The 57,671-nt window shown below is 73.0% G+C and carries 49 protein-coding genes (2 of these 49 cut by a window edge); 15 read left to right on the plus strand and 34 right to left on the minus strand.

The window, feature by feature from the left end; genetic code table 11:
• Positions 1-847 carry the 5' portion of a glycerophosphodiester phosphodiesterase gene (locus AB0C17_RS18265; protein ID WP_357479510.1) on the minus strand. 290 nt of this gene lie to the left of the window's left edge, so the window shows 847 of its 1,137 coding nt (coding positions 1-847); the start codon lies at positions 845-847; the stop codon falls past the left edge of the window.
• A 106-nt stretch (positions 848-953) separates the two neighbouring features.
• On the opposite strand from AB0C17_RS18265, the gene AB0C17_RS18270 reads away from it, so the two are divergent.
• The gene (locus AB0C17_RS18270) at positions 954-2,288 is read left to right on the plus strand and encodes a potassium transporter TrkG (protein WP_357383416.1); all 1,335 of its coding nucleotides are present in this window, start codon (positions 954-956) and stop codon (positions 2,286-2,288) included.
• Positions 2,278-2,946, plus strand: a complete 669-nt coding sequence (locus AB0C17_RS18275) for a TrkA family potassium uptake protein (RefSeq protein ID WP_357383414.1) — start codon at positions 2,278-2,280, stop codon at positions 2,944-2,946. The genes AB0C17_RS18270 and AB0C17_RS18275 overlap by 11 nt, the downstream gene beginning before the upstream one ends.
• A 108-nt stretch (positions 2,947-3,054) precedes the next feature.
• On the opposite strand, the gene AB0C17_RS18280 is transcribed toward AB0C17_RS18275, so the two are convergent.
• The 7 genes from AB0C17_RS18280 to AB0C17_RS18310 all read right to left on the minus strand — a co-directional run bounded on the left by AB0C17_RS18280 (position 3,055) and on the right by AB0C17_RS18310 (position 11,846).
• Entirely contained in the window at positions 3,055-4,671 is a 1,617-nt protein-coding gene (locus AB0C17_RS18280; RefSeq protein ID WP_357479514.1) for a serine/threonine-protein kinase, read from the minus strand.
• Positions 4,672-4,742: 71 nt separating this feature from the next.
• Positions 4,743-6,275 carry a fused MFS/spermidine synthase gene (locus AB0C17_RS18285; RefSeq protein ID WP_357383577.1) on the minus strand — a complete coding sequence of 511 codons (1,533 nt, stop codon included), beginning with the start codon at positions 6,273-6,275 and terminating at the stop codon, positions 4,743-4,745.
• 60 nt (positions 6,276-6,335) lie between these two features.
• The gene (locus tag AB0C17_RS18290; RefSeq protein WP_357383410.1) at positions 6,336-7,373 is read right to left on the minus strand and encodes a hypothetical protein; all 1,038 of its coding nucleotides are present in this window, start codon (positions 7,371-7,373) and stop codon (positions 6,336-6,338) included.
• 184 nt (positions 7,374-7,557) lie between these two features.
• On the minus strand, positions 7,558-8,367 hold the full coding sequence (locus tag AB0C17_RS18295; RefSeq protein ID WP_357383408.1) for an inositol monophosphatase family protein: 810 nt from the start codon (positions 8,365-8,367) through the stop codon (positions 7,558-7,560).
• Positions 8,360-8,812 carry a response regulator gene (locus tag AB0C17_RS18300; protein ID WP_210896790.1) on the minus strand — a complete coding sequence of 151 codons (453 nt, stop codon included), beginning with the start codon at positions 8,810-8,812 and terminating at the stop codon, positions 8,360-8,362. The genes AB0C17_RS18295 and AB0C17_RS18300 overlap by 8 nt, the downstream gene beginning before the upstream one ends.
• A complete protein-coding gene (locus AB0C17_RS18305; protein ID WP_357383574.1) occupies positions 8,809-10,575 on the minus strand; it encodes an ATP-binding protein in 1,767 nt (588 codons plus the stop codon). The genes AB0C17_RS18300 and AB0C17_RS18305 overlap by 4 nt, the downstream gene beginning before the upstream one ends.
• Before the next feature lie 32 nt (positions 10,576-10,607).
• Positions 10,608-11,846: a fused response regulator/phosphatase gene (locus AB0C17_RS18310; protein WP_357383405.1), complete on the minus strand. Its 1,239-nt coding sequence runs from the start codon at positions 11,844-11,846 to the stop codon at positions 10,608-10,610.
• A 266-nt stretch (positions 11,847-12,112) separates the two neighbouring features.
• Between AB0C17_RS18310 and AB0C17_RS18315 the strand changes: the two genes are divergently transcribed.
• From AB0C17_RS18315 to AB0C17_RS18330, 4 genes are all read left to right on the plus strand, one after another.
• Positions 12,113-14,491 carry a M28 family peptidase gene (locus tag AB0C17_RS18315; protein ID WP_357383403.1) on the plus strand — a complete coding sequence of 793 codons (2,379 nt, stop codon included), beginning with the start codon at positions 12,113-12,115 and terminating at the stop codon, positions 14,489-14,491.
• Between the two features lie 236 nt (positions 14,492-14,727).
• A complete protein-coding gene (locus AB0C17_RS18320; protein WP_357383401.1) occupies positions 14,728-15,306 on the plus strand; it encodes a YciI family protein in 579 nt (192 codons plus the stop codon).
• 23 nt (positions 15,307-15,329) lie between these two features.
• On the plus strand, positions 15,330-16,064 hold the full coding sequence (locus AB0C17_RS18325) for a hypothetical protein (RefSeq protein WP_357383399.1): 735 nt from the start codon (positions 15,330-15,332) through the stop codon (positions 16,062-16,064).
• A 426-nt stretch (positions 16,065-16,490) separates the two neighbouring features.
• On the plus strand, positions 16,491-17,384 hold the full coding sequence (locus AB0C17_RS18330; RefSeq protein ID WP_357469970.1) for a hypothetical protein: 894 nt from the start codon (positions 16,491-16,493) through the stop codon (positions 17,382-17,384).
• A gap of 164 nt (positions 17,385-17,548) precedes the next feature.
• Here the strand turns inward: AB0C17_RS18330 and AB0C17_RS18335 are convergent, their stop codons facing one another.
• From AB0C17_RS18335 to AB0C17_RS18345, 3 genes are all read right to left on the minus strand, one after another.
• Positions 17,549-17,803 (minus strand): Smr/MutS family protein, encoded by a 255-nt coding sequence (locus AB0C17_RS18335; protein WP_013288724.1) that lies wholly within the window; start codon positions 17,801-17,803, stop codon positions 17,549-17,551.
• Between the two features lie 59 nt (positions 17,804-17,862).
• The gene (locus tag AB0C17_RS18340; protein WP_357383397.1) at positions 17,863-18,225 is read right to left on the minus strand and encodes a tetratricopeptide repeat protein; all 363 of its coding nucleotides are present in this window, start codon (positions 18,223-18,225) and stop codon (positions 17,863-17,865) included.
• 91 nt (positions 18,226-18,316) lie between these two features.
• A complete protein-coding gene (locus tag AB0C17_RS18345) occupies positions 18,317-19,087 on the minus strand; it encodes an ROK family protein (RefSeq protein ID WP_357383395.1) in 771 nt (256 codons plus the stop codon).
• A gap of 85 nt (positions 19,088-19,172) precedes the next feature.
• Here AB0C17_RS18345 and AB0C17_RS18350 point away from each other — a divergent pair, with 85 nt between their 5' ends.
• On the plus strand, positions 19,173-20,810 hold the full coding sequence (locus AB0C17_RS18350; protein ID WP_357383393.1) for an ABC-F family ATP-binding cassette domain-containing protein: 1,638 nt from the start codon (positions 19,173-19,175) through the stop codon (positions 20,808-20,810).
• 38 nt (positions 20,811-20,848) lie between these two features.
• Positions 20,849-21,166: a hypothetical protein gene (locus AB0C17_RS18355; RefSeq protein ID WP_357383391.1), complete on the plus strand. Its 318-nt coding sequence runs from the start codon at positions 20,849-20,851 to the stop codon at positions 21,164-21,166.
• A gap of 111 nt (positions 21,167-21,277) precedes the next feature.
• Here the strand turns inward: AB0C17_RS18355 and AB0C17_RS18360 are convergent, their stop codons facing one another.
• The 3 genes from AB0C17_RS18360 to AB0C17_RS18370 all read right to left on the minus strand — a co-directional run bounded on the left by AB0C17_RS18360 (position 21,278) and on the right by AB0C17_RS18370 (position 24,289).
• Positions 21,278-22,219, minus strand: a complete 942-nt coding sequence (locus tag AB0C17_RS18360) for a cation diffusion facilitator family transporter (RefSeq protein WP_357383572.1) — start codon at positions 22,217-22,219, stop codon at positions 21,278-21,280.
• 227 nt (positions 22,220-22,446) lie between these two features.
• A complete protein-coding gene (locus AB0C17_RS18365) occupies positions 22,447-23,517 on the minus strand; it encodes a sporulation protein (RefSeq protein WP_357469963.1) in 1,071 nt (356 codons plus the stop codon).
• Positions 23,518-23,665: 148 nt separating this feature from the next.
• Positions 23,666-24,289 (minus strand): TetR/AcrR family transcriptional regulator, encoded by a 624-nt coding sequence (locus tag AB0C17_RS18370; protein WP_357479517.1) that lies wholly within the window; start codon positions 24,287-24,289, stop codon positions 23,666-23,668.
• A gap of 118 nt (positions 24,290-24,407) precedes the next feature.
• On the opposite strand from AB0C17_RS18370, the gene AB0C17_RS18375 reads away from it, so the two are divergent.
• From AB0C17_RS18375 to AB0C17_RS18385, 3 genes are all read left to right on the plus strand, one after another.
• Positions 24,408-25,094 (plus strand): SDR family NAD(P)-dependent oxidoreductase, encoded by a 687-nt coding sequence (locus AB0C17_RS18375; protein WP_357383385.1) that lies wholly within the window; start codon positions 24,408-24,410, stop codon positions 25,092-25,094.
• Between the two features lie 77 nt (positions 25,095-25,171).
• Positions 25,172-25,369 (plus strand): ester cyclase, encoded by a 198-nt coding sequence (locus AB0C17_RS18380; protein ID WP_357383383.1) that lies wholly within the window; start codon positions 25,172-25,174, stop codon positions 25,367-25,369.
• Between the two features lie 12 nt (positions 25,370-25,381).
• Positions 25,382-26,056 carry an NAD(P)-binding domain-containing protein gene (locus AB0C17_RS18385; protein ID WP_357479519.1) on the plus strand — a complete coding sequence of 225 codons (675 nt, stop codon included), beginning with the start codon at positions 25,382-25,384 and terminating at the stop codon, positions 26,054-26,056.
• 54 nt (positions 26,057-26,110) lie between these two features.
• Here the strand turns inward: AB0C17_RS18385 and AB0C17_RS18390 are convergent, their stop codons facing one another.
• Positions 26,111-27,511: a glycoside hydrolase family 6 protein gene (locus tag AB0C17_RS18390; protein WP_357383379.1), complete on the minus strand. Its 1,401-nt coding sequence runs from the start codon at positions 27,509-27,511 to the stop codon at positions 26,111-26,113.
• Between the two features lie 251 nt (positions 27,512-27,762).
• Between AB0C17_RS18390 and AB0C17_RS18395 the strand changes: the two genes are divergently transcribed.
• Positions 27,763-29,055, plus strand: coding sequence for a GAF domain-containing protein (locus AB0C17_RS18395; protein ID WP_357383377.1), 1,293 nt, complete (start codon positions 27,763-27,765; stop codon positions 29,053-29,055).
• 403 nt (positions 29,056-29,458) lie between these two features.
• Here the strand turns inward: AB0C17_RS18395 and AB0C17_RS18400 are convergent, their stop codons facing one another.
• The 6 genes from AB0C17_RS18400 to AB0C17_RS18425 form a co-directional block, all read right to left on the minus strand.
• Complete coding sequence (locus AB0C17_RS18400) at positions 29,459-30,526, minus strand: DUF2855 family protein (protein WP_357383375.1); 1,068 nt, start codon at positions 30,524-30,526, stop codon at positions 29,459-29,461.
• Positions 30,527-30,597: 71 nt separating this feature from the next.
• Complete coding sequence (locus tag AB0C17_RS18405) at positions 30,598-32,724, minus strand: radical SAM protein (RefSeq protein ID WP_357383373.1); 2,127 nt, start codon at positions 32,722-32,724, stop codon at positions 30,598-30,600.
• A 10-nt stretch (positions 32,725-32,734) separates the two neighbouring features.
• The gene (locus tag AB0C17_RS18410; protein ID WP_357383371.1) at positions 32,735-34,132 is read right to left on the minus strand and encodes a TfuA-like protein; all 1,398 of its coding nucleotides are present in this window, start codon (positions 34,130-34,132) and stop codon (positions 32,735-32,737) included.
• Positions 34,125-35,291: a YcaO-like family protein gene (locus AB0C17_RS18415; protein ID WP_357383369.1), complete on the minus strand. Its 1,167-nt coding sequence runs from the start codon at positions 35,289-35,291 to the stop codon at positions 34,125-34,127. The genes AB0C17_RS18410 and AB0C17_RS18415 overlap by 8 nt, the downstream gene beginning before the upstream one ends.
• A 30-nt stretch (positions 35,292-35,321) precedes the next feature.
• Positions 35,322-35,696 (minus strand): hypothetical protein, encoded by a 375-nt coding sequence (locus tag AB0C17_RS18420; protein ID WP_357383367.1) that lies wholly within the window; start codon positions 35,694-35,696, stop codon positions 35,322-35,324.
• A gap of 144 nt (positions 35,697-35,840) precedes the next feature.
• Positions 35,841-36,203 carry a hypothetical protein gene (locus AB0C17_RS18425; RefSeq protein WP_357383365.1) on the minus strand — a complete coding sequence of 121 codons (363 nt, stop codon included), beginning with the start codon at positions 36,201-36,203 and terminating at the stop codon, positions 35,841-35,843.
• A 335-nt stretch (positions 36,204-36,538) separates the two neighbouring features.
• Here AB0C17_RS18425 and AB0C17_RS18430 point away from each other — a divergent pair, with 335 nt between their 5' ends.
• The gene (locus tag AB0C17_RS18430) at positions 36,539-37,318 is read left to right on the plus strand and encodes a MerR family transcriptional regulator (RefSeq protein ID WP_357383363.1); all 780 of its coding nucleotides are present in this window, start codon (positions 36,539-36,541) and stop codon (positions 37,316-37,318) included.
• Positions 37,319-37,326: 8 nt separating this feature from the next.
• Here AB0C17_RS18430 and AB0C17_RS18435 read toward each other — a convergent pair whose 3' ends face one another.
• From AB0C17_RS18435 to AB0C17_RS18470, 8 genes are all read right to left on the minus strand, one after another.
• A complete protein-coding gene (locus tag AB0C17_RS18435) occupies positions 37,327-40,359 on the minus strand; it encodes an ATP-binding cassette domain-containing protein (protein ID WP_357383361.1) in 3,033 nt (1,010 codons plus the stop codon).
• A gap of 24 nt (positions 40,360-40,383) precedes the next feature.
• A complete protein-coding gene (locus tag AB0C17_RS18440; RefSeq protein ID WP_357383359.1) occupies positions 40,384-42,567 on the minus strand; it encodes an NHLP family bacteriocin export ABC transporter peptidase/permease/ATPase subunit in 2,184 nt (727 codons plus the stop codon).
• The gene (locus AB0C17_RS18445) at positions 42,564-43,373 is read right to left on the minus strand and encodes an HlyD family efflux transporter periplasmic adaptor subunit (protein WP_357383357.1); all 810 of its coding nucleotides are present in this window, start codon (positions 43,371-43,373) and stop codon (positions 42,564-42,566) included. The genes AB0C17_RS18440 and AB0C17_RS18445 overlap by 4 nt, the downstream gene beginning before the upstream one ends.
• Complete coding sequence (locus AB0C17_RS18450) at positions 43,370-44,821, minus strand: SagB family peptide dehydrogenase (RefSeq protein WP_357383355.1); 1,452 nt, start codon at positions 44,819-44,821, stop codon at positions 43,370-43,372. Before AB0C17_RS18450 ends, AB0C17_RS18445 begins: the two co-directional genes overlap by 4 nt.
• Before the next feature lie 80 nt (positions 44,822-44,901).
• Entirely contained in the window at positions 44,902-47,178 is a 2,277-nt protein-coding gene (locus tag AB0C17_RS18455; RefSeq protein ID WP_357383353.1) for a TOMM precursor leader peptide-binding protein, read from the minus strand.
• Positions 47,179-47,315: 137 nt separating this feature from the next.
• Positions 47,316-48,335 (minus strand): hypothetical protein, encoded by a 1,020-nt coding sequence (locus AB0C17_RS18460; RefSeq protein WP_357383351.1) that lies wholly within the window; start codon positions 48,333-48,335, stop codon positions 47,316-47,318.
• Positions 48,336-48,486: 151 nt separating this feature from the next.
• The gene (locus tag AB0C17_RS18465) at positions 48,487-51,393 is read right to left on the minus strand and encodes an AAA family ATPase (RefSeq protein WP_357479522.1); all 2,907 of its coding nucleotides are present in this window, start codon (positions 51,391-51,393) and stop codon (positions 48,487-48,489) included.
• Between the two features lie 371 nt (positions 51,394-51,764).
• On the minus strand, positions 51,765-52,241 hold the full coding sequence (locus tag AB0C17_RS18470) for a TspO/MBR family protein (RefSeq protein ID WP_357383347.1): 477 nt from the start codon (positions 52,239-52,241) through the stop codon (positions 51,765-51,767).
• A 179-nt stretch (positions 52,242-52,420) separates the two neighbouring features.
• Between AB0C17_RS18470 and AB0C17_RS18475 the strand changes: the two genes are divergently transcribed.
• The gene (locus AB0C17_RS18475) at positions 52,421-53,578 is read left to right on the plus strand and encodes a peptidoglycan DD-metalloendopeptidase family protein (protein WP_357479524.1); all 1,158 of its coding nucleotides are present in this window, start codon (positions 52,421-52,423) and stop codon (positions 53,576-53,578) included.
• Positions 53,579-53,662: 84 nt separating this feature from the next.
• Complete coding sequence (locus AB0C17_RS18480) at positions 53,663-54,103, plus strand: hypothetical protein (protein WP_357383343.1); 441 nt, start codon at positions 53,663-53,665, stop codon at positions 54,101-54,103.
• Between the two features lie 7 nt (positions 54,104-54,110).
• On the opposite strand, the gene AB0C17_RS18485 is transcribed toward AB0C17_RS18480, so the two are convergent.
• The 5 genes in view from AB0C17_RS18485 to AB0C17_RS18505 are tightly spaced (each overlapping or abutting the next) and all read right to left on the minus strand, a layout consistent with a single transcriptional unit that may run on beyond the window.
• Positions 54,111-54,821, minus strand: a complete 711-nt coding sequence (locus tag AB0C17_RS18485) for a dipeptide/oligopeptide/nickel ABC transporter ATP-binding protein (RefSeq protein ID WP_357383341.1) — start codon at positions 54,819-54,821, stop codon at positions 54,111-54,113.
• A complete protein-coding gene (locus tag AB0C17_RS18490; RefSeq protein ID WP_357383339.1) occupies positions 54,818-55,786 on the minus strand; it encodes an ABC transporter ATP-binding protein in 969 nt (322 codons plus the stop codon). The genes AB0C17_RS18485 and AB0C17_RS18490 overlap by 4 nt, the downstream gene beginning before the upstream one ends.
• The gene (locus tag AB0C17_RS18495; protein WP_357383337.1) at positions 55,783-56,649 is read right to left on the minus strand and encodes an ABC transporter permease; all 867 of its coding nucleotides are present in this window, start codon (positions 56,647-56,649) and stop codon (positions 55,783-55,785) included. The genes AB0C17_RS18490 and AB0C17_RS18495 overlap by 4 nt, the downstream gene beginning before the upstream one ends.
• Positions 56,642-57,664, minus strand: a complete 1,023-nt coding sequence (locus AB0C17_RS18500; protein WP_357479527.1) for an ABC transporter permease — start codon at positions 57,662-57,664, stop codon at positions 56,642-56,644. The genes AB0C17_RS18495 and AB0C17_RS18500 overlap by 8 nt, the downstream gene beginning before the upstream one ends.
• A protein-coding gene (locus AB0C17_RS18505; RefSeq protein ID WP_357479530.1) for an ABC transporter substrate-binding protein crosses the window boundary here: on the minus strand, positions 57,631-57,671 show its end. 1,552 nt of this gene lie beyond the right edge of the window; only the last 41 of its 1,593 coding nucleotides appear in the window; the start codon falls outside the window, past its right edge; the stop codon is at positions 57,631-57,633. The genes AB0C17_RS18500 and AB0C17_RS18505 overlap by 34 nt, the downstream gene beginning before the upstream one ends.

Raw genomic sequence — 57,671 nt, forward strand, 5'->3', positions numbered from 1 at the left:
ACCGGGAGATCCAGGCCAGTCCGGCGGGCGTGGCCAGGTCGGCGTAGGTCCGCTTGTCGCCGCCCGCGACGAAGTCGTAGGGGGTGCCGCTCGCGTCCATGAGCTGCACCAGCCGTACGTCGATCATCTTGTCGAGCTTGCGCAGGTTGGCGGTCTCGAAGCTCTGCACGAACACCGGGTCGGCGCGGTGGGTGAGCCGGTTGCGGCGCAGCACGGCGACCAGCGGCTCCTCCAGCGGGCGGCCGATCGAGGCGAAGTAGGTGGGGTGCTTGGTCTCCGGGTAGACGCCGATGGTCCGGCCCCGCGCCTTCGACTCGGTTCGCGCCAGGTCGATGACCTCCTGGAACGTCGGGATCTCGAACTTGCCGTCGAACGCGGTGTTGGCGACCCGCACCTGCGGCAGGCGCTCCTTGGCCCGCAGCGTCTTCAGCTCGGCCAGCGTGAAGTCCTCGGTGAACCAGCCGGTGACTGTCACCCCGTCGATGGTCTTCGTCGCCTTGCGGCCGGCGAACTCGGGGCGGGCGGCCACGTCCGTCGTACCGGAGATCTCGTTCTCGTGCCGCGCGACCAGGACGCCGTCCTTCGTCGCGACCAGGTCCGGCTCGATGAAGTCGGCGCCCTGGCGGATGGCGAGCCGGTAGGCCTCGAGGGTGTGCTCCGGGCGGTAGCCGCTCGCGCCGCGGTGGCCGATCACGATCGGCCGCTGGGGCGCGTGGGCGCGCTCGGCGCGGTGGTCCGGGCCGGCGGCGTGGTGGTCCGGGCCGGCCTGGGCGGCCACTGCCGGCACCACCACAGCGGCCGCGAGCAGCGCGCCGGCCATGCCGAGGGCGGAAAGGGTACGTCGCAACGCCGTCTCCTGTCGTTGATGGGTACGCACAGCAGACCGGGTGTGGTTGACCGCCAGTTGGTCGGTTCCTGACCTGCCGGTGAATCTCCGGACGGAAGATGACGGGGTGCGCCGCCTGCTCCGGAAGCCCGTACGGCTGGTGCCGTTGGGATTCCTGGCGGTGATCCTGGCCGGCACCGGCCTGCTCATGCTGCCCTGGGCCACGAGCGAGCAGCGGTACACGCCGTTCGTCACCGCGCTGTTCACGTCCACGTCGGCGGTGTCGGTGACCGGGCTGGCGGTGACCGACACGCCGAACTACTGGACCGGCTTCGGGCTCGTGATGATCACCGTGCTGACGCAGCTCGGCGGTCTGGGCATCCTGACCGGGGCGTCGCTGGTGATCCTCGCGGTGTCCCGCCAGCTCGGCCTGCGTAACCGGCTGCTCGTGCAGGCGGAGACCGCCGAGTTCGGTCTCGGCGACGTACGCCGGCTGCTGGTGCGCATCGCGGCCACCGTCTTCGCCACCGAGGCGGTGATGACGGCGGTGGTCGCCGCGCGCCTGTTCCTGGCGTACGACTACCGGCCGGGCCGGGCGCTCTGGTCGGCGGTGTTCCACTCGGTCCAGGCGTTCAACAACGGCGGGTTCGCGCTCTACTCCGACGGCCTGATCGCGTTCTCCCGCGACGGGTGGGTGGCGCTGCCCCTCAGCCTCGGCGCGATCATCGGCGGGCTCGGCTTCCCGGCGCTGTTCGAGGCGGTACGCGAGTGGCGGCAGCCGGCGCGCTGGGCGGTCGCCACGAAGCTGACCGTCTGGGGCAGCGTGGTGCTGATCGTCTTCGGCGTCGCCTACCTGCTGCTGGCCGAGTGGGCCAACCCGTTCACGATCGGCACCTACGACGTGCCGGGCAAGCTGCTGGCGTCGTTCGCCCAGATCGCGCTGAGCCGTACCGGCGGCTTCGACGTGATCCACGTCGGCCGGCTCACCGACGAGAGCTACCCCATGCTGATCGGACTGATGTTCATCGGCGGCGGCAGCGCCAGCACCGCCGGCGGCATCAAGGTCTCCACGTTCTTCCTGCTCGGCTTCGCCATCTGGGCCGAGCTGCGGGGTGAGCTGGACACCACTGTCGGGCACCGCCGGGTGGCCACGTCCAGCCAGCGGCAGGCGCTGACGGTGGCGCTGCTGAGCGTGGCGCTGGTGGCCGGCGGGACTGTCGGCCTGATCGCGATGACCTCGCAGGTGTCGTTCTCGGCCGCGCTGTTCGAGGTCACCTCCGCGTTCAGCACCACCGGCCTGACAGTCGGGGTGGCCGGGCAGCTCTCCCCGCCGGGCCAGTACGTGCTGACCGCGCTCATGTACGTCGGCCGGGTCGGGCCGCTCACCCTCGGCTCGGCCATCGCGTTGAACACCCGTCGACGGCTGTACCGCTATCCGGAGGAGCAACCCATTGTCGGCTAGGCATCCGGAGGAGACGGGCATCGCGGTGATCGGCCTGGGCCGGTTCGGCTCGCGCCTGGCGGGCTCCCTGTCACGCCTCGGTCACGAGGTGCTGGCGGTCGACCGTGACCCGGCCCGGGTCCAGCACTGGTCGTCCGACCTGGACCGGGTGGTGCAGGCGGACAGCACCGAGGAGGCGGTGCTGCGCCAGCTCGGGATGGCGGACTTCCGCCGGGTGGTGGTCGCGATCGGCGCGTCGCTGGAGGCGAGCGTGCTCACCGTGCTGGCCCTGGCGGAGCTGGGCATCGAGCAGATCTGGGCGCGCGCCGTCTCGGAGAAGCACGCGAAGATCCTGCACTCGGTCGGCGCGCACCATGTGGTCTTCCCCGAGGCGGAGACCGGGGAGCGGGTGGCCCACCTGATCGTCAGCCGGATGCTGGACTTCATCGAGTTCGACGACGACTTCGCCATCGCCAAGATCAAGGTGCCCGCGCCGCTGGTCGGGCGGTCCCTGCGCGACATCGCCCCGCAGGACCGGTACGGCGTGATGGTGGTGGGCGCGAAGCAGGCCGGGGAACCGTTCCGGTACGCCGGGCCGGACACGGTGCTGGCGGCGGACAGCGTCCTCATCGTGGAGGGCGGCATCACCCAGGTGCAGCGCTTCTCCGCGTTGACCTGACGGCCGCGCTGACCTGATGGCCGCGCCGACCTGACCGGAGCCGCCGGCCTGACCGTCAGCCCTTCTTCGGCCCCTTGCCCTTGCCGTTCCCACCCCCCTTCGGCCGGTCTACCTTGCTTTTCCCTTGCCGTTCTCCTTGCCCTTGGCCTTGCCGGGCCCTTCGGCCTTGGGCTTCGGTTTCGGCTTGGCCTTCGCCGGCACGCTCTTGGCGGTGGCCTTGCTGGCCGGCTTGACCGGCGTCCGCACCGGCGGCGCGGTGGTCGGCGCCGAACCGGCGATGCCGGAGACCTGCACCCCGCAGGAGCTGTCCCCGACCCGGAACTCCACGGGCAGCGTGTTGCTCCCGGTGTAGCGGCCGGCCAGCGTCAGCTTCGTCGACGCACCGGGTGCCAGCGCCGGGTCCGCCGCCGGTGCGGCGATCGAGACGGTACGCCCCGCCTGACGTGCCGCGGGCTGGGCCGTGGTGACCGTCTGCTTGCCGGGGAACGTGAAGTCCATGGTCCAGTCGCGCAGTTCCCGGTCGCTGGTGTTTGTGAGCGTCAGCTCGGCGGCGAAGTCCTTGCCGGTGTCGCGGCGCAGCGAGTAGTCGACTGCGCAGGGGATCGGCTCGGGCATGCTCATCCGCGCCTCGGTCGGCTCCACCCCGCCGCTGGCCGGGCTGCGGGACGTCAGCCCCCACAGGGTGGCGGTCACCGCGATCAGGCCGACGGCGGCCACGCCCGCCTCCACCTTGCGCCGCCGTGCCACCGCCCGCCGCGTGCGGGTACGCACCACCGAGAACGGCAGCGCGTCGGTCTCCGCCGACCACGGCAGGATGGTGGTGCCGGCGTTCTCGGCGAGCGCCGGGTCCATCCGGCCGAACGCCGGTGACACCGGCACGATCGCCGCGATGCCGGCCGCCTCGGCGAGCGTACGGGCCACCTCGGCGGTGGCCGGGCGGTCCTCGGGGCGCTTGGCCAGGCACCGCTGCACCAGCGCGGCGACCGGCTCGGGCAGCCCCGGCACGGCGGGCATCGGGTCCGGGTCGCGGTACATGTGCGCGCGCAGCATCTCGGTGGTGGTGCTGGCCTGCCACGGCAGGCGGCCGGTCAGCATGCGGTACAGCAGCAGCCCGACCGCGTACACGTCGGTGGCCGGGGAGACGTGGCCGTTGTCCAGCCGCTCCGGAGCGAGGTAGGCGGGCGTGCCGAGCAGCGCGCCGTCCGGCCCCTTGTCGCTCTCCCCCACCAGCGCCGAGATGCCGAAGTCGACGACCTTCACCCCGGTCGGGGTCAGCATGACGTTGCCCGGGGTCACGTCCCGGTGCACCACGCCACGTGCGTGCGCGGCGGCGAGCGCCGAGGCGACCTCCGCGCCGATGGTCATGGCCTCCCGCCAGGGAAGCTGCCCGTCGCGACCGAGCCGGCCGCTGAGCGGACCGCCGTCGACAAGCTCCATGACCACGTACGGGACGGTCAGGCCGACCTGCACGGACTCGCCGTAGTCGTACACGTTGGTGATGTTGGGGTGGCACAGCCGCGCCGCGGCCTGCGCCTCCACCCGGATCCGGTGCCGGAACGCCTTGTCGCTGGCCAGCCGCGAGGCCAGCACCTTGACTGCTACCTGCCGGCCCAGCACCTCGTCGTAGCCGCGCCAGACGACCGACATGCCGCCCGCACCCAACTGCTCGACGAGCCGATATCGCTCGCCGAGCAGTTGCACGCCGTTCCTGACCGGTCCACCCATGGTCGGTCCTGTTGCCCGAAGTGGGCCCCGGTACACCTCAGCGGTCGGAATCGGTCAGGAAAGTCACCCGTTCAGGCGGTCGCGAGGAGCTGGTCCACCGGCGCGTAGTCGTCGGTGAGCACCATCGCGTCGCCCACCCACTCGGTCACCTGCGCCTCGTTCATCAGCTCGGCCCGCTCCGGCAGCAGCTTCAGCCCGGGCGGGATCGCGTCCAGCGGCAGCGGCGCGTCCGAGGCGACGATCACGAAGTTGGCGCCCTGCTCCCCGTCGATCGCGCCCGGTGGCGCGATCAGCGCGACGTGCGCGAACTCGGCCTTCACGGTGGCCAGCTCGGCCCGGATGAACCGGCCCGGCGGGTAGTCGATGACGTTCTGCACGTAGATCCCGTCCGGGCGCAGCACCCGCCGGATGTCGGCGGCCATCTCCCGGGTGGCCAGGTGCCACGGCACCACCAGGTGCCCGAACGCGTCGCCGACGATGAAGTCGCGGCTGTCGGTCGGCTCGCCGCGCAGCAGCACCCGCGCGTCACCCACCTCGGCGCGCATCAGCGGGCCGGTGCGCAGCCCCAGCTCCCGCCGGTCCAGCTCGACCAGCCCGCCGTCCAGCTCGAACACCAGGTTGTCGGTGCCGGGCCGGGTCGCGGCCAGGTAGTTCGGCACGGTGAAGCCGCCGCCGCCGAGGTGCAGCGCGTCCACCGGCTGCCTCGCCGGCCGCGCCACGTCCGCGACCAGGCCGATCCACTGCGTGTACGCGTACTTCAGGTGGGTGGGTTCACCCAGGTCGACGTACGAGTGCTCGGCCGAGTTGAGGTAGAGCGTGCGCCCCTGCGGCCACGACGGGTCCACCTCGACCCGGGCGCAGTGGTACGCGGTCTCCACGTCACACGGGTTCGGTGCCGCGGCGGTCAGCCCGGCTGCGGCGAGGCCGAGCAACGCCAGCGCGGCCTTGACCCGGCTCGGTGTGGACGGCCCGCCTGCGCCCGCCTGCCGTCGCAGCCAGACGCCGAGCGCCAGCCCGGTCACCCCGAGCGCGGCAGCGAGCCCGAGCACGATGACGGAGCTGGACAGCGCGGCCACCAGCACGAAGCCGGTGCCGAGCGTGGCGGTGATGCCGCCGAGCGTGCCGATGCTGGACAGCTTGCCCACCACCTGGCCGGTGCGGCGCAGGTCGGCGAGCTGAAGCTTCACCACGAGCGGGGTGATACCGGCCAGCAGCGCCGCCGGCAGCACCACCGTCAGCGCGGTCAGCAGGAGCACCGCGCTCGCCGCGCCGCCGCGCAACACCTCACCGGCGTACCTGACGATCGGCAGCGTGACAGCGGTGGCGATGCCGGCGAGCACCAGCGCCGGGGCGAGCAGCGTGCGCGGGTCACGCCGGTCGGCGAGCCATCCGCCGAACCACGCTCCGTACGCGATCGCGGCGAGCGCCATGCCGATCACCGAGCTGGTCACCTGGAGGGTCACCCCGACGTACGGGCCGACCAGGCGCAACGAGACGGTCTCCAGCACCAGCACCGCACCGCTGGAGAAGAAGACGAGGAACGCGGCGAGCCCGTTGGGCAGGGCCCGGGGCGGAACCGGGGCGTCGGCCGCCGGTTCCGCCATGACGTCGGACGATGTGCTGCTCACCGTGGCGATGGTACGCAGCGGTCCTGGCGGGCCGGGTCAGTACATCGAGATGTGAACATGGTTTGTGTGGTCCGCGGCCGGGCTGCCGCCGCCGCTGTACGCCCGCCAGCCGGTGTTCGGCATCCAGATCTGCCGGTACCAGATGACGTACATGATGCCGAGCCGGTTGGCGTTGTTCTTCGCCCAGGCGGCGAGGCTGTCGCCGTACGCCTTGTCGCCGCCGGTGGCGGTCTTGTCCTCGAACCCGCCGCTGGCGGCGGAGAAGTCGCAGGCCCGGCCCTTGGGGTGCTCGCCGCCGCCGCCGCTGCGGTGGCAGGAGGCGTAGCGCTTGTAACCGGCGGCCTTGGCCTGCTGGAGCATGTGCAGCGTGCGCGGGGTGATGCAGCCGGACGCGGGCGTCGGGTCGTCCACCGAGCAGGACTCCGACGGCCACGAGCCGTCCGAGCTGCGCGGCGCGGGCTTCGCCGAGGAGGAGGTGCCGTTGAACCCGGACCCGCTGCCGGAGCTGACCTTCGCCAGCGCCACCTCGGCGTCCTTCTTCTTGCGGGCCTGCACCGCGACCTGCTTGGCCTGCTCCCGCACCTCGGCGTCGATGGCGAGCTTCGCCTCGGCCGCCTGCGCCTTCGCGTCGGCCAGCTCCCGCAGCCGCTTGCTGTCCCGCTGGGCCATCACGTCCAGCTCGGCCGCGCGCTTGAGGAAGTCGTTCGGGTCGGCGCTGGCGAGCAGCATCGACGTCGCGGTCAGCCGGCCCATCCGGTACGACTGCGCGGCCACCTCACCGGCCTGCTCGCTGAGCCCGACGAGACGCGTCTCGACGTCGGCGAGCTGGGCGGCGAGCGCCTTCTGCCGGCGCTTGGAGTTCTCCAGCTTGTTCTGGGCCTCGATGTGACCCTTCGCCGCCGCCTCCAGCGCCGCCCGCAGCTGCTTGCTGCCGCCCTCGTTCGGGGCGTTCGGGCTGGGTACGGCGGCGGCCGGTCCGGCGGCCACGCCGGAGCCGAGAAGCACGGCCACCGCGGCGAACACGGCGAGCAGCGACCGCCGGACGCGCCGGCCGGTAGGGCTGGTCCTGGGCACGTGATGGTCCTTCCGTCGACCGCCGGCCCCCGCACACCGAGCGGCGTCTCCGCCGGCGCCGGATGGCGGCCTGCTGGCGGAGACCGCCGGTCACGATACCGGACCACGCGCGAGACGCCAGGCCGGCGACGGCGTACGGCGCCAGACGTCGACGCAGCGTGCCGGGCTCGTCGCGCAGCGCCGCTCAACCGCCCAGCAGGGCGGTGCTCACCTCGTCCCAGATCTCCGGGCTGGCCGCGACCAGCAGTCCCCGGCCCTCGTCGGCCGGGTGGTAGTCGGTGCCGTCGAACCGGCGGGCCACCCCACCGGCCTCGCGCACCAGCAGGGCACCGGGCGTGTGGTCCCACGGCAGGGTGCGCCAGAACAGCACGAACTGCTGCGCGCCGGTGAGGATGTCCAGGTATTCGCGGCCGGCGCAGTGCTGGCCGGGCAGCAGCTCGCCGATGCGGCGCCCGCCCTCCTCCACCCGGCGGCGGAAGTCCGCCGGCAGGAACCTCGTCGTCGCGGTGCCGCGCAGCGCGCCCACCTGCGGCTCGGTCTCCGGCGACCGCAGCGCCGCGCCGTCCAGCTCGGTGCCGGCACCGAGCCGGGCCGCCGCCATCGTGCCGTCGAGCGGGTCGTACACCCAGGAGGCCACCGGTGCGCCGTCGGTGAGCAGCGCCGCCATCAACGCGAACGGGCGGCGGCCGGCGGCGAAGTTGGAGGTGCCGTCGACCGGGTCGACGAGCCACACGTCGCCGCTGCCGCGCACGTGCCGCAGCAGATCCGGGTCCTCGGCGACGGCCTCCTCGCCGACCACCACCGACCCGGGACGCAGCCGCCGCAGGCCCTCCGAGATCAGCACCTCGGCCTCGCGGTCGGCGACGGTGACCACCTCGCCGGGCGCCTTCTCGGAGATGTCTGACGCGTCGAGCCGGCGGAACAGGGGCACGACGACCTTGGCCGCCGCCTCCTTGAGCAGCGCGCCGACGTCGTCCAGCAGCGGGTCAGCCACGCGGCGGCAGCTTGACCACGCTGACGAAGAACTCGTCGATCTGGCGGACCACCGAGATGAAGCGCTCGAAGTCCACCGGCTTGGTCACGTAGGCGTTGGCGTGCAGCTGGTAGCTGCGCAGGATGTCCTCGTCGGCCTGCGAGGTGGTGAGCACCACCACCGGGATGCGGCAGAGCTGCGCGTCCTTCTTGATCTCCTTGAGCACCTCCCGGCCGTCGCGCCGGGGCAGGTTAAGGTCGAGCAGGATCAGGTCGGGCGTCACCGCGTCCGCGTACTGACCCTCGCGGCGCAGGTAGGCAAGCGCCTCCGCGCCGTCGGAGACGACGGTGAGGCGGTTGCGGAGCTTGTGCTCCTCGAACGCCTCCTGGGTCATCAGCACGTCACCGGGGTCGTCCTCGACGAGCAGGACCTCGATCGGGCTCTTGCCGTCCGCGGGCGCGGTCATCCCACCGTCTCCTTCATGCCACCGTTTGTACCGTGTCGGTCCGCCTCCGCGGGCGACTCTTCGCGTGCCTCGCCGTCCGGCTGCCGCCCGGCGCCCGCCGGGTCGGTCTCGGTGCCCTCGGCGGCCGGCGCCTCGGCCGGCTCCGCACCGTCCGCCGCGTCCCCGTCCGCGGCGTCCCCGTCCGCTGCCGCCTCCGCCGCCTTGGCGGCCTCGATGTCGGCCTCCAGCGCGGGCAGCGTGAACCGGATGGTCGTGCCCTCCCCGGCGTCGGTGTCCACCCAGACCCGGCCGCCGTGATACTCCACGATCTTCTTCACGATGGCCAACCCGATGCCGGTGCCCGGGTACGCGTCCTTCGAGTGCAGCCGCTGGAAGATCACGAAGATCTTGTCGGCGAACTCCGGCTCGATCCCGATGCCGTTGTCCCGGCAGCTGATCTCCCACTCGTCGTCCACCAGCCGCGCCGACACGTGCACCTTCGGCGGCACGTCGGGCCGGCGGAACTTCACCGAGTTGCTGACCAGGTTGACCAGCAGGTTGGTCAGCAGCGGCTCCTCGCCGCGAATGGTCGGCATCTCGCCCCAGGTCAGATCCGCGTCGGCGTACTGCAACGCCGCCTCGGTCTGCCCCGCCACGTCGCCCATCACCTTGTTCAGGTCGACCTCGGTGAAACCGGTGGTCAACCGGCCGATCCGGGAGAACGCCAGCAGGTCGTTGATCAGCCGCTGCATCCGCTGCGCGCCGTCCACCGCGAACGCGATGTACTGGTCGGCCCGCTCGTCGAGCTGCCCCGCGTAGCGCCGCTGGAGAAGCTGGCAGAAGCTCGCCACCTTGCGCAGCGGCTCCTGGAGGTCGTGCGAGGCGACGTACGCGAACTGCTCCAGGTCACGGTTGGAGCGGGTCAGCTCCTCGGCCTGCTTCTGCAACTGGCTGTTGACCCACTCGATGCGCTCCCGCGCCTCGCGTACCTCGTCCAGCTCGCGGGCGATCTTCATGCGCATCTGGTCGATGTCCTCGGCCAGCCGGCGGAACTCCGGCGGGCCGGAGCCCTCGATGTGGTGCCGGTAGTCGCCGTCGGCCACCTCGCGTACCTGGCTGACCAGGGCGGCCAGGGGGCGGATCAGGATCCGGTCCAGCGAGAGCAGCATGACCACGCCGGCCGTGGTCACCACCAGCGCGGCGACGATCAGCAGCACGACCAGCGCGTTGCTCGTCGAGTTGACGCGGTCGGCGGTCTCCTCCCGGACGGTGAGGATCTCGTCCTGGAGCGTGTTCACCGCCGACCGGATGCCGTCGAACTGCTGACGGGTCTCGTCGGTGATCAGCGCCTGGCCGGCCTCCGGGCCGTCCCGCTCGACAGTGGTGATCACCGGCTCGGCCACCTGGGCCCGCCACTGCGCGGTCTCCCGCTCCACCACGTCCAGCGACCGGCGCACGTCCGGATAGTCGGCGGAGAGGTCGCGGATCGACGCGGCCAGGCTCTGCTCCCGCTGCACGCCCTGCTGGTAGGGCTCCAGATCGGTGCGGTCACCGTTCACCGCGTACCCGCGCACCGAGGTCTCCTGGTCGAGCAGCACGCTCATCAGCTCCTGCGCCTGGACGCGCAGCGGGCCGGTCTTGAGCAGCACCGCGTCGATGTTCTCGCGGTTCTTCGCGGCGACCGCCGCCTCGGCGGCGGCCAGCCCGAGCAGCAGCACCACCACCACGCCGAGGAGCGCGACCACCCGCCGCCGCAGGGTCCACCCCTGCTGGTACGCCTTCACAGGTTCCTCCCCGTTGCCCTTCGCGCTCGCGCTCACCGTCCGCTGCCCCGCGTGACCAGCAGCATCGCCACGTCGTCGGCGAGCGGGCCGCCGTTTATCTGCTCGGCCCGCCCGACCAGCCAGGCGGGCAGCTCGGCCAGCGGCACCGCCCGGTTCGCCGGGTCGGCGAGCAGCCCGGTCAGGCCCGGCACGTCGAGGCGTTCGTCCCCGCCGTCCACCCGGCCCTCGATCAGGCCGTCCGTGTACATCAGCAGGGACCAGTCGTCGGTGTCGAACTCCAGGTCGAAGGCGATCGGGCGGCGTGGGCGTACGCCCAGCAGCAGCCCGCCCTTGGCCGGCACCGGCGCGACCTTACCGCCGCTGAGCAGCAGCGGCGGCGGGTGACCGGCGAGGCGTACGGTGGCCCGCGCCGACGCCAGGTCGAGCCGGGTGGTGGCCACCGTCGCGAAGATCTCCTGGAGTCGGCGCTCACTCATCAGCACCTGCTCCAGCGCGGGCAGCACCTCGTCGTCCGGCACCCCGGCCAGCACCAGCGCCCGCCAGGCCACGCGCAGTTCGACGCCGAGCGCGGCCTCGTCCACGCCGTGCCCGCACACGTCGCCGACGATGAGGTCGATGCGGTCCGGCTGGGTCTGCACCACGTCGTAGAAGTCGCCGCCGATCAGCGCGGCGTGCCGGCCGGGCCGGTAGAACGTGTGCACCGACACCTCGTCGGTGGTCATCAGCGGCTGTGGCAGCAGGCCGCGCTCCAGGCGGGCGGACTCGGCCTGGCGCAGCTCCACCTCGCGCAGCCGGCGGGCGTTCTCGTCGGCCCGCTTGCGCTCCACCGCGTACCGCAGGGCCCGGGTCAGCAGGACACCGTCGACCTGGCCCTTGACCAGGTAGTCCTGCGCCCCCTCGGCGACCGCGACGATGCCCAGGTGCTCGTCGGACCGACCGGTCAGCACGCAGACCGCGGCGCCGCTCGCCATCTCCAGCACCCGGCGCAGCCCGTCCAGGCCCTGCGCGTCCGGCAGACCCAGGTCGAGCAGGACGCAGTCCACGCCCATCACCCGTTGCCGGGCCTCGCTGAGACTCGTGGCGACCAGCAGGTCGATCATCGAGTTGGTCTCGGCGAGCAGCTCGCCGACCAGGAAGGCGTCGCCCTCGTCGTCCTCGACCAGCAGCACCCGCAGCCGCTCGCCCGGCGGTACGCCGCCGTGCAGCCCCGCCCCGGCCGACGGCACGTAGGCGGCACCCGACGCACCGGCCCCCCGGACCGGTCGGGTCACCGCCGCGAGTCGCGGGAGTTCGCTGGTGATGTCGGGCTCCTTCCGAATGCCCTGCTGATCCTGACTCAGACAACAGTCGCACACAACGCGACCGGCACCGGCGCGGCGGAGCGTGTGACCGGTCCACCTCCACAGCGGCACGGTCGACCCACGATGTTACGCGGCAACAGTTGTCGCACCGGCAGCGCACCGACCGAGGACTGCCGCCGCAGCCCTCGGGGGTGCAGGATGATCCCCACCCCGTAGATCCACCCCGAGGAGTCCCCGTGGGCGCACCCCCCACCCGCCCCGCCGACCGCGCGTTCACCAGGCCCCGCCGCCGGCCGATCGCCGCCGTGGCCGCCCTTGCCGCGCTGCTCGCCGTCGGGGCGGGCGTCCTGGTCGGTCTCGCCACCCCGGCGCCGCGTCCGGCGGACGCGCCCGCGGGCGAGTTCAGCGCCGCCCGGGCGTACCGGAACGTCCAGGTGATCGCGGCCGAGCCGCACGTGGCGGGCAGCGCCGCCAACGACCGGGTACGCGAACACCTGGTGGCGACGCTGCGCGGGCTGGGTCTGGAGACCGAGGTACAGGACGCGGTCGCGCCCGAGGCCGGGCAGTTGTCCGGCGCGGCGGGCGGGGCGACGCTGGCCCGGGTCCGCAACGTGGTGGCCCGGCTGCCCGGCACCGACCCGACCGGGAAGGTCTTCCTGGTCTCGCACTACGACTCGGTGCAGACCGGGCCGGGCGGCAACGACGACGCGGCCGGCACCGCAGCGATCCTGGAGGTGGCACGGGCGCTGACCACCGGGCCGCGACCCCGCAACGACATCGTCTTCGTGCTCACCGACGCGGAGGAGGCGTGCCTGTGTGGGGCCGCCGGGTTCGCCGGCGACCACCCGCTCGCCCGCGACGGCGGGGTGGTGCTCAACCTGGAGGCGCGCGGCTCCACCGGCCCGGTGATCATGTTCGAGACGTCCCGGGACAACGCGAAACTGGTCGAGATCTTCGGCAAGGCCGCGCCGCACCCGGTGGGCACCTCGTTCGCGGTGGAGATCTACCGGGCGCTGCCGAACGACACCGACTTCACCGCGTTCCTGGACCGGAAGTTCGTCGGGCTCAACTCCGCCTACATCGACGGCGGGGCGATCTACCACACCCCGCTCGACGTGCCGACCCGGGTGGACCGGGGCAGCCTCCAGATGCACGGCGACAACGCGCTCGGCCTGGCCCGCGAGTTCGGCCGTACCGACCTGGGCGACCTGCGCGCCGGGCACGACGCCACCTACTTCCCGGTGTTCGGCGCGCTGGTCCGCTACCCCGGCTGGCTGACCCTTCCGCTCGCGGTGGTCGCGCTGCTCGCGGTCGGCGCGCTCGGCTGGCTGCTGCGCCGCCGGGGCCGGGCCACCGCCGGCACGCTCGCCGCCGGCTTCGGCCTGGCCCTGGTGCCGGTCGTCGTGGCGCCGCTCGGCGCGTGGCTGCTCTGGGCCGCGATCACCACGATCCGGCCCGGGTACGCCGAGCTGCTCGACCCGTACCGCCCGGTCTGGTACCGGCTCGCGGTCGTGGCGCTCGCCGCCGCTGTGCTGTTCTGCTGGTACGCGCTGCTGCGCCGCCGCGTCGGCCCGGCCGCGCTGGCGTTCGGCGGGCTGGCGTGGCTCGGTGTGTTCGGGGTACTGCTCGCCGTGGCGGTGCCCGGTGGGGCGTACCTGACGACAGTGCCGGCGCTGGCCGGCGCGCTCGCCGGTCTCGTGGCGCTCGTCACCCGGCGTGACGGTCCGTGGCCGGTGGTGGCGGTGACGCTCGCCGCCTCGGTGGCGGTGGTGGTCCTGCTGCCGCCGGTGGTGCTGCTGTTCCCGGCGCTCGGCATGGGCATGGGCGCGGTAGCCGCGCTCGTCGCGGTGCTGCTCGGCCTCGCCGTACTCCCGGTGGTGGACCTGCTGCACCCCCGGGCCGGCGGCCAGCGCGGCCTGCTCGCGCTGCGCGCGCGCCGGCTCGGCGCGCTGCCCGCCGCGGCCGCCGCGCTGGCGGCGGTGGTGCTCGCCGGGGTCGGCCTGGCGGTGGACCGCTTCGACGCCGCGCATCCCGTGCCGACCCACCTGATGTACGCGCTGGACGCGGGCACCGGGAAGGCGGCGTGGCTCAGCCGGGAGGAGAAGCCACAGCCCTGGACCGACGGCTACGTCGACCGGAGCATCTCGGTCGCCGACGACTTCCCCGGGCTGGGCAACGGCGAGATGCGCGCCGGACCGGCCGACGCCGCGCCCCTGCCCGCACCGAAGCTCGAACTGCTCTCCGACAGCGGCTCGGGCGACCAGCGGGTGCTGCGCGTGCGGGTGACGCCGCAACGGCAGGTACGCCTGCTCACGCTGCACGTCGACACCACCACCGCCACCGTGCGGTCCGCCTCGGTGGCCGGGCGGGACGCGCCGGTCGAGCCGGGCGGCGGGAAGTGGGGCTTCGGAATCGTGTTCCACGCCCCGCCGCCGGAGGGTGTCGAGGTGACGCTGACGTTGACCCCGGCGGCCGGGCCGGTGAACGTGCGGGCCATGGACGCCAGTGACGGGCTGTCCGGGGTGCCCGGCTTCCGGCCTCGGCCGGAGGGTGTGGGCGTGGTCGGCTCGCACAGTTCGGAGATGCTGGCGGTGGCGCGCACGTACCCGCTCTGACCGCCGATTGATCGACTCCACCTCGCCGGAGTGGCGGTATCCCGCGTGCGGATACCGCCACTCGCGATCCCTGCCGGGCGTGCGGTTCCAGACCGTGGTGGCGATTCCGGCGTCCAGGAAGGCGCCGGCAAGCGCGCGACCCATCGGGCCCAGGCCGAGCACCGTGACAGACGCGCAGTCGAGCCCGTGGCTACGTTCGTTGATCGACGGCGGGCCACGTCCGCGAGACTCGGGGCATGGAGTTCTTCTGCTACCACCGCGATCGGCTCGGCTCGGCAGCTCTGCGTCAGGAACTGGTCGAGGAACACTGGTCCTACATGGACCGGTACGCGGGGCAGATGATCGCGCGCGGACCGACCCTCGCCGATGACGGCTCGCCCACCGGCAGCGTGCACATCGTGAGCCTGCCCGACCCCGCCGCCGCCCGGGCGTTCGCCTTCGACGAGCCCAACTACCAGGCCGGCGCGTACCGGGACGTGATGCTGCGTCGGTGGCGCAACATGCTGGGCCGCAGCATGTGGGACTTCCCCGGCGGCCGGACCGGTGGGAACCGCTACCTGGTGCTCGGCCTCGGCCCGGAGCAGAGCGGCGGCCCGGTGCTTCCGCAGCAACAGGACGAGCTGATCGCGTACGGGCCGCTGCTGTCCGACGACGGCGTGACATGGCTCGGTACGGCGGTGCTGGTGCGGGCGGCCGGGCCGGACGAGGCGCGCGCCGTGCTGGCCGACCGGTACGCCCAGGTGGAGTCGCACAACTGGATGTTCGGCGGACGCCCGGACCAGGGCGTCGCATCTCGGCGCAGCGAACGGGGGTGAACCCCGGTTGTAGGGTCGCGGAAGTGATCGACGCGATCTCGGCCGCCGTGGTGCGGCACCGACGTCCCCTCCTACTCGCGGGCCTGCTGGTGGCGGCCGGGAACGCCGCCGCCATGGGCTACGCCCCGGACGTGGCGCGGGCGTCGACCCTCCCGCTTCTCCTCCTCGCGCTGACCCTCCTGATCCTGGCAGTCATCCGCATGGGGACACGGCCCGCCGCTCTGGTGGTGTTGCCGCGAAACGCGGCCTTCGCCTCACCGGTCCCGGCGTGGCGGGTCCTCCTCGCCCTGGGGCTCCTCGGTCAGTCCTCCGCAACCGCCGGCTCATACCTGCGTTCCGTGGACGCGGGCACCGCGACCACGTCCGAGGTCGTCATCGGCCTGCTCTGGCTCGCGCTGATCGCGCTGCTGGTAGCCACGGCGTGGCGCGGGCACAGCGTGCGGCTCAGCCCGGACGGCGTACGCACGATGGGACTCCTCGGGTCGAGGATGATCCCGTGGGAGGCAGGGCCGCGCGTCGAGGGTCCGAGCAACGACACGCAATCCACCCTGCGGCTGCCGTTGACGATCGCGAACCCGGCGCTGGTACGGCGTCGTGGCCTGGTGGGCCGCCCCGCGATACCCGTCGACGGCGTCCAGCCCGGCTTCCTCGCATCCGTGATCGACCACTACGTCGCCCACCCGGACCATCGGGCCACCATCGGCACGCCTGACGAATACCGTCGGCTGGTCACCGACCTGCGGGGTACGGCCGGCTGAGCCGGCTGCCGGCATCACTCCGTCACCGCCACGCCGACCGCCGAACCAGTGCCAGGCCTCGGTGATCGCCACGAGATCGCGGCCGACGACCGGCCACAGCAGCTCGACTGCTTCGACGAGTTCGCCCACGTCACGGCACGCTACTGGCGTGCCCCACTACTTCCAGCGGCATTAATCTCGGCTATCGGCAAGGACGACCAAAGCGGGCTTCCCGCCTCCCGACCTGGTACGCAGACTGTCGACAGATCTTGGTGTCATAGTCCGCGCAGCCCGACGCGCGGAGGCGAATCGGTGCACGTTGCCGCCCGCCACCCGAACCGTTTACTGATCGACGGCGCTGCATGCGGGCCAGCGATACGACCGGGGCATCGGAGATGGGGCGACTCGGCTAGGATTCGGTCTCCTCCTAGCGGAATTGGAGTTCGAGTGCGTCCAAACAAGGTCTTGGCTCTCCTTGCCGTCACAATTCTGGGAGTCGGCCCCGGCTTCGCCACCCCCTCCACAGCATCTGCCTATTCGGCCAGCGATGGCAATGCTCAGGCCCTAGAAGCGGGACCTGCCCCGAGCCACCCCCTGCCCGAGGATGCAAGTGCCGCCAGCGTGTGCGACGGGCCCTACCATCATGCAGAACTCCTCACGGCTTTATCTACCGAAGAGGATCATGGCTGCTATGCATTCGCCACGCCCTACAACGGGTGGATTGGGGTAAATGGCCAGATAACCACGCCGACTGAAGATCCACAGCTCTACTCGACCTACACTGATCACGTTAACGGGTTCGTGCAGATGGTGTCCACCGGGTCGAATTGGTCCGTCTGGAACGCGTGGCTGCAGATCGGTTGGTACAGCGGCACAATTCTTGGCTGCCCGACCACGCCGACCAACGAGTACCGCCTCTATGTCGAGTGGAAACTCCCAGGCCAAAGCACAAGCTGCAGGCAGGTGAGCCCGCTATCCAAGGGCGGATCAGTGATCTATCGGGTTGAGTTTGAAGGTAGCGGGTGCTGGCGGGCCTACTACAACTACAACTCGCTTGCAGAGCGGGTCTGCGGCCTGCCGAACTCGATGGCCGCGTCGACTTCAAACGAGCTGTACAACGGCACTGGCCGCAGCACCAAAATGCCCCGCTCCACGTTTGGGGCAAGCGATCCGAACACGAATGCAGCTCTGCGAATCAAGGGTGCTTCCGGCTATCAGCCCTGGGACAGCTCACTGACCAAAGGCGGCACGATCCTGAAGGACGAGAGGGGATCGTTTTGCCCTTGCTATGTGAACTCACCCTATGCCGCCTACTACCACACGGTGAGATACGGGGGATGATCCCTTAACGTGAAGCCCCGGAACGGCCATCGATCATGGCGGCCGAGAAGCGAGGACCAGGAGGAGGACGACCGTCCGGAGCCCGACGACGGCCGGGAACGGCATGATCCTGCTCCTGGCCCATCTGAACGGCCCACGGTGCGGGTCAGGGGGGTATGCGGCCGCTACTTCCAGCGGAAGTGCACGAACAGCCGGCCGAAGTTCTTCGAGTCCTTCTCGACCCGGTGGTAGAGCTGCTTCACGTCCTTCTGGTCGAGGAAGCGCAGCACCTTCTTCTTGAGCGCGCCCGACCCCTTGCCCGGGATGATCTCCACGAGCGTGGCCTTCTTCGCGACCGCCTCGTCCATGATCCCGCGCAGCGCGCGGTCGATGTCGTGGCCCTTGTTGTAGATGTCGTGGAGGTCGAGCTTGAGCTTCACGGTCCCATCCTAGGTACGCGGAAGGGCAGCCCGGGCGGGCTGCCCTTCCGCGTCATCGGTCAACGACCGACCTTGCCCTCCACCCGCCGCAGCGCGGTGGCGTAGTCGGTGTTCGTCGAGTACATCGCGGCCGCGATGCGCAGGTGCCGCAGCGCGTCCGCTGGCCGGTTCATCCGCTCCAGCGTGCGGCCGAGCACGTGGTGCGCGTAGTGGTCGCTCGGGTCCCGGTCGACCAGCTCGCGCAGCTGCTCCTCGGCCCGGTTGAGCTGGGCCGACTGGAAGTACGCGCGGGCCAGCAGCTGCCGGACCGAGGAGTTGTCCGGCTCGGCCTCGATGATCGGTTCGAGCAGCCGGGCCGCTCCGGTCGGGTCACCCGCTTCGAAGAACATGGTCGCCCGCCGGTACTCCGCCAGAAGATCCACTCGACCCACCTCCCCCTCGTGTCGCGCCAGGCCCTAAGGTCCGACGCTGGCACAACACCGGCGCGAGCGCGAGTGTTCCTGCCGGCGAAGATCAGCCGGTCGGGTCGTACCGGCCGCCGATCAGCTCCCAGGCTCGGACACCACCGACGATTCCGGCAGTGTTCGGGACGATCACCACGTCGTCGCCCATCCGGGCCACCTGCTCGGGCCGGATCAGCCGGGAGTTGCCGCCGCCGAGATACAGCCGGTCCCAGCGGAACACCGGCCGCAGGCCGTCCACCACCTGCCGGATCCGCCGCGACCAGAACGCGTCGCCCAGGCGCCGCCGTTCCGGCTCCCCCACGTACGTGTCGTAGGTGGTGTTCCACCGCACCGGCGCGTGCGACAGCTCCAGGTGCGGCGCCAGCACCCCGCCGTCGAACAACGCGCTGCCAAGCCCGGTGCCGAGCGTCAGCACCAGCTCGCAGCCGGTCCCGGCGACCACGCCCGCGCCGTGCACCTCGGCGTCGTTCAGCACCAGCGCGGGCACGCCGAACGCCTCGGCCAGCGCGGTGCGCGCGTCGTACCCGGACCACTCGGCCACCAGGTCCGGGTCGACGCGGCTGCGCGGCCCGGAGCGGGTCACGTAGTGGGGCGTGGCCACCACGACGCCGTGCCGGATCATGCCGGGCATGCCGACTGTGAGCCGGTCCGCCGTGGGCAGGCGGGCGCCGAGATCCAGCAGCGTCTTGACGAACAGGCCGGGCGGCAAGGGGTACGGCGTGGGCACGCGAAGCGGCCGGGCGCGCATGGTCCCGGCGGCATCCAGCACGGAGGCCTTGATCCCGCCGCCACCACAGTCGATCGCCAGTGTGGTCACCACGGCTGTGAGTCTCCCTCAGATCGGCGCCGGCGCGGGCGCGGGTCACGGTAATCCGGATGCGCCCGCCGGTAGGCTCGGTCACCTGATGAGCGCCACGTTGATCGCCAAGGACCTCACCGCCGGCCACGGTGACCGCATCCTCTTCGAAGACCTCGACCTGGTCGTCGCACCCGGCGACGTGGTCGGCCTGGTCGGGGTGAACGGCGCCGGCAAGTCCACGCTGCTGCGTACCCTCGCCGGTCTTACCCCCCGCGAGCAGGGCTCGGTCGCGCTGAGCCCGCCCACTGCGACTGTCGGCTACCTGCCGCAGGAGCCGGAGCGCCGCCCCGGCGAGACGGTCCGCGACTTCCTGGCCCGGCGGACCGGGGTGAGCGCCGCGCAGGCCGCGCTGGACGCCGCCACCGAGGCGCTCACCGCCGGGGCGGCGGGCGCCGACGACGCGTACGCGAACGCCTTGGAACGCTGGCTCGACCTCGGCGGCGCGGATCTTGACGAGCGGGCCGAACAGGTCGCCGCCGAGCTGGGTCTCGACGTCGGCCTGGACCACCCGATGACCGGCCTGTCCGGCGGGCAGGCGGCCCGCGCCGGGCTCGCGTCGCTGCTGCTCAGCCGGTACGACATCTTCCTGCTCGACGAGCCCACGAACGACCTCGACCTGGCCGGGCTGGACCGGCTGGAACGTTTCGTCACCGGCCTGCGCGCCGGGACCGTGCTGGTCAGCCACGACCGGGAGTTCCTCACCCGCACCGTCAACCGGATCGTCGAGCTTGACCTGCACCAGCGGCAGGTCAAGCACTACGGCGGCGGCTACGCGGCCTACCTGGAGGAGCGGGAGGTGGCGCGCCGGCACGCCCGCGAGGAGTACGAGGAGTACGCCGACACGAAGGCCGGCCTGGAGGCGCGTGCCCGCACCCAACGGGCGTGGATGGAGAAGGGCGTCAAGAACGCCCGCCGCAAGGCCACCGACAACGACAAGATCGGCCGCAAGTTCCGCACCGAGTCGACCGAGAAGCAGGCCGCGAAGGCCAAGCAGACCGCCCGGCTGATCGAGCGGCTGGAGGTGGTCGAGGAGCCGCGCAAGGAGTGGGAGCTGCGGATGGAGATCGCCGCCGCGCCCCGCGCCGGCGCCGTCGTGGCCTCGCTCCGGCAAGCTGTGGTACGCCGTGGCGGGTTCACGCTCGGGCCGGTGGACCTCCAGATCGACTGGGCCGACCGGGTGGCGATCACCGGGGCGAACGGCTCCGGCAAGAGCACCCTGCTCGCCGCGCTGCTGGGGCGGCTGCCGCTGGACGAGGGGCACGCCGCGCTCGGGCCGGGGGTGGTGGTCGGCGAGGTCGACCAGGCCCGGGGACTGTTCCTCGGCGACCAGCCGCTGCTCGACGCGTTCGGCGCCGCCGTACCCGATCTGGCACCGGCGGACGTGCGGACGCTGCTGGCGAAGTTCGGGCTGCGCGCCGACCACGTCCTGCGGCCGGCCGCGACGCTGTCCCCCGGCGAGCGGACCCGGGCCGCGCTGGCCCTGCTCCAGGGCCGGGGCGTCAACCTGCTGGTGCTCGACGAGCCGACGAACCACCTCGACCTGACCGCGATCGAGCAGTTGGAGTCGGCGCTGGCGAGCTACCCGGGCACGCTGCTGCTGGTGACCCACGACCGGCGGATGCTCGACGCGGTGAGCGTGAACCGGCGGCTGCGCGTGGCGGACGGACGGATCGCCGAACACTGATCCGTGCCGACCGGCGCGCGGGGGTCCACAATGAGCGCATGCTCAAGTGGGAGTACGCGCTGCTGGTCCGCCGCCGCCAGGCCGCCGCCACCGACGCCGGGTGGGAGGTCGTCTTCATCTGGTACGGCCCGGACGGCTCCATGATCGACGTGACGCCGTACGGCGACACCGCGCTGACCCACCTCAACCGGGCCGGTGACCAGGGCTGGGAGCTGGTCGCGATGAGCGAGGACCCGTCGCTGCCGGGCAACAACGAGCTGCACCGCTACCACCTCAAGCGGCCGAAGACCGCACCCGCCCAGCCCCGCCAGCGCATGCGAGGCTCCCGCACGGTCCGCCGAACCCTCTCCCCCTAACCCCCACCCACGCGATCTTGCGGTTTCGGCCCCTCGCTTGCCCCTTTTGCGAGCTTGGTCCGGGCCGAAAGTCCATGATCGAGCGGGCGGAGTCGCGAGTGCCGGGTGGGGTCAGGTGCCGGGGGCGGCGGCTGCCGGTGCGGGCTGCCGGTCGATGTCGGGTTCGAGGTAGATCGCCGTGGCGATGGGCAGCGCCCGGCGGATCCGCGCCTCGGCGTCGTCGATGGTGGCGGCGACGTCGGATCCCCGGTCTGAGGTGCTGATCGCGATCTTCGCCGCGACCAGGAGTTCCTCCGGCCCCAGGTGCAGGGTGCGCAGGTGGATGACCCGGTCGACGCCCGGGGTGGAGACCAGCTCGGTGTTGATCGTGCTCACCTCCTCGGGCAGGGCGGCCTCGCCGATGAGCAGGCTCTTCGTCTCGACGGCGAGGACGACGGCGATGACGACCAGCAGGACGCCGATGCAGAGGGTGGCGATGCCGTCGAAGAGGGCGTTGCCGGTGAGCACGCTCAAGCCCACACCGGAGAGGGCGAACAGCAGGCCGAGCAGGGCTCCGGCGTCCTCCAGCAGGATCACCGGCAACTCCGGGGCGCGGGCGTGGCGGACGAAGGAGACCCAGCTCCGCTTGCCGCGTACCTTGTTCGCCTCCTTCACCGCGGTCCGCAGGGCGAAGCCCTCCAGAGCGATGGCGATCAGCAGGACGGCGACGGCGATCAGCGGTGAGGACAGCTCGTGCGGGTCGCTGATCTTGTGGTAACCCTCGTAGACGGCGTAGAGACCGCCGAGGGTGAACAGGATGATCGCGACGATGAACGAGTAGACGTAGCGCTCACGGGCGTAGCCGAACGGGTGCAGCGCGGTCGGGGCACGGCGGGCCCGCTTGCCGCCCACCAGCAGAAGGGCCTGGTTCGTGGAGTCCGCGACCGAGTGCACGCCCTCGGCGAGCATGGACGCGGACCCGGTGATGCCGGCGGCGACGAACTTGCTCACCGCGATGCCCAGGTTCGCGGCCAGCGCCGTCACCACGGCCCTGGTGCTGCCCTCCGCAGCCATCGGCTGTTCCCCCTCGTCGTACGTCACGGTTTTGGGGGGTCAGTGTGCCAGCGGCCCGGCCGACCCGCCGACCGGGGTGCCGGTCGGGATTTCGGCCCGGCGGGCGGGGCGGAGCAGCCGACGGCCGGCGGCCCGGAAAGGTCTCCCGGGCCGCCGGAGACGGTGCTACCTCGTGCCGGTCAGGTCGCCGGCAGGTCGCCGCCGGTCCACTGCGGATGGCACATGAGTCACTCCTCTTCGCCGCCGCTCTCGTCGTCGCCGAAGGAGTCGAAGACCTCGTCGGCGACCATGCCGCCGGCGAAGCCGAGGGCGGCGCCACCGACCACGCCCGCGGCGACGGCACCCATGCCGGGGCCGCCGTGCCGCTCGTGGTGGTGCTCGTCCTTGTGGTGGCCGTACGCGGCGTGCCCGTATCCGGGAGCGCCGTACGCGGGCTGCCCGTAGCCGGGCGGCGGGGGCGGGTAGCCGGGCGTGCCGTATCCCTGGGCGGGCGGGGCGTAGCCGTGGCCGGCGTGCCGGCTCTGGTAGCCGTCGAGTGCCTGGCGGACCCAGGCGTCGACCTGCGCCGCCCAGTCGACGCGGTCGGCGTCGGCGTGTGCGACGTGGTAGCGGCCGTAGGAGTCATGGCCGCCGGTGAACAGGCCACCGCGCTTGTCGAACTCCAGCACCACGTCGATTCCGTGCTCGTTCGCGACGAAGGTCAGCTCGACCTCGTTCACGCCGTGGGCGTACTGCGGGGCGGCGTAGTACTCGATCTCCTGGTAGAACGGCAGGCTCTGGTGCAGGCCGGAGATGTGCCCGCGTTCCAGGTCGGCGCCCTTGAACCCGAAGCCGAGCCGGCCGAACGCCTCGAGGACGCGCTCCTGCGCCGGCAGCGGGTGCACGTACACCGGGTCGAGGTCGCCCTTGTCGATCGCACCGCGGATCGCGACCTCGGTACGCAGGCCCATGGTCATGCCGTGCAGACGCTGCCCGTACAGGTCGGTCACCGGGGTCTCCCATGGCATCGCCACCTGGAACGGCAGCGACAACCGCTGGCCCTCGCGCAGGTGCAGAGCACCCGCCACCTGTACGCGGTGGAACTCGACGAGGGCGTCGTACTCCTCCTCCGCGCCGTCGATCTCCACCCGGGTGACCAGCCCGACGGTGATGTGGTCGATCTCCACGTCGTGGCTGCCACCGGTCAGGTTCACCTGCCCGCCCAGCATCAGCCCCGGGCGGGTACTCGGATTGGACAGGACCGTATCGACGCTCGGGCCGCCCACCCCGAACGCACCAAGCATCTTCTTGAACACCACGAACCTCTCCCTCGACGACCGCCGTACGCGCGACACGCGGACCGTGAAACCCTTGTGTCACAACGACATCAACGGCGTCCATGATGGAGGCCGCCGAGCGGGGAAGCCAGAAACGCCACCTGAGAAGTAGCTGGGTGAATCCAGGTGGCTACCCTCCGGCGCCGGGGCGGAGCGCCGCGACGGCGCGCATGGCGACGTCGACGGAGGCCTGCAGGTCCTCGCGGCTCGCGCCGGCCGCGGCGTGGACGGCATGCCCCTCGCTGAGCGCCATCACGAAACGGGCGAGCGCCCGGCTGTCCATGCCGTCCGGGAGATCGCCCTCCTTCGCCGCGCGGGACAGCCGCTCCTCGAGCGCGGCCTCGGTGGCCGCCCGGCCGGCGGCGAGGATCTCGGAGATACGGGCATTCTCCGGGGAGCAGGCGAGGCCACCCTGGATGGAGAGGCAGCCGGCGGGGTGGCCCCCGGCGGTCAGGTTGTCGGCGCTGGCGCGCAGGAAGACTTCGATCGCGGCGTACGCGGTCGGTTGTTCGAGGGCGGCGCGCGCGTTCGCGAGGTTGGTCTCGTGGTAGCGGTCGAAGGCCCGCTTGAACAGCTCCTCCTTGCTGCCGAACGCGGCGTAGAGGCTGGGCCGGTTGATGCCCATCGCCTTGGTGAGTGAGCTGAGCGACGCGCCCTCGTAGCCCTGCCGCCAGAAGACCTCGGCGGCCCGGTCGAGGACCGTCTGCTCGTCGAATGCCCGCGGCCGCCCGGGGGTCGGCGTCTCAGTACTCATGCCTCGACTATACCGCTCGGTACAGAACGTGACCCAGCCCACGAACCGGTCGGTACAGAATGCTGCTACGGTGAGCCGTGAACCGATCAGTACAAAACTGGGAAGGCGAGGGAAGATCATGACCGTCACCCTGATCACCGGCGCGAACAAGGGCATCGGCTTCGCGACCGCCAGACAGCTCCTCGACCTGGGGCACGTCGTCTACGTCGGAGCGCGCGACACCGGGCGGGGCGAGGAGGCAGCCTCGGCTCTGGGGGCGCGATTCGTGCCGCTCGACGTCACCGACGACGACTCGGTGGCCAAGGCGCTGGCGACCGTCGACGCCGACGAGGGACGGCTGGACGTCCTCGTCAACAACGCCGGCATCGCCGAGAACGGTGTCGTCGACGGCCCCACCGCCCTCCGCGTCTTCGACACCAACGCGGTCGGGATCGTCCGTGTCACGGAGGCGGCGCTGCCGTTGCTGCGCCGGTCGTCCAACCCCGTCGTGGTCACGGTGTCGAGCAGCGCCGGCTCCTTCTGGGCGGTCACCGACCCCGAGCGGCCGGAGTACAACCTGACCTCACCGCTCTACTCGGCGTCGAAGTCCGCCGCCACGATGATCACCCTCCAGTACGCCAAGTCCCAGCCGGGGATCAGGTTCAACGCGGTCGAGCCGGGCTACACCGCCACCGACCTGACCGCCTCGATCGGCGGCGGCAGGACCCCGGCGGAGAGCGCCAGGACCGTCGTACGCCTGGCGACGCTTCCCCCCGACGGCCCGACCGGAACCCTCCAGGACGACCTCGGGCCCTTGCGCTGGTAGCCACCCGCTCCGAGAAAGCAACTCCGACCAAGCAGACCGAGACCCCGGCCGGGGTCCGCACATCAGAGGACAGTGACATGACCCAGCACGATCTCCGCGACTGGTACCTGCGCTACGGCACACCGGTGAAGGAGTGGCTGGGCGTACCGCCCTCCGGCGCCTCGTTCGAGATCGTCGAGTACGCCATCTACAAGGTCAGCGACGGGCGGTTCGCGCAGATGACCGCCCCGCACGACTCGGCCGAGATGCTGCGGCAGCTCACCGCCGCCCGCTGACGGGCACCGACGATGACAACCATCGGCATCATCGGCGCGGGCGAGGTCGGCAGCCAGCTCGCCCGCGCGGCGGTGGCGGCCGGGTACCGGGTCGTGATCGCCAACTCGCGGGGACCGTGGACGCTGACGGACCTGGTGGCCGAACTCGGGCCGTCGGCGCGGGCGGCGTACGCGCCGGAGGCGGCGGCAGCGGGCGACTTCGCGATCGTCGCCGTACCGCTGAAGGTCGTGAACGACATGCCGGTCGAGGAACTGGCCGGCAAGGTCGTGCTGGACACGAACAACTACATGGTCTGGCGGGACGGGAACATCCCGGTCCTCGACTCGGGCGAGAAGACGGTCCACGAGCTGCGCCAGGAACAACTCCCCACGTCGAAGCTCGCCAAGGCGTTCACCCACATCCAGGCGCCACGGCTGCTGACCTCGGCCCGGCCCGCCGGCGCGCCGGACCGGCTGGCGCTGTCCGTCTCAAGCGATCACCCGGAGGCGGTCGAGCTGGTGACGCGACTGTACGACCGGTTCGGCTTCGACACCGTGGACAACAGCCCGCTGAGCGAGTCCTGGCGTACCGGCCCGGGCCAGCCGGCGTGGATCCGCCACGCGCACCAGGACCGGGAGGAGCTGGCGCGCAATCTGAGGCGGGCACGGCGGCTCGTGACTCCGGTGCGGACGGCAGCGGAGAGGTGAGAGGCCCGGCGCGGAGAGCGATCCTCCGCGCCGGGCCCCGGGTGCCGGTTCCGGTCAGGCGGCGCAGGTGGCGGTGGCGCCCTGGCCGGTGCCGGTGCCCTGGAAGCCGAAGTTGGTGGTCTGGCCGGCTCCGACCTGCCCGTTGTAGCCCACGTTCGTGAACCGGACGGTGCCGCTGGTGCCGCTGGCCTGGGCGTTCCACGTGCCGGTGATCGAGGCGCCGCCGGGCAGCGCGACGGTCACGGTCCAGCCGTTGATGCCGGTGGAGCCGGCGGTGACGTTCACGCTCGCGGTGAAGCCGCCGTTCCACTGGTTGATCGCGACCGACGCGGAGCAGCCGTTACCGGCCGGCGGCGGGGTGGTCGGCGGCGCCGTGGTGGGCGGCGCGGTCGTCGGCGGCGCCGTGGTGGGCGGCGCGGTCGTCGGCGGCGCCGTGGTCGGCGGGTTGGTCGTCGGCGGCGCGGTGGTGGGCGGGTTCGGCGCGCCGTTCGCGAGACTGAAGGCCAGGTCCGGCTGGAACGAACCGGCCGTGTAGCGGCAGCCGTCCGCCTCACCCGGCGGCTTCACCCAGAGGTACGCGTCGATGTTGGCGTCGCCGGTGTTCGTGGTCGGGTACTGCCCGATCCGCCGGTCGGTGTTGTCGTCGGCGCACCAGTCACCGGCGGCTCCCCCGTTGCGGCTGGTGTCGATGACCTGCCGCTTGCCGGAGATGCCCATGCCGTTGAGCGCGGAGATGACCGCCCGGCCGAAGTTGGCCTCGCTGGAGGTGGGGTTGAAGTTCGACACGTTCGTGAAGAAGCCGTCGGCGTACTGCACGCCGGCCGCCCGCAGCCGGTTGGCCGTGTCGTTCGCGCTGTTCCAGGTCGAGTGGCCGCCGTCGAGGTAGACCTTGGCGTTGGGGTTCCCCGACTTGATGGTCTGGGTCGCCGTGGTGAGCGCCTGGTTGCGGGCGTTCAGCTCGCTGGGGCTCAGGCAGGTCTGGAGCGCGAGCGAGTCGGTCTCCAGGATGATCAGGACGGTCTGGTTGCCGAGTCCCCTGGCGAAGTTGGACACCCAGGTCTGGTACTGGTTGAGGTCCGGCGCCCCGCCCGCGCTGGCCCCGCCGCAGTCCCGGTTGGGGATCTCGTACACCGACAGCACCGGAATCTGCTGGGCCGCGTTGGCGGCGCCGACGAAGCCGGAGACCTCGGACTGGATGGTCGACGGGTTGAAGTTGGCGTACCAGCGGGCCTGCGGCTGGCTTGCGATCTTGTCGCGGATGACGGCTGCCCGCGAGTCACCGGGGTTGGCGGCGACCCAGCGGACGACCGCCGAACTCGGGTCGCGGTAGAGCGTTCCGGACACGGTGCCGGCGGACGCGCCGCCGACGGCGAGGCAGACACCAGCCGCGGCGGTGCCCGCGACGGCCGCCACGCTGATGGCCGCTGACCTGCGGCGGGACGAGAGGATAGCCACGACGTGTTTCCTCCTGATCACATAGATGTATCTAAGTTCATGGGAGCGTTCCCACGACGGTAACGGAGGCGGGCGTCGATGCCAAGATGTGAACGGCAGCCACTCTCGGAGGAAGTGCCCGGAGTCGGCCGGTCGGCACGTTCCACCGGTATGCCGGACGGCGGCCGCGCGGCCCTACCCGTAATCTGACCATGGTCACCGGCGCGGGCCCGCCGGCCGACCGACGACGCCGGTGCGGAGGGAGACCAGGGATGACGGCGCTACCAGGCCAGCGTCCGACCACCGTGGGTTCACCGGTCGCCGCGCGAGCCGCGGACGAGGACCTGCGGACGCTGTTCGGGCAGTCCATCGCCGTCTTCGCGGCCCTCGCGGGGCCGACGCACGTGGTCGAGGCGGCGAACCCGGCGTTCTTCGCGGCCATCGGCGAGGAGCGCGCGCGCACCGGGGTCACGCTCGCCGAGTTGATGCCCGAACTGGACGGTCAGGGCTTCATCGCCCTGCTGGACGAGGTCTACCGCACCGGCGAGTCCTACACCGGCCACGACGCCCGGATCATGCTGGGCACCGGGTCACAGGCCCGGGAGACGTTCTTCGACTTCACCTACGAGGCACGCCGCGACGCCGCCGGCACGGTGACCGGGATCCGGGTCATCGGGGTGGAGACCACACAGGTCAAGCAGGCGCAACGGCTGATGGCCGAGCACCGCGCCATGCTGGAGCAGATCGCCCGTCAGGCCCCCCTGGCCGAGGTGCTCGACGGGATGGCCCGCCGCATCGAGAACCTCGCGCCGCAGGAGGTGCTCGTCTCCGTCCTGCTCGCCGACACCGACGGCCGGCACCTGCGCCACGGCGCCGCGCCCAGCCTGCCCGACTTCTACAACGAGGCCATCGACGGCATCGCCACCGGTGAGGGCGTCGGCTCGTGCGGCACCGCGGCGCACCGGCGGGAACCGGTCATCGTCACCGACATCGCCACCGACCCGTTCTGGGTCGACTTCCGCGATCTGGCCGGGCGGGCGGGGCTCGCCGCCTGCTGGTCCACCCCGATCCTGGCCCGTGACGGCAGCCTGCTCGGCACGTTCGCCATGTACCACCGCACCCCGCGCGTCCCGCAGGACGCCGACCTGGCCCTCGCCCGGGTCTTCGCCGGCACCGCGGCCCTGGCCATCGAACGCCACCACATCGAGGAGGCGAAGGCCGCCGCGGACGCCCGCGCGCGGGCCGCCCACGACGAACTGGCCCGGGTGGTCCGGGCGGAACGGGAACTGCGGGCCGAGGCGGAGCAGCGCGCCGCAGCCGCCGCGGAACTCACCGCCCGGCTGCGCGCCGCCGCCGCCGCGCAGGCCGCCTCCCCTCGCCCCGAGCGGTGTCAGCTCGGCGGCAGCGACGGCTGCGCGGCACCCGCCGAGATCAAGGTCGCCGACTCGTGGGGCGACTCGGCGTGGGGCTGCCCGGTCCACGTCGAGGAGGCCATCATCAACGTCCGCTCGGTCTTCATCGCCAACGAGGAGCTCGGCGGCCTGGCCGCCTACGTCAACCGCTGACCACTGACAGTGCCCGGCGGCAACGTCCGGAACCTGTGCGTGCGGCTGGCCGTCACGCCCGGGTGCGGGCCTAGCGTCGGGCGGGCGCGGCCGGCTCGTGAGCGGGACGCGCCGCGGTGAACGGGCTCCGCAGGCGCGTCATGGATTCGGCGCTGACGTCCGCGGTCGGGCTGCGCTCGTCGTCGGTGGCCCCGAGCCCGTCTACACGGAAGGGGTTCAGGGCGAACGTGTTGTCGGGCACAAGGTGCTCCAAGGGAATCTGCACGGCAGCGCTCGACTCAGTCATCGCGGCTGGGAAACCGTGGGAGAAGCAAGGGGTGGCGATCAGTCTTCGGTACCCCGCGTCGTCAGCCTAGCGCGCATCGGCCGGGCGGGCGCGCCGCGGTCGAAATCGGCGATGTTCTTACAGCTGGACGACGTGCCCCACCCGTGGTGGCGTACGGCCCGCGAGGACGTCGAGCCACGCCTCCCGCAGCGCCTCCGGGCCGGTGCCGACCCGCACGTCGAGCCATCCGCTCACCACCTGGGAGAACCGCTGCCAGGCATCGGCGAACCGGTCGTCGAGGCCGGCGCGACCCCAGTCCCGACTGCGCTTGCGGATGCGTACCGGCGCGAAGAAGACCTCCCCGGCGGCGTCGGCGTTCGGCGTCTGCTGGGTGAGCCCGACGGCGATGTCCCGGACGAGGAGATCGCCGAGGTGCGTGCGCAGGGCGGCGCGGGTCGCGGGTGAGCCGGACAGGTCGAGGTAGACGGTCGGTGCGGCGTCGAGCGTGCCGATGTCGTCGTACGAGACGACCTCGTCGTAGCAGCCCAGCGCACTGGTGAAGGCGACATTGCCGGGCGAGGTGAGCCCGATCAGGCGTGGGCCGCGCCCGTGCAGTTCGAACGCGGCGGCGTACGCCGTCTTGCTCGACGCCGACGACAGCACCAGTGACCGCGCTCCGTAGGCGCCCTCGTCGAGGATCTGGTCGGCGAGCATGAACGAGGTGAAGAACAGCGGCCGGAACAGGATCAACAGGTCCTCCTGATCCGCCCGGTACGCCGGATCGCCGCCGGTCGACCGGTAGGCGTTGTACGGCGAGGGCAGGCCGGCCCGGTGTGTGCTCGCGTCGCGGAAACCGGACGCGTCCACCCGGTCCGGGCGCACCACGAGGTGACGGGCGGGCGGAAGATAGCCGTACACCCGCTGGCCCGGTTCGACCCCGGCCACCGCGGACGCCTCGACCTCGGCGAAGCCCCACAGTGGTGGGAGGCCCCACCGCTCGTCGAGCGCGCGGGGAGCGGGCGGGAAGAACTCCCAGTAGCGCATCGCCTCGCCGAGCACCGCGTACGTCACGTTGTTCGCGGTCAGGCCGACGCGCTCGACGCGCAGCAGCGCCTCCCCGTCGGAGAGGCCGGGCGCCGGGCCGCCGACGAGCGTGGTGTCGGCGAGGTCGTCCCGGGCCACAGCGAACGTCCACGAGTCAGGCATGGTCTGACGCTAGGCAGGCGCGGCCCCGGAGACAAGATGCACTGCGAGTGCAAAATCCCACTCCGCGCGGGTCACCGCACCGGCTCGGCCGGAAGCTGGTGCCGGCGGATCAGCCGCTGCCCGATGAAGGTGCGCCAGACCCGGTCGGCGACAGCCGGTTCGACGATCCAGAGGCGGCGCTGCGCGTCGGCGAGGGTGAGCGGCGCGCTGAACAGATCCAGGAACAGCCGGCTGCTGCGGTTGAGGGCGAACACCTGGCCGTCGGTGCGACGGAACAGGTGCCGGTTCGCCGGCAGCTCGCCGGGTGCGCCCTCCTGCTCGTCGGAGCGGATCCGCCGGTACGCGTCCCACACCTGCTCGTCGTCGCGATCCACGAAGACGCCGTTGGCGAGGAACTCGGTCTCGTCGTCGGTGTCGTGCCGGACCCGGTCGTGGGCGAGCACGCCGCGCACCGCCGTGCCGTACCGGTCGTGGTAGAAGAACGTGTGCGGGGTGTCGGTGCTGCCCAGCCAGGGCCGGTGGAAGTGGCCCGGGTTCAGGTCGGCCTTGGCCCTGGCCACCTCGGCCTGCGCCGCCTCGGTCACCGGCTCGTCGTACCGGAGCATCCGGACGATGTCCGAGCCCTCCACCGGCCGCACGTTGGTGATGCCGAACCGCTCCGGCTCCTTGGCGACGATGGCGCCCGGGGTCAGCATGAAGTCGCCGAGCCCGCCGAGGGTCCACAGGTCGGGGTTGTCGCGCAGGAACGTGATGCTGTCCAGCGCCTCCTCCCGGGTCTCGGTGGGGAAGCCGGTGAAGCCCATCATCTGCACGCCGATGTTGGCCTTCGTCATCGCGGTCATGGTGCGCCGCACCTGCTCCGGCTTGGTGCCCTTGTCGATCAGGTCGAGGATGCGCTGGTTGCCGGACTCGAAGCCGACCGACACGGCCACGCAGCCGCTGCGCCGCAGCAGCTCGCAGCGCTCGTCCGACCAGTACTTCTCCAGCCGGATCTCGGCGCCCCAGCGGAAGTCGAGCCCACGCTCGACGACCTGCTCGGCGAAACGCAGGATGGTAGCGGGCGCGAGCACGTCCACCGAGAAGTAGATGAACTTGGCGAACTTCGACAGTTCGGTGACGTCCGCGACCATCTTGGTCACCGTGTCCTGCCGCCACGGGCTGGTGGGGCCGTCGGTGTTCAGGCCGTAGTCGCAGAACGTGCACTTGTTCCAGTAGCAGCCGCGCGTCGGCGAGTAGTAGACGAACCGCTCCGGGCTGAGATAGAGGTCCCACGGCAGGCCGGAGAAGTCCGGCACCGGCACCTGGGCCAGGCGCTCGTAGCGCAACGGCAGTTGACGCTGGCGGCCGTACCTGGGGTGCAGGCGGACGTTCGGGTGCCCGGCCGGCAGCGTGCCGGTGGCGACCGCGTCCAGGATCTCGGTGTACGCGCTCTCCCCCTCCCCGACCACTATCGCGTCGAAGTCGGCGAGCACCTGGAAGACGTACTCGGGCCGGCCGGCGCACTTCCAGAGGTCGGAGATCTCCGTACCGCCGGCGACGAGGAAGGCGTCCGGGCAGGCCCGGCGCACGAGCCGGGCGATCCAGAGCGCGAACGGTAGCTGCCACTGGTAGGTGACGCTGATCCCGATCACCTGATGGTCGCCGGCGGCCAGCCGCGGGATGAGCACGTCCTCGTAGTACGGCTGGAAGGGCCGGTTGAGCCGGCCGAGCAGCGCCTCGTCGGTCAGCGCGGCCACCGAGCCGATCGAGACCATCGGTGGTGGCTGGAGCCGGAAACCGGCCCGGAACTGCCCGGGGAAACCGACCGCGCCGAGCGCGTCCATCCAGGAGATCACGCCCTCGACCGCGTCCTGGTAGTGCCGGTAGTCGTAGAACAGGTTCGGGTCCTGCAACACGCCGATCGACCGGCGCAGCCGCTCCGGGTCCGGGTCGGGCAGGCCGAGGTGGTTCGCCCGGGCCATCAACGCGTCCGGGCCGCTGAGGTCGTCGGTCGAGCGCCGGGACAGTTCCCGTCGCAGCCACTCGTACGCCCCCGGGGTGTACGAGTGGTGGAACGCCTCGATGTTGGCGTCGATGATCTCCGCCGGCCGGTGCCCCTGCGCCCGCGCGTACGAGTCGAGGTAGTTCAGCGAGTGGTATCCCGACGTGGGGTCGGTCAGCGGGGGGTAGACAAGTGCCGCCTTCACCGTTGCGGTCATCGACGCCTCCTCAGCCGATCCGGGCCGCTGAACCGGCCGGGCTGTCCTCCTGCGCGCGCTGCGCCACCGCCGGCAGTCGCGGTGCGCCGAACGCCTTGACGTACGCCACGAGCGGTTCGGCGGCGTACCGGAACGCCGCCAGGCTGTCGAAGCCCCGGTCCCACGCCGCCGCTTCCAGGCCACCGTCGTCGCAGCCCCACAACCGCGCGAAGCACCCGTCGACCACCTCGGTGCGGAAGTGGAGCCGGCCGCCCGGGCGGCGGTGTCCCGTCGTACGCGGGACGAGCGTCTCGTTCAGCGACGCCGCGGTCGCCGCGACCTGCCGCGCCGCGGCGAGCATCGCGCGGGTACGCAGCGGCGCCGCGACCATCCAGAGCGCCAGGCTGCGGTACGGCGTGGTGCCGAACGCCCGCACCAGCACCCGCAGCACCGCCTCGCGGTCGTCGATGCCCCGGTCCCGGTCGGTGAGCCATTCCCAGCCGCCCGGTGGCACGCCGGTGAGGCCACGGTCGCGGGCCGCCCGGTGGGCGCGCTCCTCGACCGCCGGGTGGGTGATGTCGAGTTCGGCCAGCCCGGCCAGCACCCCGCGCCGGTGCCAGGCCGGCGCCTCGGGATGCATCAGCATCAGCACCGCCGCGGCCTCCCGGTCGCTGACCCAGTGGCCGCCGACCGACGCCCCGGCGAACCGTGACCGCCAGCTGTCGAGGAAACGGGTGTGCAGGTTGTCGATCGGCTGGTCCCCGGCGTGCGCCGGGCACAACTCCGGCGCGTTCTCCGCCGCCATCGACAGCAGCAGCCGCGCGTCGGCGCCCTTGGCGTCCCCGGGATCGCGCCGTCGCCAGGTGAGGAACCGGTCCACCGCGCCCGCGGCCCCGGGCGGCGCGGTGCGCTCCAGCGCGCGGTACGACCGCCGCCGGAACGGCAGTTCCCGGGCGATGTCCAGCAGCAGCTCGGCCTCGGCCGGGCTGAGCACTCCGGCGGTGACCGCGCGGCGCAGCTCGACCCGGATGTTCACCAGCGGCTCGCTCAACGTGCGGTGACCCTCCTCGGCGGGCCCGTGCACCACCGCCACCTCGTCGTCGCCGGTGACCACACCGTCGCGGTAGAGCCGGAACACCTCGCCCACGCCACGCATGCCGAACGGCCACAGCTCGGCGGCGCGCAGCGCGCCCATGCTTGCCGCGCCGGCCACCGTCACCCCACGGTCGAGCAGGTCGAGGATCTCCCGGTGACGGACCGGCGGGTGTTGCAGGAAGAACCCGTCGATCACGAGGACCCGGTCGCCGGGGCCGACGTCCAGGCGGAGCAGGTCGCCGTGCGCGACAGGTGGCAGCACCACCGCCTCGGGCATCAGCCGGCCCACCTCGTCGGCCGGCAGGCTCGGTCCGATGAAGACGACATCAGTCACGCGGTGCTCCCGGTCGGGTGCTGAGGGCCCGCTCGTCGAACATGCGCAGGCCGGGGGCGAACACCTTGCTCACCGGGATGCCGATGTCGTCGTGCGTCAGGTCGACGCGGAACGGCTCGACTCCGGTGATCCGCTGCACCCGCGCCGCCAGCTCACGCAGCACCTGGGTCACGTCCCCGGCGGGCGGGGGGTCTCGGCGGACCGGCCCGGCGGGCCGGTCGACAGTGGGCGGCGGCACCGGCGGCGCGCCGACGTCGTGGTACGCCGTGGCGTCGATGTCGTCGCGGGCACCGGAGACCATGACCAGCCGGGACTGCGCCGCCTCCGCCATGGCCCGGCCGACAGCGATCTCGGGGTCGACGTGGCAGCCGAAGCCGCCGAAGGTGACCGGCAGGTCCGGGGACCAGATCGAGGCGGCGTAGCAGGGCACGCCGACCTCGTTCGTGATGTCGCAGACCTCCACCCAGCAGCCGGCCCGGAGCAGCGCCTCGTGCACGGTGCGGGTCATGGCGTTGGTGGCGGTGCCCGGGTCGGTGTAGGTGCGCTCGGTCAGCGGCGAGGTGCAGTACGGGGCGATGCAGTCGCGCTCGACGACCTCCAGCAGGGCGTGCAGGCTGGCCTCGGCGAGCGTGTTGCCGGTGGCCAGCCCGTTGCTGCTGGCGGTGAACAGGGCGCGGTCCCAGCCACGCCGGACGGTGAAGTCGAGTTCGATGGTGGCGCGGGGCACCAGGCAGGGCGTACCGGTAACCAGTCCACGGCCTTCGACCCAGTCGAGTTCGACGGCGGGGGTCAGCGGTGACCGCTCCGCCAGGTGCAGCCACCGCACGTCGTACGGCAGGTCCAGCGCCTCGGCCGGGGACCGGACGGCGGTCCCCGGCCGGAGGTTCTCGGCGTGCCAGGACTCGATGCTCTCCATCACCGCGCTGACCCGGGACTGCATCGCCGTGGCGCCGGTGCCGACGCTCACCGCCATGGTGGCGCCGACCGGCCGGTAGGCGACGTGCACCGGCAGGCCGATCTCGTCGAGCCGGGTGATGTCGGCGACCCGGGTGAGCCGGAACCGGTCGAGCATGCCGCCGACCCGTGCCCAGGTCTGCTCCACTGTGGCCGTCCGGTAGGTGCCGGATCGGAAGGCGATGGTCTCGGTCGTGTCAGTCATCGAGGCTCCCGGCGGGGGGGGGGGAGGAACTCAGACGATGAGGACGGCGATGATGTTGACGTTGTTGTCGGCCGCCGCGGCCACGCCGCCGGCCACCGTCTCCAGTTCGGCCTCGGTCAGCTCGTTGAGGTCGACCAGCGGCACCTCGGGCACGTGCAGCACGTGCCGGCCGGGCGTGCCGGACCAGTCGGCGACGATCTGCTCCTTGGTGTAGAGCGTGGCGGGCTGGGCGCGGTCGACCTCGACAGTGGCGCCGGGGGCGACCGGCAGGCCGGCCGCGGTCGCGTAGCCGGTCGGGTCGGCGAGGAGGCGCTGGAGTTCCTCGTCGCTGCGCCACACGGCGGTGACCAGTTCCGAGTACTTGGTCACGAACCTGGCACCGTATTCCTGGTCGTCGTTGCTCATCTTTCGGTCCTTTCGTGGGGCTGCGGGCCGGGCGGTTAATTGCTGTGGCGAGAACGCTAGGAAGATCGAGGTGAGGCAATCAAGCATTTCCGCTGACTGCCATCAGAATCTGCCGTGCCGCCCGGCGGGCGGCAGACATCGGTGTCAGGTGCAGCAGCACGGACAGCAGCAGGCACAACTGGAGTCCAGCCCGGCGACGACACTGTCCAGTTCGTCCTCGGCCAGCTCCGCCTCGGCCACCGGCAGCAGCGACGGCACGAACAGCACGAAGGCGCCGGTGACCTCCGCCAGCTCCCACGACTCGACCTGCACCTCAAGGTCCGGATCGGCGTCGGCGACGTCGCGAACCACCCGGACCTGCACATCCTCCGGCAGATGAAGGCCGTAGCCGGCGAGGAACGCCCGCGGGTCGGAGTCCAGCGCCCGCTCCCTGGCCGGGTCGGCCCAGACGTCGGCGACCAGCCGGCTGTACGCGGCCACGAAGACCGCCCGATCGACGTTTGTCACACCCCTGCTCCCTTCGACGGTCGGCCGCCCCGCGGTGACACCGGGACGGCGAAGGCAGCGCGGGAGGCCCGGGCCACCGGTTTCCGATTCATCGTGGGCCCGTGGACCGTGCCGCCCCGCCGGGCGAGTGGGAATTTCATCGAATGTGGCCGCGACGGGGCCGCAGCGCGGCGAAAGCCGGGTAATTGGGAATCAACGGCGTGCCACGGATTGGCGATTCTAATGATTGTCATCAGTGTGAACAAGTAGTGATTCCTCGCCTGTCACCCGCGCGTCGCCCGCACCTAGGCTGCGATCGCCGGCTCGCCCCCGTGACAGCGGTCCGGCGGGGTGCCGTGTTCCGTCACCGAGCGCTGCCGGAGGCCACCGTGACCATCGACGAGGTGACGACGACGCCCGGCGGCCCGGCCGGGTACAGCGTGGAGGAACTCGCCCGCAAGGTCGGGATGTCGCCGCGCAACATCCGCGCCCACCAGGCCCGGCGGCTGCTGCCCCCGCCGGTGCGGCACGGCCGGGCCGCGCTCTACGACGACTCCCACGTCCGCCGGCTGGACGCGATCCTCGCCCTGCAACGACAGGGCTTCAACCTGGTCTCCATCGAGGCCATGCTCGGGGTCCGGGCCGGCGACGAGGCGCCCGACGGGCTGACCGCGATGCTGCAACGACTGGCCGCCGAGCGTCCCGCGCTGGCCCACTCGCTCACCCGGCACGGCGTGATCGGACGGGCCGCCGACGGCACCGTCCGGACCACCCGGCCGCGCCCGCTACGCGCCGCCCTGGACCTGCATCGGGTACGGGTCGGCACGGTGCCGGCGTTGCAGACCCTGAGCGAGGTGCTGGACAGCCTCCGGCCGGTCGCCGGCGACCTGGTCGCCGCCGTGACCGCGAGACTGCTGGCCCTCGCGCCGGAGCTGGCCCGCAACGGCAACCGGTCGTCCTGGGCCGACCTCGACCGGGAGACCCTGCTGCTGACCCAGGGGGTGGTCGGCGTGCTCACCGAGGCGTTCCGGCTCGCCGTGGAGAACCAGGCCGAGGCGCACATCGCGGAGCTGCTGGAGAACCACCTCGACACCGACGTGTGCCTGGAGGACGGCGCGGTCATCGACAACGGCTGACCGGGCGGTCAGCCCGCCGCGGGCTGGCCGTCGGGCTGCCGGCTCTCCGCCACGGCGTCGACGCGTCCCGGCTGGTCCACCAGCTGCCGCCGCGCCAGCCGGTGGAACAGCCCGTTCGGCTGGTCCATCAACTCGTCGTAGGTGCCCCGCTGGACGATCCGCCCCGCTTCGAGCACCACGATGGTGTCCGCCGCACGGACCGTGGACAGCCGGTGTGCGATGACCACCCGGGTCGCGGCCATGGTCGCGGTGCTCCTGGTGACCATCTCCTGGGTCCGGTTGTCCAGCGCGCTCGTCGCCTCGTCGAAGAAGAGGATCCGGGGCCGGGGCGCCAGCGCGCGGGCGATCAGCACCCGCTGGCGCTGCCCGACGGAGAGCGTCCCGCCGCCGAACGGCACCATCGTGCTCATCCCCATCGGCAACGCCTCCAGGTCGTCGGCGAGCCCGGCCAGCCGCGCCGCCTCCCAGACCTGGTCCAGCGGGAAGCTGCCGGCGCCGCAGATGTTGTCACGTACCGAGCCGGCGAAGAGCTGGCCGTCCTGCAGGACCACCCCGCACTGCCGGCGTACCGCGTGCACGTCGAGTTCGGAGAGGTCCTGGCCGTCGTAGAGCACCGCGCCCTGCTGCTGGCGCTCGAAGCCGAGCAGCAGCCGCAGCAGCGTCGACTTCCCGCAGCCGCTCGGCCCCACGACCGCGACGAACTCGCCCGGGCGGACGTGCAGGTCTATGTCGACGAGCACCGGCGGCTCGTCCGGCTGGTACGCGAAGGTGACCCGGTGCAGTGCGACCTCGCCGCGCAACTCGCCCGGGTCCACCCGGTCGGGCCGGGCCTCGGGCTCGGCGCGCAGGATGTCCCGCAGGCCGCCCAGCCGGGGCACCGCCGCGATCACCTCGACCCCGGCGGACACCAGCACGAGCAGCGAGCCGAGCAGCATCGCGAAGCCGACGTTGAGGACGAAGAAGTCGGTCGGCGAGACCCGGCCGGAGAGCGGGCCCATCAGCACGGCGAACAGGACGAGCTGACCGGCGACCGGCAGCGCGGTGGCGAAGGCGACGAGGCCCGCCTGGCTCTGCCGGACCCGTTGCAGCGCCGCCCGGGCAGTCGCGGCCGCCTCCGACCAGCGGGCGTGGGCGCGGGACTCGGCGGCGGCAATCTTGATCTTGACGATGCCCCCGAGTAACTGGTTCGTCATCGCCGCCGCCCGGTGCTCGGCCGGCAGCGCGGCGTGCTGCCGGCGGGCGATCAGGACGGCGAAGGCGCCGAACGTCAGCATCGTGACGACGACGATCCCCACCCCCCACAACCCGAGCACGGGCTCCACCACCAGGAGCATGCCGAGGGTCACCGCGACGGTCGCGGACGCGGACGCGAGCTGCGGCAGCAGCGCGCTCAGCGCCTCGCCGACGAACGAGATCCCCAGCATCGAGTTGGCGATCTCACCGCTGCTGCGACCGGTGAAGAACCGGGCCGGCAGTCGCATGAGCCGGTCCCAGATCGCCATGTGCGTGCCGGACTGCAACCGGCCGTCCAGCCGCAGCAACCGCAGGTTCTGCATCACACCGACCAGTCCCGCGACCACCGCGGCGCTGAGCATCAGCGCGAGGAAGCCGAACAGCCCGTCCACCTCGCCCTGCCGGGCCAGCTGGCCGAGCACCTCGCCGGTGGCCAGCGGCACGCCCAGGCCCAGCACCGCCACGCAGGCGGCGGCGACCAGCAGCCCCCGCACGTCGCGGGCCGCGCCCACGAGCCCGGCCCGCAGCAGGTGACGCATCCGGGCGACCGGCGGCAGCGGCGCCTGCACCTGGGTCGCCTCGGCGGCCAGCGCCGCTGCCCCCGCCGCGTCGATCGGCCCGTACGCGCGGGTCTCCGGGTCGACGTGGTGGTAGCGGCCGCGACGGAACAGCAACGGCACCGCGACGGCGGCCGACGGATCGTCGCCGGTCCGCCACCCCACCAGCGGCCCCAGGTCCCGCCGCCACCACCGGTCCGGAAGCCGCACCTCGCGCAAGAAGAGGCTGGACGCCCGGGACACCGCACGCACCGCCGCCCGGTCGTCCAGCGGCGCGCGGCCGCGGTCCGCCGGCTCGTTGACCGGGCTGCCCATCCCCTCGGTCACCACCCGGAGCACCGAGGCCGCCCGCCCGTACCTGTCGAAGCCGGCCTCCGGGTCCGGGACCGCAAGCGCAGCGCCCGCGCCGATCACCCCGAGTGACCGGCGGGCCGCCGCGGCGAGGATCTCGGCGTCGATCTGCCGACGCCGTTCCACGCCGTTCAGCAGTGCCGCGTCGGCCTCCTCGATCCGGCTCTCCACCAGCCGCAGCAGCCGCACCACGTGCTGGTCGACAGCCGACCGGAGCTGGCCGGTGACCAGCAGGTCCCAGCTGCCGTGGCTCTCCACCGCGCACGGCGACTCGGCCACCACCCAGTCCCGCTCGGCGATCAGCAACAGCTCGCGCTCCCCCGACACCTCCGCCGGGCCCCCGTCGTTGCGGCGCAACTGCCCGCCGGCACTACGCAGCCACCAGGCGCCGCCGGTGGAGACGAGGGTGCTCCCCTGCGCCAGCGACACGATCTCGTGCCCGCTCAGGGTGGACGCCTCCCGGGGCGCCTGCCCCCGCCGCAGCGCGTCGGCGACGGCGACGAGCACAAGGTCCACCGCCGCGACCAACTCCGTGGCGGCGCCGCGCGCCCGCGGCGAGACCTCCTCGTCCGCCGGAAGGCCGGGCCGGACCTGCCGCTCCAGGAGGGACAGGTGTGGCCGGGGCAGCGCGCGCAGTTCCGTGCCGGGCAGCGGCACCAGGATCAGCTGCCACACGCCGATCGCCGTGGACGTCGGCACCAGGCCGCCCGCGGGCAGCCGGGCGACGTGGTGCCGACGGGACGGGTTCAACCCGGTCCGGCGCACCGCGAACAGGTCGGCCTCGCCGCCGGTCACCAGCCAGCCCGCCACCGGGTCGTCCAGGCGGCAGACCTCGCGTACGCCCTCGGCGCAGAAGCCGATCAGGCTACCCGCCGCGGGACCCTCCACCGCGCCGCTCATCAGCGTCTCCTCGTGTCGTGGCGGTCAGTGGTCCCGGACCAGGCGCGCGTACGCGCCGTCGCGGGCGACCAGTTGCTCGTGGGTGCCGCGCTCCACCTCCCGGCCGCCGTCCAGCACGACGATCAGGTCGCAGTCGCGGACCGTGGACAGTCGGTGCGCCACGATCAGGCAGGTCGCCCCCCGGCGGCGCAGGTGCAGATCGATCCGGCGTTCGGTCTCGGCGTCCAGCGCGCTGGTGGCCTCGTCGAGCACGAGGACCCGGGGATTGCGGACGAGCGCGCGGGCGATCTCCAGCCGCTGCCGCTGCCCGCCGGAGAAGTTGCGGGCGTTCTCCCGTACCGGACCGGCCAGGCCGCCCGGGCGGGCCGCCACCTCGTCGTATAGGCAGGCGTCGGTCAACGCGGCGACGACGTCCTCGTCGGCGACGGTGAGGTCCCACATGGTGACGTTGTCGCGGATCGTCCCCTCGAACAGCCGCTGGTCCTGGTCCACCATGGCCACCGTGGCCGCCCACAGGCCGTCGTCGGTGGCCGTCCGTTCCAGGCCGTCCACAGTGACCCGCCCGGTCCACGGGCGGTAGAGCCCGGCGACCAGCCGGCCCACAGTCGACTTGCCGCTGCCGGACCGCCCGACGAGCGCCACCCGGGCGCCCGGCGGCAGGTCCAGACTGAAGTTCTCCAGCAGCGGGCGACCCAGCGGGTTGTAGCCGAAGGTGACCTCCTCGATGCGCAGGTGCCCCTCCATCGGGGTCAACCGCCGCGCGGGCCGGTCCTCGGCCGGCGGCAGCGGGTACCGCTCCACGTCGCGCAGCCGGTTGAGGTCGGCGCTCATGTCCTGAAGCCGCGAGCCCAGCGCGGTCAGGTTGCCCAACGGCCGGTTCATCGCGGCGGCCAGGCTCTGCATGCCGACCAGGACGCCGACGCTCATCGCCTCCGCCACCACCTGCCGGCTGCCCAGCCCCAGCAGCACCGCCGTGGTCCCCGAGGCGAGGAACGCGGGCAGGACGGAGAGCACCGCCGTCGGCACCCCCAGCCGCTGCTGGCGGGAGGCGACTGTGGCGTGCCGCGCCGCGAACCGGGCCACGGCGCGTTCCTCCTCGCCGCCGGCCTTCACCGTCTCGATCATCTGAAGCGTGGTGTAGACGGTGGTCACCATCTTGCTGCGGTCCGCCTGGAGGCCCGCGACGGCAGTCGACCGGGTCGAGGCGACGTAACGCAGCACGCTGACGTTCAGCCCGGCGAGGACCGCCGCGCACAGACCGAGCAGCAGGTCGTACTGGCAGAGCAGCGCCCCGTACGCCAGCACCAGTCCGGTGTCCACGACTGTGGTGGCCGCCCGGCGGGTGAGCACCTCGGCGACCACCTCGTTGCCCCGGACCCGTTGGCCGAGGTCGGCGGCCTGCCGCTGGTCGAAGAAGGCCGGCGGCAGCCGCAGCAGATGCCGGAAGAACCGGGCGGCGCTGCTCAGGGCGAGCGCCGTCTCGGCGCGTACGGTCAGGCGCTGCTGGAGCAGGCTGGCCAGGAAGGTCAGCACCGTCGCCACCGCCACCGCCGCCACCAGCCCGGCGAACGCGGCCCGGTCCTCCTGCAACAGCACCCGGTCGACGAAGACCTTCGCCATCACCGGGATGGTCAAGCCGACCACGGCGATCAGCAGGCCGAGCAGCAGCATCTGCGCGATCGCCGAACCCGGGCCGCGCCACCGCTGCGCCAGCGCCCGCAGCAGCCGGTATCGGGTGCCGCCCGGCCGGAACTCCGGGCCGGGCTCCATGGTGAGCGCGACGCCGGTGAAGGCGCCGTCGAACTCCTCCCAGCTCACCGCGCGCGGCCCGGTGGCCGGGTCGTTTATGTAGACCTTGCGGCCGAGCCCCTCCAGCACCACGAAGTGCTCGAACCGCCAGAACAGCACCGCCGGCAGCGCGACGGTGGCCAGGCCGGCCAGGTCCATCTGGAAACCCTTGGCCACCATGCCGTACTTGCGGGCGCCCCGGAGCACGGTGGCCGCCGTGGAGCCGTCCCGGCTCACCCCGCACACCCGGCGCAGCTCCTCCAGGGGTACGTGCCGGCCGTGGTGGGCGAGCAGGATCCCCAGCGCGGCGGCGCCGCACTCCACCGCCTCCATCTGGATCAGGGTGGGCGTACGCACCCGTCGGCGGCGGATCCGGGGAATCTCCGGCGTCGCGGTGGCGGCTGTCGTCGGCGCGGTCATCGGCCCAGCAACCAGTCGATCGGGTGCTCCCGGTCCACTGTGAACCAGGCGGTGACCTCGCTGGCCGAGTTGAGCTGGAACGGTGGCGGGGACTTGGTCCAGCGCAGGCCACCCGGCGCGGCCGGGTCGGGTTCCAGGGTGACGGTCACCCGCACCACGCTGCCCCGGGCGAGCAGCCGCCGGACGTCCGGCCCGGTGCCCAGGAAGGCGCGCAGCGAGGCCTCCGTCTCCGGGAAGGCGCCGATGGTGGTCACCCGCCCGGCCAGGGTGCCGAACACGTTGCGCGGCGCCGCCGCGGCGGCCACCTCGACCGGTACGCCCGGTTGCAGCAGCGGCGCGGCGACGGCCGGGGCGTAGACGACCGCCTGCAACGCGTCCCCGGCGGTGTCCAGCCGCTCCAGGTCGGCCAGGTGCGTGCCGGGGGTGACGATCTCGCCCTCGGACACCAGCCAGGCCACCACGTACGCGTCACCCGGCGCGTTCTCCACCCGCACCTTGCCGTCCATCGACCGCAGGCTGTAGAGGGGCGTGCCCTTCGTCACCCGCTGGTGCGGTGACGCCCACACCTTGGTGACCTGACCGCTGTCCAGCGCGTCGAGTGCGGAGATGCCGTTGGAGTGGATCAGCACGCCGGCCGCCTCGACGGTCCGGGGCACCACCGTACGCACCGACCAGACCCCGGCGGCGACCACGACGATGAGCAGAGCGGCGGTGGCCAGCCAGTTCGGCACGGTGGTCAGCCGGACCGCCCGGTCGAGCTGCTCGGGCGCCTCCAACTGGCGCAGCGCCTGCCGCCGGAACTTCACCGCCGGCCTCCCGCGCCGGCGGGGTGGCGGGAGCCGAGCAGGAAGTCCGCCACGCTCGGTTCGACGAGCGGGTCGAGCCCGGACAACTCGGCGAAGGCCTGGGAGTCCCCGGCGCCGAGAGCACACGGCGCCAGTCCCATCGCGGTGGCGACGAGATACATCTGCTGGGTCAGCACACCAGCGTCCTTGAGAATCATGGCGTAGCTCATCCCTTCGTACTTCCACATCAGCCGCTGCACGCGCGCGGTGACCACCAGGACCGTCTGCGGCGGCCGGGGCATGGCGCCGGCCGCCCGGGCGTACGCCAGCAGCCGGTCGGCGGCCACGCCCCACCCGGCGACCGGTTCCAGCCGGTGCCCGACGGCGTCGTAGTGGTAGAGCCCGGGGTCGAGCCCCGCGCAGCGCGCGACCAGCGGATAGATCTCCAGCTCGTAGACCCCGCCGCCGCCGGGGTAGGGCCGGTGGCCCACCTCCTGCCCGCCGGCCTCACCGGCGACAGTGGTGTGCTGCGTCCGGTACAGGAACTCCGCCAGCCGGTCCAGCGGCAGCGGCGCGGTGTCGTCGTGCTCGCGTACGGTGCGCCGCTCCGCGACGACCTGGCTGAACGCGGGTTCCGCCTTGGCGATCGTCGCCAGGTCGGGCAGCGGCAGCTCGATCGCCCGGTCCCCGTCGTACGGGCGGCGCAACGGCTGCGGCGCGAAGCGCTCCCGCATCCGGTAGGTGCCGCCCACCGGCAGCGCGTGCCGGCCGGCCCGGGAGCGGTGGTGCAGCCGCAGCTCCTCCGGTGACCAGTACGCCAGCGGCGCGTCGTCGTGCTCCGCCTCGTACTCGGCGTCGGTGACCAGGATCCGGGCGGTGGCCAGCTCGTCGAGCACCCGGCCGGCGGCCTCCGGCGACACGCCGAGCGTGCGGGCCACCGTGTCGGGTCCGAGGCCCGGCACCGCGGCGGCCAGGACCGCACCGAGGGCGGCGTCGGCGCAGCCGACGGTGAGGGTGCTCAGCGACGACGCGGCCACCAGCGTTCCCCGTTCGTGCTGGAGGGTGGCGAAGCGGGAGAGCCGGTAGCGGACCCCGGGGGTGTGCGGACGGCTCTCCGGCAGGCTGCCCCGGCCCAGGCCGGTGGGTACGAGGTCGAGCAGCGGCCGGTCGTCGACCTGGACGCGGCGTTCCAGCCAGCAGTGGGCGAGCAGCCGGCGCAGCAGCAACTGGGCCGGCAACACCCGGCTCTCCCCCTCCAGGCCGCTGATCAGCCGTCCCACCTCGACGTCGCCGACCCAGTCGGCGGCGAGCCGCAGCAGCAGCGCCCGCCGGCCCATGCCCGGTCGCTCCAGGGTGAGCCGGAAGCGGGTCTGCCGCAGCACCAGCGAGCCGTCCTCACCGAGCCGCAGCTCGGCGTCCCGGCGCAGCCGGTACGACTCCTGCACCGGCGGGCCGGCGGCGCCGGTCACGACGGCCACCGGCCGGTCGGGTCCGCCACGGTGCTCATCCCCACATCCCTTCCACGTTCCCGGCGGGCCGGGAGCGCCGGTCAGAAGAACACGTTCAGCGGATTGGCCGACGTCTCGTCGGCGGCCAGCGGGGTCCGGCCCAGTCGGCCCGGCACGTCCCACAGCCGTCCCGGGCCGAGCCGGCGCCAGAAGTGCCGCATGCCGGGCACCACGACCTTCACCACCGCCAGCTCCACGTCCGGACGGGACTGGTCGACGACGATCACCTCCAGGCCGGCCCGCTCCGCCCGGCGTACGCACCGGCGCACGTCGTCGCCCACGTCGCCGGTGGTCAGCGCCGGATGGTCGGCGAGGGTGCGCGACGGTCTGGCCGGATCCGGGGACAGCCAGGGCTGGTCGGCGACCCGTACGGTGCCGAACCAGCGCGTGGTGTCCGGGTCGCCGACGCCGTACCGGTTGGGGCCGGAGCCGGGCCCGCCGACGGCGGGCAGGAACTGGTTCACCTCGGTGAGCGCGCGGGTCAGCGCGACCCGCGCGTCCAGGTGCGCGCCGAAGCCCACCAGGACGTCCTCCGGCCCGCCGTCGACCCGCCGGGACACCGCGGCGAACACCGGTATGCCGAGGTCGGCGGTCAGGTCGAGGGCCCACAGCTCCCGGTTGAGGACTCGGGCGTGGTGGTCGGCGCAGGCCACCGCCCACGGGTCGGCGAACGAGGCGAGGTCCACCCCGGGCATCCGGGACCTGTGGTACCACCACAGGGCCACGCTGTCCCGCTCCACGAGTTCGCAGAAGCCCTGCACGATCGCCTCGGACAGGTTGCCGCCGGCCGCGCAGCCGTTCGAGTCGGCCGAGCACACGCCCAGCCCGGTCAGCTCCGGATGGCCGTACCAGCAGTACGCGGCGGGCAGCTCGCGCGGCTGCCGCCGGGTCAGCGACCAGCCGGTGGTCCAGTCCAGCTCCACGTCGTCGGGCAACGGGCGGGGAACCCGGTGCAGGTGGCCGAGGTCGCGGTTGAGCCGGTTCCGGTCGGCGTACTGCCGCTGCGAGAACAGCAGCAGCTCCCGCAGGTGCACCGCGCGGTCCGGACCGAGCTGCCGGTAGGCCGCCCGGTGCACCGGACGGTCGCCGCGCCACACCCCGCAGTAGCGCTCGACCGCCTCCCCGATCGCGCTCATCCGGGCCTGGAGGTCGGTCCGGCCCTTGCCACCGCTCTGCCCACGCAGGTTGCGGCGCAGGCCGTCGAGCCGGCTGGGCTGGGCGAAGTTGTGCCCGGCGGAGTAGGTGTGGGTGACGCCGTTGTCGGTGGCCTCCAGCGGGGTCAGCCGGCTCACCACGCCCAGGTACCTGCTGACGTGGTGCACGAGTGCCGCGTACGTCTCGGCGGCGTCCCGGGTGCGGGACTCCCCGGACCGGCTGGGCTGGGCGCCGCTCGGCGGCAGGTCGATGCGCGGTTCGGCCTTGCGGACGAGGTCCGGGTCGCCGCACGCGGGGCACTGTGGTTGGCGCACCAGCCGGTGGCTCTCCGTGCTGAGGTCCCGGGTGTCCAGGGCGACCATCCGGCCGGTGAGGCGGGGCGACGTGCCGAGCACGGCGAGCACGGCGAGTTCGGCGGCGAGCAGGCCGGCGGCCGTGGTGGCGAGTCCGGGCAGGACCGCCCGTCCGGGCTGCGGCAGCGGGCCGGCCGGGTCCTGGGCGCCGAGGAAGGCGTTCACCTGCTCGTTCTCCTGCCAGCGTTGCCTCAGGCAGGCCCAGCAGCCGGTACGGCCCGGCACCAGGTGCGGGCCGAGGAAGATCACGTTTCCGTGCGGCCGGGCCAGTGTCCACGCGCGGCCGGCGGCCAGGTGACGGTCGTTCATCGGCGCGAGCCGGGGGTCGAGCATCGACGACGGCAGCACCAGCACCTGGGCGTCGTCATCGCCGAGGTCGGCCGATTCGGGCCCGGCCACCGTCACGGCGAGCCCGAGGGCACGCAGCGCGTCGGCCGTCTCGGCCACCCGCGGCGCCCCGAGGTCCACGACGGTGACCTGGCCGCCGGCCATCCACCGCCGCCCCGCCTCGGGCGGGACCCCCCGGGCGTCCCAGCCGGCGGCCTCGGCCGGCGAGGTGTGCGCCGGGCCGGACGCCAGCAGGCCGTGGTCGCGCAGCCGGGCGAGGGCGGCGGCGACGGCGGCGACCGGGTGCCGGGTGGCGAGCCGGGCCACCACGTCGGCCAGCGGCGCGGCGCCGTCGAGCTGGCCGGCCAGGTCCGCGGCGACCGGATCGTCGACCAGCAGGCTTCGGGTCTCGCCCAGCACCACGAGCGGGCCGTCGGGCAGTCGCACCGGCAGGTAGTCCGATCGGAAGCGCGGACGCCACATGGTTCCTCCCGAGCCTGGTGGCCGGAGCGCGGCACCGCCGGCCCCGCCGGCGATCACGGTTGCTGCCATCGTCGCGTTCGGAGCGTCCGATCCCGCGTGATGCCACCGGTTTCAGCCGTCGGCGGGACGGTGCCCGGTCAGCCGGCGGTGACTGTCAGCGCGGTGTCGTTGAGTCCCAGCACCGAGGTGCCGGTGGCCTGCGCCGGTACGAGCAGCAGGAAGGTCTCCACCCGGGTGACCCGGATCGACTTGCCGCGCACCGCCGTACGGTGGCCGGTGGCGATCAGGTCCGGGCTCTGCGGGACCATCTGGACGGTGGCCGGGCCGCCGGGCGCCGGGCTCAGCGTGTCGGCGGCGTGGATCGTCAGGAAGGTCAGCGTGCCGGCCGGCGTGGTGACCGCGCAGTCCGACCACTTCGCCCGGTCCAGGGTCCGCCGGACCCCCGCACCGGCACCGGCGAGTTGCTGCCCGTAGACCTCCCAGCCGCCGGCGAACTGACCGTCGAGCAGCGGGCTCGACGCGAGCAGGGACCGGTTGCCGGTGGTCGACCCGATGCTGCGCGCGAAGACCTCGGCGGCGAGGGCCCGCCGGCTGGTCTCGTCCAGGGCGGCGCCGCCCGCCGTGGCCGCCCGCCCGTCGATGCTCCGGGCGGCCACCAGCGCGGACTGGGTGACCTGGACGTTGTGGCTGAGCTTCCACTGGCCGTCCGCGCCGAGCACGAACTGGCTGACGTCGGTGGGCGCCAGTTCCGAGCCGGCCAGCTTGAGGGTGGCGGTGACGAGGAAGCAGGACGGGTCGCCGGGCGGCACCGCGAACGCCGGGTTGATGTGCTGGAACGACGGTTGCGTCTGCTGGTTGTAGGCGGCCCGGCGGACCGCTGCGATGCTGAGGTCGAGCGAGGGCGGGACCTCCTGGGTCCGCAGCGTCTCGACGTCGCCGGCCACCGAGGCGGCCGAGTCTGCCTGGTCGAAGGCGGTGAGCACCAGCGCGGCCCGGTCCCGGCCGAAGGCGGCCGGGTCGTCGGGGGCCGGGGTCGCCGCGTCCACCGGCTCACCACCACAGCCGGTCAGGACGAGCAGCGCCACTGTGGCGGCGGCGAACGGCATCGCCGGCACGGCGAGGATACGCGGGCCCCTGACGGATCTTCTGCCCAGCATCTCGTCCTCCATCCACAACCGGTGCACGGGAATCGCGCCCGGTGCAGTCGAGTATGTGAGCGGCGGTCGGCCCCTGCCGGTGGCGGCGCGGCCTCGTGCTACCCGGCCCGTGGGCGTTGCACGGAACGACGTCATCCCGCGCGGGCAGCGGTCACCGATCGGTGTCATCGAGCCGGGCGACCCAGGCGACCAGCCCTGACCGGGAGGTGACGCCGGCCTTGCGGTAGATCCGGGTCAGGTGCGCCTCCACGGTGCGCGGGCTGATGTTGAGCTGCCGCCCGATCAGCCGGCTGGTGACTCCGGTCGCGGTCAGCCGCGCGATGTGCCATTCCCGGTCGGTGAGGGCGGCAGCCGCGCGCGGGCCGACCGGCCGGGCCAGTCGCAGGCCGACCCGTTCCGTTCCGCACCATCCGGCCAGTTCCAGCGCGCGGCGGCGGGCCCGCGCCGCCGGGCCGGGCTGTTCCGCGGCTTCGGCCGCCCGGGCCAGGGAGGCCAGCGCCAGGCTGCGCCGCAGGGCCATGCCGCCGGAACGGAACAGGTCGACAGCGGTCTCCAGGTGGAGCTGCGCCGCCGTGATCTCGCCGCGGGCGAGCAGCACCTCGCCGTACGCCGACTCGGCGAAGCCCCGCTGCCCGGGCAGGCCCACCTGCTCCGCCTCGGCCATGGCCAGCCGCGCCTGCCGTTCGGCGCCGGCCACGTCGCCCGCGGCGAGCGCGGCGGAGCAGAGCAGTTCGTGCCACATCGGCCGGACGGCGGGCTGGAGGCGGCTCAGCCGGCTGTCACCGCCGGCCGAGTGCACCAGTTCGGCGCAGGTCGCCGGGTCACCGGCCAGCAACGCGGCAGTCGCCAGGGCGGTCGCCGCGGCACGGCCGCACCAGGTGGCCGGGTCGGTGGCGATTCCGACGGCGCTGCGGCCCAGCGCCACCGCCCGGTCGTCGTCCCGGGGGTCGCCGCGCCAGGCCGTCGCCTCCGCCTCGGACGCCAGGGCGAAGCTCAGCAGGTGGTGGCTGCCGATGCGCCGGGCGACGATGCCCGCCTCGGTGGCCAGTCCGATGGCCGTGCCCAGCAGGCCCGCGTGGTACGCCACCTGGCTGCGCGCGAGCAGGAGCTGGCAGAGCCCGTCGTCGCGGTGCGAGGCGCGGACGAGCGTCAGCCCACGGTCGAGGTGCCGCACCGCGTCGGCCGGCCGTTCGAGGTACGACTCGCTCAGGCCGAGCGCGGTGAGGCAGTCGGGGTGGTCGCGCAGGTCCCGGTCTGGGAGCGAGTCGACGATGCGGCTTCCGGCGTCGAGCAGCCCACGCGCCTCGTCGAGCGCGCCGTCGTGCACGGCGGCCAGGCTGCGTACGGCCAGGAGGCCGGCCCGGTCGACGCCCGAGCCGCCCGGATCCGCGGTGAGCGCGTCGGGCAGCGCGGTCACGGGGCGGCCGGCCAGGATGCCGGCGACACCGATCTCGGTGGCGAGCCGGTAGCCGCCGGTGGGCCCGGTGCCGGCCGGCAGGGCGGCCAGCTCGCGCCGGCTGATCGCCGCCGCCTCCGCGTAGTTACCGAGCAGGCGTTCCACCCGCGCCCACAGCGCCACCGCGCGGGCCCGTCGTCCCTCCTCGTCGGCGGGGAACAACGGCACGATCTCCTGGAGCAGGGCCCGGCTCTCGGCCAGGTTGCCCGCCTCGCCGGTGATCTGGGCCAGCGCGAGCGACACGTCGCGGCGGCGCTGGGTCGAACCGGCCGTCGGCCGCAGCGCCCGCAACGCCTGCCGCAGCCAGTGGACGGCCAGATCCGGCGCCTCACGCCGGATCTCCTGTGCGGCCCGGGAGAGCACGTCGGCGCAGCGTTCGGCCCAACGGCCGTTCGGCAGGGCGAGCAGGCGTTCCGCGTAGCGCGCCTGGTCCACCGGCGGCGCGCCGAGATCGACGAGCGCGGTGAGCGCCCGCGCGCAGGCCTCCACCCGCCACGCCGGGTCGGTGTCCTGGGCGACCGCCATCCGCAGCACCGGGTGCCGGAGGGCGAACCGTCCGGTGCCGGGTACGCGGCGGATCAGGTCGAGCCGGGCCAGCCGCCAAGCGGCCTCGACCGCCTGTGCCGTCGGCACCTGCGCCACCTCGGCCAGCAGCTCCGGGGCGAAGGGCGCGTCGACGATCGCCCCGGCCCGCAGGCAGGCCAGCTCGACGGGCGGCAGGTCGGCCCACTCGCGGCGCAGGGCGGCCACCGCCGCGTCGGGCAGCCGGGCGCTCTGCGCGTCGCGGATCGGGTCGGTGCCGGCCGGAGCGGGTCCGCCCGGAAGCGCCGCCAGGTAACCCGGGTTGCCGCCGGTCAGGTCGTACCGGGCGCGCAGTTCCGCCGGATCGGCGTCGGGGTGCAGGAGCGCGACCTCGGCGAGGCTGAGCGGCAAGAGTTCGATCCGGTCGTGGGACGCCGGCTCCGGATCGGCGTTCTCGTCGGATTCCGGCGGGCCGAACGGCATCGGGGTCGCCGTCTGCCTCGGGCGGTAGACGAGCACGAGCAGCAGCGGCGCCGGCACCGGATACCGCAGCAGGTGGGCGATCAGGCCGGCGGAGGAGGCGTCCGCCCAGTGCAGGTCGTCGAGGACCAGCACCAGTCCGTCCCGGGCAGCCAGCCCGATCAGCCGGCGGGCCGCCTGGTAGGTCCGGAACCGCCTGACGTCCGACGCCCGCTCCGGTGCCGGTGGCGGCGCGGCGGCCTCCGCCCAGTTCTCCGCGGGTCGCCCGGACCGCAGCCCGCGCCGAGGTGGCTGGCCCTTCGTGAGGGCGTGCCGGAACACGTGGAAGGGAACTCCCCGCTCGTCCGGTGCGCACGTCCCGACGGCCCAGACGACGGCGGGGGCGCATCGTCGCAGGGCCTCGTGGACCAGGCGGGTCTTGCCGACACCCGGCTCGCCGACCACTTCACACACCATCTGCCGGCCCTGGCCGAATGCCGCGTCCCGGACTTTCCCGATACGCGCCAACTGCGATTCCCGCCCGGCGAAGCACGGGCCCGTTGACGCATTTCCCAGCCCAGGTGTCATCACGCAGATCAGACGCTTTCCGGCACACTCCATAGGGGATGGTCGAACTATAGCGGCGGAGCGCCGCCGAATGTCACGGGCCCTGAGGCGGTCGGGCCCTTATTTCATCGAAGTGCCGGAACGGCGATTCTTTCCGAGACCGCACCACAGCCCGCAGAAGGGACTGGTCACTACAAGGGCGGAACGATACCGATATCGCCATGATTATGCGCGGCCATGCGAACCGGCCCGAAACCGATATCGCCGACTTCCGCCAATTTCGGCGAGGCCGAGGCGGGTGACGGGCACCTGGGAGACGAAATGGAAAATGCGCGGGGTTCCCACCCCATGGAAACGGGCGGAGCACGGTCAGCGGAAACGGACGCTCCGCCCAGCCCTCGCCCAGCCCGGCGGGAGCACCGGGCTCACCTGCCGCGATTGAGACGGACGATGGCGCCGTTCAGCGCGGTGGCGAAGAGGGTCCACGCAACGTACGGGGCCAGTGCGGCTCCGGCCGGACCGTCGGTGCGCGCCGCGCGGCGCAGCAGCGCCAGGTTGGACAGGTTCAGCGCGGCGATCTCGGCCAGCGCGGCGGCCGGTCTCCGGGCACCGAAGAACAGGGCCGACCAGCCGGCGTTGAGCGCCAGGTTGAGCGCGTAGCCACGCGCGAAGGAGGCCCGCTCGGGCCCTTCGGAGCGGTCCAGCGCCCGGGCGCCGGCGACCGCGATCAGCCCGTACAGCGGGGTCCAGACGAGCGGGAACGCGGTGGACGGCGGCTGCCACGCGGGCTTGCGCAGGCCGCGGTACCAGCGCGAGGAGGTGGCGGACGAGGTGACGGCGGCACCCGCGGCTGCGGTCGCGGCCACCGCCGCCGCGGTCTTGACCAGGGTCGGTACTCGCATACCGCTCAGCTACCCGGTCAGCCTCGGATCAACCCGCTGGTGCGCCGCCTTCGTCCGCGATCCGTTCCGGGCACCCTCCCGGCGCACAGATCCTTCATCGGAGCACGCGTGAGTCGTAGACAATTTTCACACCCTTCGATAACCTCGCCATTCAGTGATGCTTGTCGATAGGAGGCCCCATGCGACGGCTCGTGCTCTCCTTCACTCTGGCGGCGATCGGCGCCTGGACCGTGGCGCCGGCGCCGGCCTCGGCCGCACCCCGCCCGGCACCGGCACCCGTCACCGACGCGGTGACCGCCAAACTCCTCGGCCAGGCCGACGCCGCCGCCCGGACCGCCGGGCCGCAGCGGACCCGGGTCACCGTCACCCGGGCGAACGGCGGGTGGGCGTTCGGCACCGCAGTGCTGCTGGCGGACCGGTCCGCCGACGCGCACCCCACCGGGTCGGTCTTCCTCGCGCGGGCCGGCGCCAAGGGCTGGACCGTCGCCTTCGACGGCGAGGCCGCGTTCGGTGACCTGGCCGCCGCGTCACCGCTGGTGAGCCAGGACGAGAAGGCGGTGTTCCGCACGCCCGTCACCCCGATGTACGCCGGGAGCGACTTCCGGACCGGAATGGCGCTGCCGTTCGCGGTCGGGCAGACGTGGACGCTCACCGGCGGGCCGCACGGCTGGGGCGGCGGCGCGCCGTGGAGTTCGATCGACCTCTCCGGCGGCGACCAGGTGGTCCGGGCCGCGCGGGCCGGAACCGCGTACACGATGTGCACCGGGTGGATCCGGGTCATCCACGACCGGGGGTACTCGACCGACTACTACCACCTGTGGAGCAGCATCTCCGTCAACGGCGCCGCCGTCGCGCAGGGCGCGTACCTCGGCTACACCGGCACCGACGTCACCTGCGGCGGCTCCGCCACCGGCCGGCACGTGCACTTCGGGCTGCGGCAGAACTCGGCCTACGTCCCGATCGCCGGTCACGGCATCGGGAAGTGGGACATCGCCAACGGCGCCGGTGAGTACCAGGGTGGCGCCCGGCACGGGTCCGCCTTCGCCGGCGTGGGCGGCGCCCTCTACAACTACGGCGCGCTCGGGCTCAACCAGGGAGTCGTCGACGCCAACGGCGGCGGCACGCTGACCCGGCGGTCCGGTCCCGGAACGGGGTACGGCGCCCTCGGGTCGGTCGCCGACGGCGCCACAGTGACCATCGCCTGCTCCGCCAACGGCACCTCGCACACCGGCCGGTACGGCACCACAGCGCTGTGGGACCGGCTCAGCGACGGCAGCTGGGTGTCCGACGCCTACCTCTCCACCGGCGTCAACGGGCCGATAAACGGCTGGTGCTGACCACTCCGGGCCGCGTGCGACCGCGCGCGGCCCGGAACCGCCACCCGTGCGAGTGGATCAGGGTGGCTGCTACCTTCCGGACGCATGGACGACTCCCCTCGCTGGTACCGCCCGGCCCCCGACCTGCTGCTCCTGGTCGGCAGCGCCACCGCGCTGCTCGGCTACCTGATCCCGTGGTTCCGCGCCAGCCGCCTCCACCAGTGGTCGTACTCGGGCTGGACCTACCTGGAGGCCGAGGGCGGCTGGACCTGGCTGGTCGTGGTGTCCCTGGCGATCGCCGTCCTCGCCGGACTCTGGGCCGGCCGGAGCGTGGCGTGCGCCAAGCTCGCGGTCGGCGCGGCGGTGGCCGGGATGTTCCTCGCCGGTGCCGTGGTCGCGGTGAGCCTGGACGCGCTGCCGGAGCGCGACAGCATCGACTGGGTCGGTGAACTGCCCTTCGAGATGGGGATGCCGCTCATGGCGATCGGATTCGGGGCCGTCGTCGCCGGGGCGGTGGGCGCCGTACGCCGACCCGTCGAGGAGTGACGCGACGTCACGCCGCCGGCAGGTCCACCACCCGGGTGGCCCAGCGGGCCATCAGCGCCGGGTCGTGGGTGATGACCAGGACCCCGGCGCCCTGCCGGCGCTGGTAGTCGCCGATGACGGCGGCGACGTGTGCCTGGGTGGAGGCGTCGAGCATCGCGGTGGCCTCGTCGCAGAGCAGGTAGTCCGGCCGGTGCACCAGGGCACGGGCCAGGCAGGCGCGTTGCAGTTGCCCGTCGCTGACCGCGTGCGGGCGGCGGGTCAGCAGGTCGGCGGTGAGTCCGACCAGCTCGGCCAGCTCCGCCGTACGGGCGGCCGCCCGCTCGCGCGGTGTGCCGGTGGCGCGTAGCGGCTCGGCGACGATGTCGGCGAGGCTCAATCGCGGGTCGGTGGCGGCGCGCGGGCTCTGGAACAGGATCGCCACGCGGGTGCGCACTTGCGCCGGCAGGCGATGGCGGACACCGTCGAGCGGTTGCCCGTCGATCGTGACGTGCCCGCTGTCCGGGGCGTGCAGCAGCGCGAGGACGCGGGCGAGCGTGGACTTGCCGCTGCCCGACGGCCCGCGCAGCCCGACCGTCTCACCGGGGGCGATGTGCAGGTCTACCCGGTCGAGGACGCGCTGCCCGCCGTACGCGACGCAGACCTGGTGCGCGGCGAGCCCGCCGGCCGGCGCGGCGCCCCGGGCGGCGGCGTCGGTGGCGTCCGGAACCGTGACCGTCATGCCGGTACCTCCTCGCGAAGCGGGTGGTGGCAGGCGACCCGGCCCGCGCCGTCGGCGGCGAGACGGGGCAGCGTCGCGCAGGTGTCGGTGGCGCGGGCGCAGCGCGGGGCGAAGGCGCAGCCGCCGGGCAGGTCGGTGAGCGCGGGCGGGTGGCCCGGCACCGGAACGAAGGCGCGGTCGGGCAGGGCGTCGAGCAGCCCGGCGGTGTACGGGTGGGCCGGGTCGTCGAACAACGCCTCGGCGGGGCGGTGTTCGACGATGCGGCTGGCGTACATCACCGCGACGGTGTCCGCGACGCGGCGCGCGGCGGCCAGGTCGTGCGTGATGAGCAGGACGGCGGCGCCGGTGTCGCAGCGGCGGCGCAGCAGGTCGAGGGTGTGGTCGACGAGCGGCCGGTCGAGGCCGGTGGTGGGTTCGTCGGCGAGCAGCACCGGCGGGTCGGGCGCGAGGGCGAGCGCGGTGGCGAGCCGCTGCGCCATGCCGCCGGACAGCTCGTGCGGGTACCGGTCGAGGGCGGCCGGGTCGAGACCGACGTCGGCGGCGATCCGGTCGGCGGCGGCGGGCGCGTCGCGGCGGGTGTGCCCGTGCGCGCGCAGCGTCTCCGCCAGCAGCTTCCGGCCGGTCCGCACCGGGGTGAGCGCGGTGGCGGGGCTCTGCGGGACGAGGCCGACGGCCCGGCCGCGTACGTGCCGGGCTAGGTGCCGTTCCCCGACGCCGATCAGATCGACCTCGTCCCGGCCCGGCGCGCGCAGGTCGGCCCGCCCGGTGACTGTGGCGTTGCGCGGCAGCAGGCCGAGCAGGGCGTGCGCGAGGACGGACTTGCCGCACCCGGACTCGCCGACCACGGCAAGCAGCTCGCCGGGCCGCAGCGTGAGGCTCAGGTCGGTGACGGCGTGCACGACGGCGTCCCGCAGCCGGAAGCGGACGGTCAGCCCGTCAACGGTCAGCAGCGCCGGGGCGGTCACAGGTGCAGCTCCGCCCGTACGCGCGGGTCGAGGCGGTCGCGCCAGCGGCCGGTGAGCGCGGCGAGCGCCAGCGTGGCCGCCACGAGCAGGAGGCCGGGGACGATGCTGGCCCACCAGGCGCCGGTGAGCAGCGACCGCTGCCCGTCGTTGATCATGTTGCCGATCGAGGCCAGGTGCGGCGGCAGGCCGAGGCCGAGGAAGGACAGCGCGGTCTCGTGCCAGACGGCGTGCGGCACCATGAGCGTGGTCGCCAGCGCCAGGCGCGGCAGCACGTGCGGCAGCAGGTGCCGGGTGAGCACCCGGGCCCGGCTCGCGCCGCCGGAGATCGCGGCGTCCACGAACGGCCGGTTACGCAGGCTGAGCAGCTCGGAGCGGACGATCCGGGCGGTGGACAGCCAGTGCGTCAGCGCGATGGACGCGATCACCGCACCCAGGCTGGGACGCAGCATCGCCACGATGAAGATGCCCAGCAGCAGGTGCGGCAGCGCGGCGACGGTGTCCACGACGCGCATGAGCGCCCTGTCGACCCAGCCGCCGACGCTGCCGGCGAGCGCGCCGACCAGGCCGCCGATGACGGCGGCGACGAGCGCCGCGACCGCGCCGACGAGCAGCGAGACGCGCAGGCCGTAGAGGCTGCGCACAGCCACGTCGCGGCCGAGGTCGTCGGTGCCGGCCAGGTGCTCCGGCGAGGGCGCGAGCCGGGTACGGGAGAGGTCGACGGCGCTCTGGTCCAGCGGCCACAGGACCGGGGCGAGCAGCGCGGCGGCCACGACACCGGCGAGCATGACGACGGCGACTGTCGTGCCCACGCTGCCGGGACGGCGCAGGCGCCGGACGCGCGCGGGGAGGGCGAGGTCAGTCATCGAGGCGTACCCGGGGGTCGGCGGCGGCGTAGGCGAGGTCGGTGAGCAGATTCGCGGTCAGCACCACGACGGCGGTGGCCAGCGTCGTGGCCGCGAGCAGCGGGAAGTCGGCGCCCAGCGCCGCCTCGACGGTGACCGCGCCGAGCCCGGGCAGGGAGAACACGGTCTCCACCAGGACCGCGCCGCCGACGAGTTCGGGCAGGTGCGTGCCGACCAGGGTGAGGAACGGCAGCAGCGCGGTACGCAGCGCGTGTCCGAACAGGACGACCCGGCCGGGCAGCCCTCGGGCGCGGGCGGCCAGGACGTGGTCGTCGCGCAGGCTCTCGGCGACCGCGTCTCGGACGAACAGCACGAACCACGGGGCCTGGGAGATCGCCAGCACTGTCACCGGCAGCACCAGGTGCCGGGCCACGTCGGCCGGGTCGGTGCCGGTGGCGGTGATGTCGGTGAGCCCCCCGGCGGGCAACCAGCCGAGGGTGAGGGCGAACACGGCGATGGCCGCGAGACCGATCCAGAACACCGGCATGGACTGCACCGCGTACGCGACGGCGCGCAGCGCCCTGTCGAACCAGCCACCCCGCCGGTACGCGGCCAGCGTGCCCAGCAGCACGCTCGCCACCAGCACCAGGGCCAGCGCGGTGCCGACGAGCAGCAGCGTCCAGCCGGCCCGGGACGCGAGCACGGACGTGACCGGTTCGTGCCGGCTGGTCGACCAGCCCAGGTCGCCACGCAGCAGGTTGCCGACCCAGCGGGCGTACCGCACCGGCAGCGGGTCGTCGACGCCCCAGTTGGCGCGGATCTGCGCCAGGTTCTCCTCGCTGGTGGTGAACGCCGCCGCGCCCGCGTACTGCTGGGCCGGGTCGATCGGGGAGGCGGCGCCGAGGGCGAACATGCCCATGCTTGTCGCGGCCAGCACCGGTACTGCGACCAGCAGCCGGCGCCGGACCACGACGCCTGCCCCGGCCAGCCGCCGCCGGCCGGTCACGACTTCTTCGTCCAGGTGTGCACGTTCCACCAGATGC

Origin of the sequence: Micromonospora sp. NPDC048887, from assembly GCF_040649715.1 — a bacterium.
Taxonomy (GTDB): Bacteria; Actinomycetota; Actinomycetes; order Mycobacteriales; family Micromonosporaceae; genus Micromonospora.

Excerpts from the sequence above, each read along its gene's own strand:
- AB0C17_RS18280 (WP_357479514.1), bottom strand. The coding sequence starts at position 4,671 with ATGGGTGGACCGGTCAGGAACGGCGTGCAACTGCTCGGCGAGCGATAT.
- AB0C17_RS18285 (WP_357383577.1), bottom strand. The coding sequence starts at position 6,275 with ATGGCGGAACCGGCGGCCGACGCCCCGGTTCCGCCCCGGGCCCTGCCC.
- AB0C17_RS18300 (WP_210896790.1), bottom strand. The coding sequence starts at position 8,812 with ATGACCGCGCCCGCGGACGGCAAGAGCCCGATCGAGGTCCTGCTCGTC.
- AB0C17_RS18320 (WP_357383401.1), top strand. The coding sequence starts at position 14,728 with ATGGAGTTCTTCTGCTACCACCGCGATCGGCTCGGCTCGGCAGCTCTG.
- AB0C17_RS18350 (WP_357383393.1), top strand. The coding sequence starts at position 19,173 with ATGAGCGCCACGTTGATCGCCAAGGACCTCACCGCCGGCCACGGTGAC.
- AB0C17_RS18355 (WP_357383391.1), top strand. The coding sequence starts at position 20,849 with ATGCTCAAGTGGGAGTACGCGCTGCTGGTCCGCCGCCGCCAGGCCGCC.
- AB0C17_RS18360 (WP_357383572.1), bottom strand. The coding sequence starts at position 22,219 with ATGGCTGCGGAGGGCAGCACCAGGGCCGTGGTGACGGCGCTGGCCGCG.
- AB0C17_RS18370 (WP_357479517.1), bottom strand. The coding sequence starts at position 24,289 with ATGAGTACTGAGACGCCGACCCCCGGGCGGCCGCGGGCATTCGACGAG.
- AB0C17_RS18375 (WP_357383385.1), top strand. The coding sequence starts at position 24,408 with ATGACCGTCACCCTGATCACCGGCGCGAACAAGGGCATCGGCTTCGCG.
- AB0C17_RS18380 (WP_357383383.1), top strand. The coding sequence starts at position 25,172 with ATGACCCAGCACGATCTCCGCGACTGGTACCTGCGCTACGGCACACCG.
- AB0C17_RS18385 (WP_357479519.1), top strand. The coding sequence starts at position 25,382 with ATGACAACCATCGGCATCATCGGCGCGGGCGAGGTCGGCAGCCAGCTC.
- AB0C17_RS18395 (WP_357383377.1), top strand. The coding sequence starts at position 27,763 with ATGACGGCGCTACCAGGCCAGCGTCCGACCACCGTGGGTTCACCGGTC.
- AB0C17_RS18400 (WP_357383375.1), bottom strand. The coding sequence starts at position 30,526 with ATGCCTGACTCGTGGACGTTCGCTGTGGCCCGGGACGACCTCGCCGAC.
- AB0C17_RS18405 (WP_357383373.1), bottom strand. The coding sequence starts at position 32,724 with ATGACCGCAACGGTGAAGGCGGCACTTGTCTACCCCCCGCTGACCGAC.
- AB0C17_RS18415 (WP_357383369.1), bottom strand. The coding sequence starts at position 35,291 with ATGACTGACACGACCGAGACCATCGCCTTCCGATCCGGCACCTACCGG.
- AB0C17_RS18420 (WP_357383367.1), bottom strand. The coding sequence starts at position 35,696 with ATGAGCAACGACGACCAGGAATACGGTGCCAGGTTCGTGACCAAGTAC.
- AB0C17_RS18435 (WP_357383361.1), bottom strand. The coding sequence starts at position 40,359 with ATGAGCGGCGCGGTGGAGGGTCCCGCGGCGGGTAGCCTGATCGGCTTC.
- AB0C17_RS18440 (WP_357383359.1), bottom strand. The coding sequence starts at position 42,567 with ATGACCGCGCCGACGACAGCCGCCACCGCGACGCCGGAGATTCCCCGG.
- AB0C17_RS18455 (WP_357383353.1), bottom strand. The coding sequence starts at position 47,178 with ATGTGGCGTCCGCGCTTCCGATCGGACTACCTGCCGGTGCGACTGCCC.
- AB0C17_RS18460 (WP_357383351.1), bottom strand. The coding sequence starts at position 48,335 with ATGCTGGGCAGAAGATCCGTCAGGGGCCCGCGTATCCTCGCCGTGCCG.
- AB0C17_RS18465 (WP_357479522.1), bottom strand. The coding sequence starts at position 51,393 with ATGGAGTGTGCCGGAAAGCGTCTGATCTGCGTGATGACACCTGGGCTG.
- AB0C17_RS18470 (WP_357383347.1), bottom strand. The coding sequence starts at position 52,241 with ATGCGAGTACCGACCCTGGTCAAGACCGCGGCGGCGGTGGCCGCGACC.
- AB0C17_RS18475 (WP_357479524.1), top strand. The coding sequence starts at position 52,421 with ATGCGACGGCTCGTGCTCTCCTTCACTCTGGCGGCGATCGGCGCCTGG.
- AB0C17_RS18480 (WP_357383343.1), top strand. The coding sequence starts at position 53,663 with ATGGACGACTCCCCTCGCTGGTACCGCCCGGCCCCCGACCTGCTGCTC.
- AB0C17_RS18485 (WP_357383341.1), bottom strand. The coding sequence starts at position 54,821 with ATGACGGTCACGGTTCCGGACGCCACCGACGCCGCCGCCCGGGGCGCC.
- AB0C17_RS18495 (WP_357383337.1), bottom strand. The coding sequence starts at position 56,649 with ATGACTGACCTCGCCCTCCCCGCGCGCGTCCGGCGCCTGCGCCGTCCC.